General features: G+C 46.0%; 46 protein-coding genes. 34 read left to right on the top strand and 12 right to left on the bottom strand.

Translation table 11 applies throughout. The annotated features are described in order from the left end of the window. Positions 1-696: 696 nt before the first annotated feature. A complete protein-coding gene (queG, locus tag R7Q47_RS20125) occupies positions 697-1,824 on the bottom strand; it encodes a tRNA epoxyqueuosine(34) reductase QueG (RefSeq protein WP_005381370.1) in 1,128 nt (375 codons plus the stop codon). A 276-nt stretch (positions 1,825-2,100) separates the two neighbouring features. Between queG and tsaE the strand changes: the two genes are divergently transcribed. From tsaE to hflC, 8 genes are all read left to right on the top strand, one after another. Beyond that, positions 2,101-2,565 (top strand): tRNA (adenosine(37)-N6)-threonylcarbamoyltransferase complex ATPase subunit type 1 TsaE, encoded by a 465-nt coding sequence (gene tsaE / locus R7Q47_RS20120; RefSeq protein ID WP_005381372.1) that lies wholly within the window; start codon positions 2,101-2,103, stop codon positions 2,563-2,565. Then, entirely contained in the window at positions 2,559-4,268 is a 1,710-nt protein-coding gene (locus tag R7Q47_RS20115; protein WP_005381374.1) for an N-acetylmuramoyl-L-alanine amidase, read from the top strand. The genes tsaE and R7Q47_RS20115 overlap by 7 nt, the downstream gene beginning before the upstream one ends. A gap of 18 nt (positions 4,269-4,286) precedes the next feature. Next, positions 4,287-6,299 carry a DNA mismatch repair endonuclease MutL gene (mutL, locus tag R7Q47_RS20110; protein ID WP_248487099.1) on the top strand — a complete coding sequence of 671 codons (2,013 nt, stop codon included), beginning with the start codon at positions 4,287-4,289 and terminating at the stop codon, positions 6,297-6,299. Further along, on the top strand, positions 6,296-7,228 hold the full coding sequence (miaA, locus tag R7Q47_RS20105) for a tRNA (adenosine(37)-N6)-dimethylallyltransferase MiaA (protein ID WP_213874976.1): 933 nt from the start codon (positions 6,296-6,298) through the stop codon (positions 7,226-7,228). Before mutL ends, miaA begins: the two co-directional genes overlap by 4 nt. A 194-nt stretch (positions 7,229-7,422) precedes the next feature. Further along, positions 7,423-7,686, top strand: a complete 264-nt coding sequence (hfq, locus tag R7Q47_RS20100) for an RNA chaperone Hfq (protein WP_005381379.1) — start codon at positions 7,423-7,425, stop codon at positions 7,684-7,686. Between the two features lie 38 nt (positions 7,687-7,724). Next, the gene (gene hflX, locus R7Q47_RS20095) at positions 7,725-9,014 is read left to right on the top strand and encodes a ribosome rescue GTPase HflX (protein ID WP_005381380.1); all 1,290 of its coding nucleotides are present in this window, start codon (positions 7,725-7,727) and stop codon (positions 9,012-9,014) included. Between the two features lie 45 nt (positions 9,015-9,059). Then, the gene (hflK, locus tag R7Q47_RS20090; protein ID WP_017633728.1) at positions 9,060-10,265 is read left to right on the top strand and encodes an FtsH protease activity modulator HflK; all 1,206 of its coding nucleotides are present in this window, start codon (positions 9,060-9,062) and stop codon (positions 10,263-10,265) included. A 2-nt stretch (positions 10,266-10,267) separates the two neighbouring features. Beyond that, positions 10,268-11,248, top strand: coding sequence for a protease modulator HflC (gene hflC, locus R7Q47_RS20085; RefSeq protein ID WP_005381382.1), 981 nt, complete (start codon positions 10,268-10,270; stop codon positions 11,246-11,248). 63 nt (positions 11,249-11,311) lie between these two features. On the opposite strand, the gene R7Q47_RS20080 is transcribed toward hflC, so the two are convergent. After that, a complete protein-coding gene (locus R7Q47_RS20080) occupies positions 11,312-11,497 on the bottom strand; it encodes a DUF2065 domain-containing protein (protein WP_005381383.1) in 186 nt (61 codons plus the stop codon). A gap of 172 nt (positions 11,498-11,669) precedes the next feature. Between R7Q47_RS20080 and R7Q47_RS20075 the strand changes: the two genes are divergently transcribed. Together R7Q47_RS20075 and motX are read left to right on the top strand one after the other, a co-directional pair. Beyond that, the gene (locus R7Q47_RS20075; RefSeq protein ID WP_005387946.1) at positions 11,670-12,986 is read left to right on the top strand and encodes an adenylosuccinate synthase; all 1,317 of its coding nucleotides are present in this window, start codon (positions 11,670-11,672) and stop codon (positions 12,984-12,986) included. Positions 12,987-13,202: 216 nt separating this feature from the next. Then, entirely contained in the window at positions 13,203-13,838 is a 636-nt protein-coding gene (gene motX / locus R7Q47_RS20070; protein WP_005381388.1) for a flagellar protein MotX, read from the top strand. Positions 13,839-13,918: 80 nt separating this feature from the next. Here the strand turns inward: motX and hmpA are convergent, their stop codons facing one another. Beyond that, positions 13,919-15,103 (bottom strand): NO-inducible flavohemoprotein, encoded by a 1,185-nt coding sequence (hmpA, locus tag R7Q47_RS20065; protein WP_065274928.1) that lies wholly within the window; start codon positions 15,101-15,103, stop codon positions 13,919-13,921. 157 nt (positions 15,104-15,260) lie between these two features. Here hmpA and nsrR point away from each other — a divergent pair, with 157 nt between their 5' ends. From nsrR to trpS, 5 genes are all read left to right on the top strand, one after another. Then, a complete protein-coding gene (gene nsrR / locus R7Q47_RS20060) occupies positions 15,261-15,686 on the top strand; it encodes a nitric oxide-sensing transcriptional repressor NsrR (RefSeq protein WP_005381392.1) in 426 nt (141 codons plus the stop codon). 115 nt (positions 15,687-15,801) lie between these two features. Beyond that, entirely contained in the window at positions 15,802-18,309 is a 2,508-nt protein-coding gene (gene rnr / locus R7Q47_RS20055) for a ribonuclease R (RefSeq protein WP_205461575.1), read from the top strand. A 67-nt stretch (positions 18,310-18,376) separates the two neighbouring features. Then, complete coding sequence (gene rlmB / locus R7Q47_RS20050) at positions 18,377-19,120, top strand: 23S rRNA (guanosine(2251)-2'-O)-methyltransferase RlmB (RefSeq protein ID WP_318089350.1); 744 nt, start codon at positions 18,377-18,379, stop codon at positions 19,118-19,120. Between the two features lie 110 nt (positions 19,121-19,230). Then, on the top strand, positions 19,231-19,917 hold the full coding sequence (locus R7Q47_RS20045) for a phosphoglycolate phosphatase (protein ID WP_005382834.1): 687 nt from the start codon (positions 19,231-19,233) through the stop codon (positions 19,915-19,917). Between the two features lie 116 nt (positions 19,918-20,033). Next, on the top strand, positions 20,034-21,050 hold the full coding sequence (gene trpS / locus R7Q47_RS20040) for a tryptophan--tRNA ligase (RefSeq protein ID WP_005381398.1): 1,017 nt from the start codon (positions 20,034-20,036) through the stop codon (positions 21,048-21,050). Between the two features lie 56 nt (positions 21,051-21,106). On the opposite strand, the gene R7Q47_RS20035 is transcribed toward trpS, so the two are convergent. After that, on the bottom strand, positions 21,107-21,481 hold the full coding sequence (locus R7Q47_RS20035) for a hypothetical protein (RefSeq protein ID WP_005381401.1): 375 nt from the start codon (positions 21,479-21,481) through the stop codon (positions 21,107-21,109). A gap of 543 nt (positions 21,482-22,024) precedes the next feature. Between R7Q47_RS20035 and R7Q47_RS20030 the strand changes: the two genes are divergently transcribed. The 6 genes from R7Q47_RS20030 to R7Q47_RS20005 all read left to right on the top strand — a co-directional run bounded on the left by R7Q47_RS20030 (position 22,025) and on the right by R7Q47_RS20005 (position 30,984). Next, complete coding sequence (locus R7Q47_RS20030; protein WP_213964605.1) at positions 22,025-24,979, top strand: ExeM/NucH family extracellular endonuclease; 2,955 nt, start codon at positions 22,025-22,027, stop codon at positions 24,977-24,979. Positions 24,980-25,168: 189 nt separating this feature from the next. Further along, on the top strand, positions 25,169-25,756 hold the full coding sequence (locus R7Q47_RS20025) for an aminodeoxychorismate/anthranilate synthase component II (protein ID WP_031780782.1): 588 nt from the start codon (positions 25,169-25,171) through the stop codon (positions 25,754-25,756). Positions 25,757-26,117: 361 nt separating this feature from the next. Next, the gene (locus R7Q47_RS20020; protein WP_005381420.1) at positions 26,118-27,329 is read left to right on the top strand and encodes an aspartate aminotransferase family protein; all 1,212 of its coding nucleotides are present in this window, start codon (positions 26,118-26,120) and stop codon (positions 27,327-27,329) included. Positions 27,330-27,438: 109 nt separating this feature from the next. Continuing rightward, positions 27,439-28,458, top strand: a complete 1,020-nt coding sequence (astA, locus tag R7Q47_RS20015) for an arginine N-succinyltransferase (protein WP_005381422.1) — start codon at positions 27,439-27,441, stop codon at positions 28,456-28,458. A gap of 28 nt (positions 28,459-28,486) precedes the next feature. After that, on the top strand, positions 28,487-29,944 hold the full coding sequence (astD, locus tag R7Q47_RS20010) for a succinylglutamate-semialdehyde dehydrogenase (RefSeq protein ID WP_151514400.1): 1,458 nt from the start codon (positions 28,487-28,489) through the stop codon (positions 29,942-29,944). A gap of 248 nt (positions 29,945-30,192) precedes the next feature. Continuing rightward, on the top strand, positions 30,193-30,984 hold the full coding sequence (locus R7Q47_RS20005; protein ID WP_005381426.1) for a DUF1338 domain-containing protein: 792 nt from the start codon (positions 30,193-30,195) through the stop codon (positions 30,982-30,984). Positions 30,985-31,120: 136 nt separating this feature from the next. Here R7Q47_RS20005 and crp read toward each other — a convergent pair whose 3' ends face one another. The 6 genes from crp to R7Q47_RS19975 form a co-directional block, all read right to left on the bottom strand. After that, entirely contained in the window at positions 31,121-31,753 is a 633-nt protein-coding gene (gene crp / locus R7Q47_RS20000; RefSeq protein WP_005381432.1) for a cAMP-activated global transcriptional regulator CRP, read from the bottom strand. A 240-nt stretch (positions 31,754-31,993) separates the two neighbouring features. Further along, positions 31,994-32,863 carry a phosphoribulokinase gene (locus R7Q47_RS19995; protein WP_005381434.1) on the bottom strand — a complete coding sequence of 290 codons (870 nt, stop codon included), beginning with the start codon at positions 32,861-32,863 and terminating at the stop codon, positions 31,994-31,996. Positions 32,864-32,988: 125 nt separating this feature from the next. Next, complete coding sequence (locus R7Q47_RS19990; protein WP_005382815.1) at positions 32,989-33,201, bottom strand: YheU family protein; 213 nt, start codon at positions 33,199-33,201, stop codon at positions 32,989-32,991. 33 nt (positions 33,202-33,234) lie between these two features. Then, a complete protein-coding gene (locus tag R7Q47_RS19985; RefSeq protein WP_033907159.1) occupies positions 33,235-34,242 on the bottom strand; it encodes a hydrolase in 1,008 nt (335 codons plus the stop codon). 87 nt (positions 34,243-34,329) lie between these two features. Continuing rightward, complete coding sequence (locus R7Q47_RS19980; RefSeq protein WP_033907158.1) at positions 34,330-34,818, bottom strand: TIGR02444 family protein; 489 nt, start codon at positions 34,816-34,818, stop codon at positions 34,330-34,332. Continuing rightward, positions 34,815-36,734, bottom strand: coding sequence for an ABC transporter ATP-binding protein (locus R7Q47_RS19975; protein WP_154204988.1), 1,920 nt, complete (start codon positions 36,732-36,734; stop codon positions 34,815-34,817). The genes R7Q47_RS19980 and R7Q47_RS19975 overlap by 4 nt, the downstream gene beginning before the upstream one ends. A gap of 209 nt (positions 36,735-36,943) precedes the next feature. On the opposite strand from R7Q47_RS19975, the gene kefG reads away from it, so the two are divergent. The 5 genes from kefG (at position 36,944) to R7Q47_RS19950 (ending at position 41,268) form a co-directional block, all read left to right on the top strand. Next, entirely contained in the window at positions 36,944-37,537 is a 594-nt protein-coding gene (gene kefG / locus R7Q47_RS19970; protein ID WP_054575288.1) for a glutathione-regulated potassium-efflux system ancillary protein KefG, read from the top strand. Further along, entirely contained in the window at positions 37,521-39,317 is a 1,797-nt protein-coding gene (kefB, locus tag R7Q47_RS19965; protein ID WP_005382809.1) for a glutathione-regulated potassium-efflux system protein KefB, read from the top strand. The genes kefG and kefB overlap by 17 nt, the downstream gene beginning before the upstream one ends. A 33-nt stretch (positions 39,318-39,350) precedes the next feature. Beyond that, positions 39,351-39,551, top strand: coding sequence for a YheV family putative zinc ribbon protein (locus R7Q47_RS19960; RefSeq protein ID WP_005381449.1), 201 nt, complete (start codon positions 39,351-39,353; stop codon positions 39,549-39,551). A gap of 92 nt (positions 39,552-39,643) precedes the next feature. Continuing rightward, positions 39,644-40,195, top strand: coding sequence for a peptidylprolyl isomerase (slyD, locus tag R7Q47_RS19955; protein ID WP_005381451.1), 552 nt, complete (start codon positions 39,644-39,646; stop codon positions 40,193-40,195). A 131-nt stretch (positions 40,196-40,326) separates the two neighbouring features. Further along, complete coding sequence (locus tag R7Q47_RS19950) at positions 40,327-41,268, top strand: isoaspartyl peptidase/L-asparaginase family protein (RefSeq protein WP_064377072.1); 942 nt, start codon at positions 40,327-40,329, stop codon at positions 41,266-41,268. Positions 41,269-41,351: 83 nt separating this feature from the next. Here R7Q47_RS19950 and R7Q47_RS19945 read toward each other — a convergent pair whose 3' ends face one another. Continuing rightward, positions 41,352-41,579 (bottom strand): SlyX family protein, encoded by a 228-nt coding sequence (locus tag R7Q47_RS19945; protein WP_005381455.1) that lies wholly within the window; start codon positions 41,577-41,579, stop codon positions 41,352-41,354. Beyond that, a complete protein-coding gene (locus tag R7Q47_RS19940; RefSeq protein ID WP_054575287.1) occupies positions 41,576-42,562 on the bottom strand; it encodes a WD40 repeat domain-containing protein in 987 nt (328 codons plus the stop codon). The genes R7Q47_RS19945 and R7Q47_RS19940 overlap by 4 nt, the downstream gene beginning before the upstream one ends. Positions 42,563-42,690: 128 nt before the next feature. Here R7Q47_RS19940 and fkpA point away from each other — a divergent pair, with 128 nt between their 5' ends. The 8 genes from fkpA to fusA all read left to right on the top strand — a co-directional run bounded on the left by fkpA (position 42,691) and on the right by fusA (position 48,666). Next, positions 42,691-43,473 (top strand): FKBP-type peptidyl-prolyl cis-trans isomerase, encoded by a 783-nt coding sequence (gene fkpA, locus R7Q47_RS19935; protein ID WP_017821751.1) that lies wholly within the window; start codon positions 42,691-42,693, stop codon positions 43,471-43,473. 143 nt (positions 43,474-43,616) lie between these two features. Further along, positions 43,617-44,339: a transcriptional regulator gene (locus tag R7Q47_RS19930; protein WP_005382804.1), complete on the top strand. Its 723-nt coding sequence runs from the start codon at positions 43,617-43,619 to the stop codon at positions 44,337-44,339. After that, positions 44,336-44,731 (top strand): sulfurtransferase complex subunit TusD, encoded by a 396-nt coding sequence (gene tusD / locus R7Q47_RS19925; RefSeq protein ID WP_017821752.1) that lies wholly within the window; start codon positions 44,336-44,338, stop codon positions 44,729-44,731. The genes R7Q47_RS19930 and tusD overlap by 4 nt, the downstream gene beginning before the upstream one ends. Then, a complete protein-coding gene (gene tusC / locus R7Q47_RS19920) occupies positions 44,728-45,084 on the top strand; it encodes a sulfurtransferase complex subunit TusC (RefSeq protein ID WP_005382801.1) in 357 nt (118 codons plus the stop codon). The genes tusD and tusC overlap by 4 nt, the downstream gene beginning before the upstream one ends. 7 nt (positions 45,085-45,091) lie before the next feature. Continuing rightward, the gene (gene tusB, locus R7Q47_RS19915) at positions 45,092-45,367 is read left to right on the top strand and encodes a sulfurtransferase complex subunit TusB (RefSeq protein ID WP_005382799.1); all 276 of its coding nucleotides are present in this window, start codon (positions 45,092-45,094) and stop codon (positions 45,365-45,367) included. A gap of 177 nt (positions 45,368-45,544) precedes the next feature. Beyond that, entirely contained in the window at positions 45,545-45,919 is a 375-nt protein-coding gene (gene rpsL / locus R7Q47_RS19910) for a 30S ribosomal protein S12 (protein WP_004399892.1), read from the top strand. Positions 45,920-46,020: 101 nt separating this feature from the next. After that, the gene (rpsG, locus tag R7Q47_RS19905; protein WP_005382796.1) at positions 46,021-46,491 is read left to right on the top strand and encodes a 30S ribosomal protein S7; all 471 of its coding nucleotides are present in this window, start codon (positions 46,021-46,023) and stop codon (positions 46,489-46,491) included. A 75-nt stretch (positions 46,492-46,566) separates the two neighbouring features. Beyond that, positions 46,567-48,666 carry an elongation factor G gene (fusA, locus tag R7Q47_RS19900; protein WP_005382794.1) on the top strand — a complete coding sequence of 700 codons (2,100 nt, stop codon included), beginning with the start codon at positions 46,567-46,569 and terminating at the stop codon, positions 48,664-48,666. Positions 48,667-48,897 lie beyond the last annotated feature (231 nt).

Below are 48,897 nucleotides of genomic sequence, written 5' to 3'. Positions count from 1 at the left end.
GCGGGGTGGAGCAGCTTGGTAGCTCGTCGGGCTCATAACCCGAAGGTCGTCGGTTCAAATCCGGCCCCCGCAACCAAATACAAGACGATAGATTGAGTACTTATTTAGTATACAATTGTTAAGTCGTCTACGGATGCGCCGCTTGATTCAACGCCTGCTTCTCGCAACCAATCACATCGCTCTTTTCATAATGCTGCGAAGCATGAATCCCCAAAAGCTAAACTTTTATCCGCATCATATGATGTCGGACGATTTCGTTTGTGTTTAAAACACGATATGAATCGGCTGACGTACAAGTATGATGAGGCTTCGCGTGTTTTATCTACTTTAATTAACAGAGTTATCCACATACGTCGTTCTGTGGATAAGTTGGTTGATAAAGTGTTTTTAGCTTGACTTTTTATGATGGGGAAGAAAGATCTTTTCTCTAAAGTGAAGTTGAAACAACAAAGAAATATCAATTAAATCTTTGTTATATAAAGAAAAAATAAGTTTTTTGTCGGATCGAGTACGTTAAAATACGATCATTAACTGGTATTTTTTTGATCCTAGTCATTTCTCCGAGCTGTGTTTAACTTTTTTCTGCTAGCTTGTTTTTCTTGAATCTCAAATTTTTTTCCACATTACAAAATTGAGAACAAGGTCATGAATTGAACATGCAAAAGTACTTTCAATCTCTTGCATATAGACTACGCTCTATGCGTCTCTCGGCAGTCCCTTCTCGACTATCCTTATTAAGCGTTGCTTTTTCGTCTCTATAGATGAATTACTCTCAGTGGGGAGTTGATTCAGTTGCTCTGTCAAAGCCCATTTAATGTGCTCATCAAGTAATTTATTTTCACCTTGCCGACTTTCCAGCGCATCTATGATTCGCTGACTATATTCTGCATTACCAAGTGCGACAGCGATGTTACGTAGCCACTGTATATGACCAATACGACGGATAGCGGAGCCTTCCATATTTTTTAGAAAAGTCGCTTCATCCCAGTTAAACATGTCGACGAGGTCAGGGTTTTTGAAACTGTCACGACGGTGGAAATCATCTTGCTCCGTTATGTCGGCGTAGCGGTTCCATGGGCAAACCAATTGACAGTCGTCACAACCATAAATGCGGTTACCCATTGGCTTTCGAAACTCTTCAGGAATCACGCCATCGAACTCGATGGTGAGATAAGAGATACAACGCCTGGCATCGACAACTTTGTCTTCAACGATGGCTTGTGTTGGGCATGATGTAATGCATGCTTTGCATTTACCGCACTGATCAACGCTTGGCTCATCTACGGGTAGTGGTAAGTCGATAAGTAGTTCACCTAAAAAGAACCACGATCCACAGTCTTGATCTAAAATCAGGGAATGTTTCCCGGTCCAACCTAAGCCCGCTTTTTGGGCGAGAGGTCGCTCTAATATTGGTGCGGAATCAACGAAAGGTCGGTAACCATATTGACCAACCTCTTGTTCAATAAGTTTGCCGAGCTTATTTAGCTGCTTTCTGACGAGCTTGTGATAATCACGCCCTAGTGCGTAGCGGCTAATATAGGCATGACTTTTATTCGCGAGGTTTGAAGCGAATTGAGCCTCTGGTGGCAGATAGTCCATCCGGACGCTGATAACACGAACGGTTCCCGGGAGTAGCTCATGGGGTCTAGCACGCATCATGCCGTGACGAGCCATCCAATCCATTGAGCCGTGATAGCCTGCATCAAGCCATTTTTGTAGTGCTGCTTCATGTTCACTCAGATCAACGTCGCAGATCCCAACTTTTTGGAAGCCGAGTTCTTTTCCCCAAACTTTGATTTGTTGTGCGAGTTGTTCGTAGTTCATGTTAACCACCGGAATAAAGGGGGGCGGATCTTAACGGATCTCTGGCTTTGGTGCTACCCAGTTAGGTACGTTTTTGATGTTGTGAATACTGCTTATTGAAGTCATTTGCATATATTCTAAATCTAGGTCGATACTAAGATGATTAAGATACCGTTTATTGGATACTTTTTTCGCACATATGACATTTGAAAGCTTGTCTCTCAAAACCAACACGGTTTACTATTCCTGTTCTTTTGATTTTTATATAGTCAACGATCATTAGTTAGAGAAGCATCAATGAGCACGAAACAATTCAATTTAAAAGATGAGCATGAAACGGTTGCACTAGGCACCGCTCTGGCTCAGCTTTGTTCCCAGCAAACCACAATTTATCTGCATGGTGATTTGGGTGCAGGTAAAACAACCTTTAGTCGTGGTTTTGTCCGTGCTCTTGGTCATCAAGGTAACGTGAAAAGTCCAACTTATACTCTAGTCGAACCGTACCAGTTGGATCAGTGGCAAGTATATCACTTCGACCTTTATCGTCTTGCGGATCCTGAAGAGCTTGAGTTTATGGGGATTCGAGACTATTTCACAGACGATGCGATTTGCTTGGTTGAATGGCCTGAAAAAGGGCATGGCTTACTGCCACAACCGGATCTTGATGTAAACATTCGCTACCAAGGTGAGCAACGTGTAGCCGAACTAACAGCTAATAATGATTATGGTGTGCAGTTACTCAGTCGATTGGAGCTATGTTGAGTTTTTCAAATTTTAGAGTAGTGGCGACGTTTGTCGCCACTTTTCTCCTTCTCATCCCCAATTTAGCATTTGCTAACGTCGTTAAGAGTTTTCGAGTTTGGCCTTCACCTGATGAAACGCGTGTTGTCATCGATTTAGGCTCGGAAGCTGACTATTCCTATTTCTCTTTATCAGGGCCGGATCGCCTTGTCGTGGATTTAAAAAGCACGACGATGCAGGCCAAACTGCCTGTTACTGTTACGGATAGCCCTGTTTTAAAACTGGTACGAAAAAGCTCGCCTCCAGAGAAGGGCACTTATCGTTTGGTGTTTGAACTAAAAAAGAGCGTTCAAGCGGAATTATTTAAATTAAGCCCAACACCAGGTGGGCAGTATGGTCACCGCTTGGTGATTGATTTACCGCACGGTAAGAAGGCATCGACCTCTAAACCGAGTAAGCCAGCGGCGGCCAGCAAAGACATGAGTTCAGTTCAACGAGCTCAAGAAGTGTTAATTGTTATCGACCCTGGTCACGGTGGGGAAGACCCTGGCTCTATTGGCCCTTCACGTCGTAAGTACGAGAAAGATGCGGTATTGAGTATCTCAAGAAAAATTGCTGCTCAGCTCGATGCGACTCCTGGTATTAAAACGCGCATGACTCGTACGGGAGATTATTTTGTAAACTTAAACCGTCGTGTCGCGATTGCTCGTGAAAATGATGCGCACTTGCTGATCTCCATTCACGCAGATGCGTTTACTTCACCGAAGCCTCGCGGTGGATCGGTCTTCGTACTAAATACTCGTCGTGCAAATACCGAAATTGCTCGTTGGGTCGAGAACCATGAGAAACAGTCTGAGTTATTGGGCGGCTCGGGTAATGCGTTCTTCACGAAGACAAAAGATCGTAACGTGAACCAAACTTTGTTGGACTTGCAGTTTAGTCATTCACAAAAAGAAGGCTATAAGCTGGCAACAGAAATCCTAGGTGAGATGGGACGTGTTGCGCACCTACATAACACCAAACCGATCAACACCAGCCTTGCGGTTTTACGCTCTCCACAGATTCCGTCTGTGCTAGTGGAAACGGGCTTTATTTCTAACCCAACAGAAGAGCGTTTACTGTTTCAACGAGCGCACCAAGATAAGTTAGCTCAGGCTATCACTAAGGCGGTCGTCAAGTACTTAAAAGATAACCCACCAGAGGGTACGGTGTTCTCGCCTTCAGCGAAGCCAATGGTACATATTGTAAAGCGTGGCGAGTCATTATCGGTGATCGCGAACAAATATGGGCTTAGCTCTAAAGCGCTGATGTCGGCAAACAACTTGAAGTCGACAGGCTTGGCAATTGGTCAGAAGCTCAACATTCCTTCTGCTGGTACGATTAAAGTGCCAAGTAAACCGATTACTGTTGAGACAGAAACCATTACGCACAAGGTTAAGTCTGGTGAGTTCTTAGGTAAGATTGCGAATCACTATAAAGTGAAGGTTTCAGATATCCGCCGAGAGAATAACTTGAAGTCAGATACCTTGTGGGTAGGGCAAAAGTTGAAGATAACGGTCGCGGTAAAAGATAAACCGATTCGTAAGCACAAGGTTTCTCGGGGTGAGTTCCTTGGCAAAATAGCGTCCAAATACGGCGTTAGCGTATCGAGCATTCGTAAAGCGAATAACTTACGCTCTGATCAGCTAGCGGTTGGGCAAGTCCTGATCATTCCAAACAAGTAGGTGAGCTTCTAACTCATTATGACGATTAAAATTTTGCCAGCCAGACTTGCAAACCAAATCGCCGCAGGGGAAGTGGTCGAAAGACCTGCTTCTGTGATTAAAGAACTGGTTGAAAATAGTCTTGATTCTGGCGCAACTCGAATCGATATCGATATCGAGAAAGGAGGCGCAAAGCTGATTCGTGTTCGTGATAACGGAAAAGGTATCGCGAAAGATGAACTTGGCTTAGCGCTCAGTCGTCATGCGACATCTAAGATACATACCTTAGATGATCTCGAAGCCATTATGAGTCTAGGTTTTCGCGGTGAAGCGTTAGCCAGTATTAGCTCAGTCTCGCGTTTGACGCTCACGTCGCGTCCTGCGGCACAAGAAGAAGCCTGGAGTGCCTACTCCGAAGGGCGTGATATGCAGGTGAAGCTTAAGCCAGCAGCGCACCCGATTGGCACTACCGTTGAGGTGTTGGACTTATTTTTTAATACTCCAGCGCGTCGCAAGTTTCTTCGTACGGAGAAAACCGAATTTGCTCATATTGATGAGTTATTGAAACGCATTGCGTTAAGCCGCTTTGATGTCACCATCAATGTGCGTCATAACGGCAAGATCATCCGTCAATATCGCGCGGCGAAAAATCAGCTTCAAACCGAAAAGCGTATTGCTGCTGTCTGCGGTAATGCGTTTGTGCGGCATATGCTCAGAATCGAGCTTGAGCATCAAGGGTTAAAGTTACATGGGTGGATTACCACACCAGAGGGAGCAAGGCAGCAAAGCGATTTACAATATTGCTATGTGAATGGCCGAATGATGCGTGACAAATTAATCAATCACGCGATTCGTCAAAGCTATGAAATGAGCTTAAAGCCAGATCAGTTTGCTGCGTATGTGCTCTTTATTGAGCTAGATCCGCACCAAGTAGATGTGAATGTTCACCCTGCTAAGCATGAAGTGCGTTTCCACCAAGCTCGTTTGGTGCATGATTTCATCTATCAAGCTTTGACGGATGCACTTGCGCAAAGCGCCGTGATTGATAAACCACAGGTGAATGAATCGGCATTTCATCGCGTGGAACCGACTGAGTCCGAAGAGATTGAGCATTCGCCAGAGCCTGAAAAAGTACAAGAGCCAGCATCTTCACCAGTACCAGAGCGGGTTTATCAAGCGATAGAGAGTACACCGGCTTATCCTGGACGCAGTGATTATGAAGTGAAGCCTCGTAATAGCGGTCCTAGTGAAACCTCCGTGCGAGAGGCGCGCGTAGTGGAGTCATTCAAACGTAATGATTGGGTGGAATCCAAACCTGCACCAAAGCCAAGTCACAGTAAAGAGCGCCACGTAGAACCAGCGCCAACTAAACAAGAAGTACACGCTTATCACGAGCTGTTGAAAACGCCAGAGTTTGAGGCTCAGGCAGTCACTCCAATAGCGCCCCAAACGATAACTTCGCACACATCAATGCCATCGATTACTGCATTGGGCAAAGCGCTGATGGTGGTCGATGAACAATTTGTTTTGATGAGCAGTGACAGTGGGGCGGCGTTAGTCTCGTTACCTAGAGCAGAATTTTATCGTGTAAAAGGCCAGCTTTCTCCAAGCGATGGTGCACTCAAGGCACAACCTCTGCTTGTTCCTCTATCTATTAAGTTAGAGGCCGAATTAGTGAGACTGGCCCAAGATTATCAACAAGATTTGGCATTGCTTGGTATTCAATTGAAAGCGAGAAACGAGCACGCCTTAATGGTGATGGGCGTCCCAGCTCCGCTGCGTCAACAAAACTTACAAAATTTAGTACCAGATCTGTTATCTTACGCGCAATCTTGTGTGAACGAAGGTATAGCAGCGGCTCAGATGCTGCCTGAGTTGATAGATTGGCTCGCATTACAGGTCACGACAGTGAAGAGTCACTATACTTTTTCTGAAGCCATTCAAATTATTGCGGAACTTGAACAGCTAAGACATGGTCAATTGCCATTAGAAGATACAAAATTCGTATCCGCTGTTGATTTCTCTGCCACGATAGCCAAATTAAAACCATGACAGATAAACTACCTTTGGCGCTATTTTTAATGGGGCCAACTGCATCAGGCAAAACTGAGCTGGCGATTCGTCTTCGTCAAAAATTTCCGGTTGAGATCATCAGTGTTGATTCTGCTTTGATCTACAAAGGGATGGATATCGGTACGGCGAAACCGGATGAAAAAGAGTTAAGTTTGGCGCCTCATCGCTTGATAGATATTTTGGATCCAAGTGAATCTTACTCTGTCGCCGACTTTCGTCGAGATGCATTGAAAGCGATGGATGATATTGTTGCAGAAGGAAAAATTCCACTTCTTGTGGGTGGAACAATGCTGTATTACAAGGCGTTACTTGAAGGTTTATCACCACTTCCTGCTGCAAATCCTGAAATTCGTCAGCAAATTGAACAAGAGGCATTGACTAAAGGTTGGTCAGTGTTGCACGATGAACTCAAAGAGGTTGATCCTGTGTCAGCCGCGAGAATCCATCCCAATGATCCCCAACGTTTATCTCGGGCATTGGAAGTTTTTCGCATTTCAGGTAAAACTTTGACTGAATTGACTCAAACGAAAGGTGAAAGCCTACCATACCGAGTCAAGCAGTTTGCAATAGCTCCCAAGGATAGGGCAGAACTTCACCGTCGGATTGAACTCCGTTTCGAGAAGATGATGGAAGCGGGCTTTGAAGAAGAAATGAAAGCGTTATATTCGCGAAAAGATCTTCACCCCGATCTTCCTTCCATACGATGCGTCGGTTACCGACAGATGTGGGAGTATTTAGATGGGGAGTGTACACGTGACGAAGCGGTATTTCGTGGCGTATGCGCGACTCGTCAATTGGCCAAGCGTCAAATCACCTGGTTACGCAGCTGGGATGATTTAACTTGGTTGGATAGCGAGAACATTGAACAGGCATTAGAAACGATGTCGGAAGCAATAGCATCTGATTGACATAGCTGTGTATAATGTGATCGTTTTTGCGTGAACGCACTCTCAAAGGATCTGTTGTTGGCGGTTTTTATACTATGCTGCTAATTACTTAGAGTGCATTTTTGATTCGTTTAGCTCAGATGCAAAAGCCGTATCTTTTGCATTGCACCACTAGCTAAATAATTACAACTACAAATTAAATAAGGAAAATAAAAATGGCTAAGGGGCAATCTCTACAAGACCCATTTCTAAACGCGCTACGTCGTGAGCGTATCCCGGTATCTATCTACCTTGTGAATGGTATTAAACTACAAGGTCAGATCGAATCATTCGATCAATTTGTGATCCTGCTGAAGAATACTGTTAACCAAATGGTGTACAAGCACGCGATCTCAACAGTTGTGCCGGCTCGTCCAGTGAGCCATCACAGCGGTGAACGTCCACAAGGTGAGCGTCCACAAGAGAAATCTGAAGATTAATTCTTCATCGAGTATTTTTAAAATAAGGAGTTGATTGCTTGTTTGACCGTTATGAATCCGGTGAGCGAGCCGTACTTGTTCATATCAACTTCACGCAAGAAGGTGAATGGGAAGATCTGGCTGAGTTCGAAATGCTGGTTTCTTCTGCTGGGGTAGAGGCGCTACAAGTGGTAACTGGTAGTCGTCAATCCCCACACCCGAAATACTATGTCGGAGAGGGTAAGGCCCAAGAGATTGCTACAGCGGTACAATCAACGGGTGCCGAAATTGTGATTTTTAATCACGCCCTCTCTCCTGCCCAAGAACGTAACCTCGAAGCACTGTGCCAATGTCGAGTTCTCGACCGCACTGGTCTTATTCTCGATATCTTTGCTCAACGAGCTCGAACACACGAAGGTAAGCTACAGGTAGAGCTGGCTCAACTTCGTCATATCTCTACTCGTTTGATTCGTGGTTGGACACACCTTGAAAGGCAGAAAGGTGGTATCGGTTTACGTGGCCCGGGTGAAACCCAGCTGGAAACCGACCGTCGCTTATTGCGTGACAGAATCAAAGCCATCCTGCGACGCTTAGACAAAGTAGCGAAGCAGCGTGAACAAGGGCGCCGCGCCCGAAATCGAGCTGAAATCCCAACGGTTTCACTTGTGGGTTACACCAACGCGGGTAAGTCGACACTCTTCAACCGTATTACAGAAGCTGGCGTGTACGCGGCTGATCAATTATTTGCTACTTTGGACCCGACTTTACGTAAGATAGAGTTAGCAGATGTTGGTCCTGCCATCTTGGCAGACACGGTTGGTTTTATTCGACATTTGCCACACGACTTGGTTGCGGCCTTCAAGGCAACCTTGCAGGAAACGCAAGAAGCTGACATTTTGTTACATGTTGTTGATGCCAGTGATGAGCGTTTTCGTGAGAATATTCAAGCTGTTCATGAAGTACTAGAAGAGATCGACGCGCATGAAGTGCCGACTCTGGTTGTCATGAACAAAATCGACAATCTAGATTCGCAGAAACCACGTATAGAACGAGACGAGGAAGGCGTACCTCGCGCAGTTTGGGTTTCAGCAATGGATGGGTTGGGCATTGATGTCCTGTTTGAGGCGCTGACGGAACGTCTGGCGTCACAAATGGTCGAGCATCAGTTGCGAATTCCTCCACAGTATCAAGGACGATTCCGTAGTACCTTCTTCCAAATGAAGTGTATTCAACGTGAGGAATATGACCAGGATGGTAACTTGTTGATCGATATTCGAATGCAGCAAGTAGATTGGTCTAGACTTGAAAAAAGAGAAGGGGCAGTTTTGACTGGCTTTATAGTCACTTAAAGGACTGCTACAGTATAACGTCATATCAAATGATGGAGCTTTCTAATGGCGTGGAATGAGCCTGGAAATAACAACGGCAACAATGGCCGCGATAATGACCCTTGGGGTAATAATAATCGTGGTGGCCAGCGTCCTGGTGGCCGAGATCAAGGTCCGCCAGATTTAGATGAAGTGTTCAACAAACTGAGTCAAAAGCTGGGCGGCAAGTTTGGTAAAAAAGGCGGCGGTGGTTCTCCAATCGGCGGCGGTGGTGGTAGTGCAATTGGCTTTGGCGTGATTGCTCTGATTGCTGTTGCAGTTTGGTTCTTCGCTGGTTTTTACACCATCGGTGAAGCAGAGCGTGGTGTTGTACTGCGTTTAGGTAAATACGATCGTATCGTAGACCCAGGTCTTAACTGGCGTCCTCGCTTTATTGATGAGTACGAAGCGGTAAACGTACAAGCGATTCGTTCACTACGTGCATCTGGTCTAATGCTGACCAAAGATGAAAACGTTGTAACAGTTGCGATGGATGTGCAGTACCGAGTGACTGACCCATACAAATACTTGTACCGTGTAACCAATGCAGACGACAGCTTGCGTCAAGCAACGGATTCTGCACTACGTGCAGTAATTGGTGACTCATTGATGGATAGCATTCTAACCAGTGGTCGTCAGCAAATTCGTCAAACTACGCAAGAAACACTGAACCAAATCATTGATAGCTATGATATGGGTCTGGTACTTGTTGATGTGAACTTCCAGTCTGCTCGTCCACCAGAGCAAGTGAAAGATGCGTTTGATGATGCAATCGCAGCACGTGAGGATGAAGAGCGTTTCATTCGTGAAGCTGAAGCATACAAGAACGAAATCTTGCCTAAGGCAACGGGTCGTGCAGAGCGTTTGAAGAAAGAAGCACAAGGTTACAATGAGCGTGTCACTAACGAGGCTCTTGGTCAGGTAGCACAGTTCGAAAAACTACTACCAGAATACCAAGCAGCGCCTGGTGTAACGCGTGATCGTCTGTACATTGACGCAATGGAAGAGGTGTACTCAAGCACTTCGAAAGTGTTGATTGACTCGGAATCAAGCGGCAATCTTCTTTACCTTCCAATCGATAAGTTGGCGGGACAAGAGGGCAAAGCAGATACCAAACGTAAATCGAAGTCATCTTCAACTTATGATCAAATTCAACTTGAGTCTGATCGTACACAAGAAGACACTTCGAACACGCAGTCTCGTTCAACAGGTTCACGTCAAGGGAGATACTAAGAATGCGTAAGTTAATGATCCCTGTACTGGTAATCGCACTGGCATTAATGTTGATGTCTTTGTTTGTGATTCCTGAAGGTGAGCGCGGTATCGTGGTTCGATTTGGTCGTGTCTTGAAAGACAATAACGACATCACTCGAATTTACGAGCCTGGTCTGCATTTCAAGATGCCTTTGTTTGACCGTGTGAAACAACTTGATGCACGTATCCAAACAATGGATGGTCGTGCAGACCGTTTCGTAACGTCTGAGAAAAAAGACGTTATCATTGATACCTACGTGAAGTGGCGTATTGAAGATTTTGGTCGCTACTACCTCGCGACAGGCGGTGGTAACTCGCTAACGGCAGAGGCACTACTTGAGCGTAAAGTGACGGACGTGCTTCGTTCTGAAATCGGTGCTCGTGAAATCAAACAGATCGTATCTGGTCCACGTAACGATGATGTGCTACCAGAAGACGCAAGTGCCGATGTTGTCGCAACTGAAGCGGCTCGTGAGGCGCTTGAGATTGATGGTGAACGCGACCTAATCATGTCTGAAGTATTGAAAGACACGCGTGAAAGCGCAATGAAAGACTTGGGTGTTCGTGTCGTTGATTTCCGAATGAAGAAAATCAACCTGCCTGATGAAATCAGTGAGTCTATCTACCGTCGTATGCGTGCGGAGCGTGAGTCTGTTGCTCGTAAGCACCGTTCTCAAGGTCGTGAAAAGGCGGAAGTTATTCGTGCTCAAGCAGAACTAGAAGTAGCAACTATTCTAGCTGAAGCTGATAAAACTGCGCGTGTGACACGAGGTGAAGCGGATGCTGAAGCTGCGAAGATTTATGCTGAAGCGTACAACAAAGACCCTGAGTTCTTTAGCTTCCTACGCTCGCTACGTGCGTATGAGAAGTCCTTCAGCTCTAAGAGCGATATTCTGGTGCTTGATCCGAAGAGTGAGTTCTTCCAATACATGAACCAGTCGAAGGGCAGCATGGAGAAATAATCTCCGCGTCTCATTGAAATAAAAGGCTCCTTAGGGAGCCTTTTTTGTATCTGATGCTAAGTGCTAGCTCATCATGATGGCGATGACGGCTCCAGCAACTACTAGGCAGCCACCGATGCGTCGTAGCTGATTGTTGGGTTGTTCACTTAATTGAGCCACCATATTCCGCCAACCGTTAGGAGCAATCAGTGGCCCAATGCCTTCCACGATCAAGACGAGCCCAATCGCCAACCATATGGATTCAGACATAGCGCTTTCCAGTCGAATAGAGAAAGCTAAATACTATCAGTGATATGCTGATTTCAAAATGAACAAAGCGGCAAGATGACATTCTGGTAGCAACTCTGTGAACAAAAAATGACTGCAAGAAGCGTGATTCGGTGCTAGAATCCATTTTTAACTAGCAATCAGACTTGGAAAGATGGGAAATAACGTAGTCGTTCTAGGCACCCAATGGGGTGACGAAGGTAAAGGTAAAATCGTAGACCTTTTAACTGAAGATGCAAAATACGTGGTACGCTACCAAGGCGGTCACAACGCAGGTCACACTCTCGTAATTGACGGTGAAAAAACCGTTCTTCACTTAATTCCATCAGGTATCCTTCGCGATAACGTAAAATGTGTTATCGGTAACGGTGTTGTACTATCACCTGAAGCTCTACTTAAAGAAATGAAGCCTCTTGAAGAGCGCGGTATTCCAGTACGCGAGCGTCTTTTCATTTCTGAAGCATGTCCGCTAATTCTTCCTTACCACGTTGCAATGGACCAAGCTCGCGAAATCGCTCGCGGTAAAAAAGCTATCGGTACTACTGGTCGTGGTATCGGTCCAGCATACGAAGATAAAGTTGCTCGTCGCGGTCTACGCGTTGGCGACCTATTCGATATGGCGACTTTCGCAGAGAAGCTAAAAGAAGTCATGGAGTTCCATAACTTCCAACTAGTTAACTTCTACAAAGCGGAGCCAGTAAGCTACGAAGAAGTACTTGAGCAAGCTAAAGGCTACGCTGAACTACTAACGTCAATGGTTATCGACGTAACTGACGAACTAGACGCAGCACGTAAGCGCGGCGACAAGATCATGTTCGAAGGTGCACAAGGTACACTACTTGATATCGACCACGGTACTTACCCGTACGTAACGTCTTCTAACACGACTGCTGGTGGTGTTGCTGCAGGTTCTGGTTTTGGTCCTCGTCACATCGGTTACATCTTGGGTATCGCAAAAGCGTACTGTACTCGCGTTGGTGCTGGTCCATTCCCGACTGAACTATACGACGGTTTAGATAAGCAAGATCCAATTGGTAAGCACTTAGGTGAAGTTGGCCACGAGTTCGGTGCGACAACTGGTCGTCTACGTCGTACAGGTTGGTTCGATGCTGTTGCTATGCGTCGTGCAATCCAAATCAACTCTGTATCTGGTTTCTGTCTAACTAAACTAGACGTACTAGATGGTCTAGAAGAGTTAAAAATCTGTACTGGTTACAAGATGGAAGATGGCTCTGTGCTAGAAGTTTCTCCGATGGCTGCTGAAGCATTCGAAAAAGCAACGCCAATCTACGAAACAATGCCTGGTTGGTCTGAGAACACATTTGGTGCTAAGTCACTAGATGCTCTACCACAAGCCGCTCTTAACTACATCAAGCGTATTGAAGAGCTAACTGGCGTTCCAGTAGACATCATCTCTACGGGTCCTGACCGTAACGAAACTATCATCAAAGTTCACCCATTCGAAGCTTAATTGATAGCCGTTAAAGATTGCAAAAGCCGACCTTCTGGTCGGCTTTTTTGTATCTGAACAAAAACAGCGTGACTCTCATATGGCAAGCTTTTGCCGCTGAGCCTAAATCAGAGGCAAAAATTGTCTAAAGCTTAGCTGTTTTTTGCCGATAAGGTTATCAAGCAGAGGAGATCCTTCACCGATCTTTGGTTTCTTAGATACCTTAAGGGTACGTTTATGAAGTTACGAACAGTGGCTGCTTCACTGTTGTTGACCTTGGTTGCTACCACAGTGAAAGCTAATGTTGCTGATGTGGGGGCACCAGTTCCGATCTATACCGAAGCAGAGCTGATAAAGCTTATTGAGCAAAATAAGCACTTACAACGTGTGCGCGCTGATAACTGCCAGCTGGTGGAGGATATCGTAGCTCGTGCGACTCGAATTAACTTACCCGCTTATGAGTTTCTATACGGAGATATGTTGGCTTGGGGGGTGTGTGTCGAGCAAGATGTCGAACTGGGTCTTTACTACATCGAAAATGCAGCGCATCAGGGGTTACCAGCTGCACTAGAGCAGATTGGCCGATACTATTCGCGTGGCACTTTAGTACAGCAAGATAAAGAACGTGCAATTCCATATTTGCGAGAAGCTGCGTCAATGGGAAACCTAAACGCGCGTATTCATCTGGCCGAGTTGCTTTTACGTGATTATGGCAGTCCACTCGATTACGAAGATGCGTATCGTTGGTTATATAACTCTGTCACAGCAGATAAGCGGCAGCATAAGCGCATAACTGTATTGAGAAACGGCCTTGAACAGCGCATGCCACAAAACGTTATTGCTCGAGCTAAACGGCGAGACACCTTTTGGTAACGCTTCAATATTGCAAACAACTTCATACAACAAAGCCCACGTCACGTGGGCTTTGTTGTTTTCCCGATAGTTGGTAGCGCTTAAACCACTTTGTGTGGACCGAAGCATTCGTAATGGAATTGCTCTTCTGGTACGCCAAGTTCTAATAGCTGTTTCGCTACGTGCTGCATAAATCCTACAGGACCACAGAAGTATACCTGCACGTTATCTTGCTTTAATGCAGCTTCAATTTCATACAGATTGACAAAGCCCGTGAAGTGGAAGTCTTCACCTAGCTTGTCTTCTGCCGTTGGTTGGTTATACCAAACGAGCGCGTTCATATTTTCTTTTTCTGCAACGAGTTGGTTTACGTGTTGCTTGAAAGCATGCTGTTGGCCATTTTCGGTTGCATGAACCCAAGTTACAGGTGCTTGATGTGCTGAGAGACTTTCTAGCATTGACAGCGTTGGAGTAAGTCCCACACCAGCAGAAATTAGAACAACGGGTGTTTGTGGTTCGGCATCCATAAAGAAATCACCGGCAGGGGCTGCAAGCTGCACTTTTTCGCCAATGTTCAGGCTATCGTGCAGGTAGTTCGACACTTTTCCGCCTTCTTCACGTTTTACTGAGATACGGTAGGTGTTCTCTTGGACCGCAGAAGACAGGCTATATTGGCGAATTTCTTGGTTTTCTAACTGGTCACTGTTGATGTAGATGCCAAGGTATTGTCCCGGTTTATACGGCGCCACTTTTTGGCCATCGGTTGGCTTGAACACAAAGCTGCAAATGTGTTTGCTCTCAATCTTTTTATCGACTAATTCAAATTCGCGTAGACCGCGCCAGCCGCCTTCCAAAGCTTCATTTTGTTGGTAAATTTGTTCTTCGCGCTGAATAAATACATTCGCAAGTACGCCGTAAGCCTCAGCCCAAGCATCCAACACCTCTTGACCTGGATTAAAAAGCTCATCGATTGTTGCAAGTAAATGCTTACCAACGATTTGGTACTGATCTTCTGTGATCAAAAAGCTCGTGTGCTTATGCGCAATTTTCTCTACTGCGCCAAGCAGAGCTGGCAAATTTTCAATATTGGCAGCATAGGCACAGATAGCGTTGAATAATGCTTCACGCTGATCGCCGTTACGCTGGTTACTCATGTTAAAAATATCTTTCAACTCAGGGTTATGAGTAAACATACGCTCGTAAAAGTGCGCGGTCAGTTTTGGTCCTGTTTCGGCGATGAGTGGTGCGGTCGCTTTGACGATCTCGATAGTTTGATTGCTGAGCATAAGGGCTTCCTACTTTAAGTTGTATTTATAATGCATGTTTAAAGTTGTATCTCAAATGTATCTTTCGATCAAGAAAAGATTTACACTTTTATCGATAGCTCAAGTTTGGGGTTTTAGCATCACCAGCGGGCTATTGAGTCGCACTTTGGGAGAGAATATGCAGTTAACTAGTTTCACTGATTATGCGTTGAGAACCTTAATTTTCTTGGCTTCGTTGCCGGAAGATGAGTTAACCAGCATTACCGAAGTGACGGATTTATTTGGTGTGTCACGCAACCATATGGTTAAAGTTATCAATCGGTTAGGGCAGTTGGGTTATGTCCATACCGTGCGCGGAAAAAACGGTGGTATCCGGCTGATGAAGCCAGCGTCTGAAATCACAGTCGGTGGTGTTGTGCGCGATTTAGAGCCGTTAGATTTAGTCAACTGTGGTGTGGATTTTTGCCATATTACCCCTGCTTGCCGCCTCAAAGATAAATTGGCGAAAGCAAAAAGTGCCTTCCTGGCGGAGTTGGATGACTGCACGATTGAATCCTTGCTCAGTGACAATTCTGAACTTTTGATCTTGCTTGCTCGTCCTTAACTCATTTGCATGCCTAGAGTCGATCTCGATCATTCTTTTTTCAAAGCAATTCTGTAGCTTATCGAGAGACTCAGATATACTAGCCATATACCTTCCTTGCTAGATAGGCGTGCCTATGTCAGACAATATTCCAAACGATCCTTTTGCAGATCGTGAATCCAAAAATTACGAAAATCCAATTCCAAGCCGAGAGTTTATCATCGAGTTTCTAGAGCAAGCGGGCGTTCCAATGAATCGTAACGACTTGTTTGAGGCACTAAAGCTTGAGGGCGAAGAGCAATACGAAGGGTTGCGTCGTCGGCTACGTGCGATGGAGCGAGATGGCCAACTGGTGTTTACCCGCCGTCAGTGCTATGCATTGCCTGAAAAACTTGAAATGGTGAAAGGTTACGTGATTGGTCATCGTGATGGCCATGGTTGGGTACGTCCAGAAGGCAGCGTCGGCAAGGATGATGATATTCTGTTACCGCACCATCAGATGAAGAACATCATCCACGGTGATTTTGTCTTAGTGCAACCGACAGACAACAGCAAGCGCGGCCGCCGTGAAGGACGTTTGGTGCGTGTGCTAGAGGAGCGCAATGATCAAATCGTTGGTCGTTTCTTCCTTGAATATGGATACTCCTATGTTGTCCCAGATGACTCGCGTATCAGCCAAGATATCCTGATCCCAAATGAGCACAAAGCGGGTGCACGCATGGGTAACGTAGTCGTAATTGAAATTACTGATCGTGGCTCACGCTCACGCGGCATGATGGGTAAAGTGGTTGAAGTCCTTGGTGAAAACATGGCACCAGGTATGGAAACACAAATTGCGATTCGTACACACCAAATCCCTCACGAATGGCCAGAAGCCGTCGATAAACAAATCGAAAACTTAGGCGAAGAAGTACCAGAAGAAGCGAAAGTTGGTCGTGTGGATCTACGTGATTTGCCACTAGTGACCATTGACGGCGAAGACGCACGAGACTTTGATGATGCCGTTTACTGTGAAAAGAACAAAGAAGGTGGTTGGCGTTTATGGGTAGCGATTGCTGACGTCAGTTACTACGTTCGTCCTGACTCTGCGTTGGACAAAGAAGCGATCAATCGTGGTAACTCAGTATATTTCCCGTCGCAAGTTGTGCCGATGTTGCCAGAAGTACTATCGAACGGCCTATGTTCGCTCAACCCGCAAGTAGATCGCTTGTGTATGGTGTGCGAAATGACCATTTCTGATACCGGTAAGCTGTCTGGTTACAAGCATTACGAGGCGGTGATGAACTCGCACGCTCGTCTCACATATAGCAAAGTGAGCGCGATTCTAGAAGGGGATGAAGAACTACGTGAGCGCTACCAGCCGCTTGTTTCTCATCTAGAAGAGTTGCACAAGATGTACAAAGTGCTGAAAGAAGCACGAGATCAACGCGGTGCAATCGAATTTGAAACCGTTGAAACCAAATTTATTTTCAATGCGGAACGTAAAATCGAAAGTATTGAGCCAGTAATTCGTAATGACGCGCATAAGATCATCGAAGAATGTATGATTTTAGCCAACATTGCTTCGGCATCGCTGGTAGAAAAAGCGAAAGAGCCCGCGCTTTATCGTATCCACGAATCTCCAGGTGAATTACGCCTGCAAGGTTTCCGTGACTTCTTAAGTGAACTTGGTCTTGAGCTAAAAGGTGGTTTAGAGCCTTCACCAACGGACTATGCTGATCTCGCACGTCAAATCTCCGGGCGTCAAGATCAAGAGTTGATTCAGACCATGCTGCTACGCTCAATGAAGCAAGCGGTATACAACGCAGATAACGCGGGGCACTTTGGGTTGGCATTGAAACGCTATGCGCACTTTACGTCGCCAATTCGTCGTTACCCTGACTTGTTACTTCACCGTGCAATCAAGTATCTGATTGCTAAAGAAGAAGGTCGTAATCAAGATCGCTGGACACCAACAGGTGGCTATCATTACTCGTTTGACGACATGGATTTTTACGGCGAACAATGTTCGATGACAGAGCGCCGTGCTGATGATGCAACACGTGATGTTGCGGATTGGCTGAAGTGTGAATATATGCAAGACCACGTCGGTGACGAACTAGACGGTGTTATTGCTAATGTCACTAGCTTTGGCTTCTTTGTACGTTTAACGGATTTGCACATCGATGGTTTGGTACATATTTCTACCCTTGCGAACGACTACTATCAATTTGACCCGATTGGTCAACGACTTATTGGTGAAAGTTTCGGTAACATCTACCGCTTAGGTGATGCAGTAAAAGTAAAAGTACTGGCTGTTAACCTCGATGATAAGCAAATTGACTTTGAATTGGTCGAAACAAGTCGTAAGCTACGCGGCGAAGGTAAGACTGCGAAGAAACGCGCAGCGGAAGCAAAACGCAAAGCGAAAGATAAAAAACGCGCTGCGACTCGCTCTTCATCGAAAGAAGGTGGCGCGGCTCGTGCAGTTCCTGCGATAGAGCCAACTAAACGCCCAGAAGAAACGGGCGCAACGAGTAAGCGTTATGGCCCAAAACGTGGTGACGCCGAAGGCAACGAGAAGCCTAAAGTAAAAAAAGCACGTAAAAAGAAGCCGCACAGTAAGCCGAAGAAAACCAAGCGCACTAAAAAAGAAGCGCAGTAGGTTGAAGCGCCAACTTAGTTCAAACTTGGTTGGCGCAGGCAATACGACCAGAACAACAGGTTAAACAATGAGTAACGAATTTATCTACGGCATTCACGCAGTGAAGGCGGTATTGGAGCGCGAACCAGAGCGTTTTGTCGAGGCGTACGTTTTAAAAGGTCGTCAAGATGATCGCCTAATGCCAATCCTAAATGATCTTCAGGTTTGTGGTGTTTCTATTCAGCAGATGACACGTAAAACCTTGGATGACAAAGCGCGCGGTGCAAATCACCAAGGCATCATCGCTCGTGTGAAACCAGCGAAGCAGCTGAATGAGAACGATATAGATGACATCCTGGCGCAGCACGAATCACCACTGCTATTAGTGTTAGACGGAGTGACCGATCCACACAATCTTGGTGCGTGTTTACGTAACGCAGATGCGGCAGGTGCTGCGGCGATCATCGTACCGAAAGATCGTTCTGCACCGATGAACGCAACCGTAAGCAAAGTGGCTTGTGGTGCAGCTGAAGTCGTGCCATTGATCCGAGTGACTAACTTGGCTCGTACTATGCGTACACTGCAAGAGCAAGGTATCTGGTTTGTTGGTACGGCGGGCGAAGCAACGCACGACATCTACCAAGCAAAACTGACTGGACCCCTTGCTATCGTAATGGGGGCAGAAGGTGACGGTATGCGTCGTCTGACTCGTGAAACCTGCGACGATTTGATTAAGATCCCAATGGCTGGTAGCGTTTCAAGCTTGAACGTATCTGTGGCATCCGGCATCTGTTTGTTTGAGGCAGTTCGTCAGCGTATTGCTGCAAAGTAAGGACGAAACAAACAGTTACTGTAGAATCAGACATAATGATAAAAACAAAGGATGGGGTGCCATCCTTTGTCGTTTTCACCGATTTATAAATAAAAATCCTCAGGGAAGTTATGACTCAACAAGACATTAAATTCATCGCCTTCGATCTAGATGGTACTTTGCTTGATAGCGTGCCAGATCTAGCTGTCGCGGCAGACCAAGCAGTACAGGCGCTTGGCTTTCCATCGGTTTCAGAAGAACAAGTTCGTGATTACGTGGGTAACGGCGCAGACGTGCTTATTGGTCGCTCATTAAGCCAAAGCCTGACCATCAACCCAGAGCTGAGTGAAGAGCTTCGTGCTAAAGCGCGTGTATTGTTTGATGATTACTACGAGCAAAGTGGTCACAAGCTCAGTCACCTATACCCAACGGTAAAAGAGACACTAGCAGAGCTGCACAAAGCGGGCTTTGTTATGGCGTTGGTGACTAACAAACCTTCAAAGTTTGTGCCTGACGTTTTGGAAAAGCACGACATCGCAAAATACTTCGTTGATGTCCTTGGCGGTGATGCATTCCCAGAGAAAAAACCAAACCCAGTAGCATTGAACTGGCTAATGGAAAAGCACCAAATCCAACCAAGTGAAATGCTGATGGTTGGCGACTCGAAAAACGACATTCTCGCAGCAAAGAATGCAGGCTGTGCCTCATTTGGTCTGACATATGGTTACAACCACGGTGAACCTATTTCAGCATCAAATCCAGATTTCGTCGCTGACAGTTTGGCAGAATTATTGGACGTTGTAGCGGTTTCTGCATAACGGCTACAAAAGAGCTTCCAAAATACTCGTTAATGAGTACACTGAGTAAACCGTGCACCTATTACTGCACGGTTTTTTTCATTTAATTAGATTAAGAAGTCAAAGGAATCATTCTAATGAGCAAACCCATTGTATTGAGTGGTGTTCAACCTTCAGGTGAACTAAGTATCGGTAACTACTTGGGTGCTCTACGTCAATGGCAGCAGATGCAAGACGATTATGATTGCCAATATTGTGTGGTAGACCTTCACGCGATTACGGTTCGTCAGGACCCTAAAGCGCTGCATGAAGCAACTCTAGACGCACTGGCAATTTGTCTGGCAGTTGGTGTTGACCCGAAGAAGAGCACGCTATTTGTTCAGTCACATGTACCAGAGCATGCTCAATTAGGTTGGCTTCTTAACTGCTACACTCAAATGGGTGAGCTGAGCCGTATGACTCAGTTTAAAGACAAATCGGCACGTTACGCGAATGACGTAAACGTCGGTCTATTTGACTACCCGGTGTTGATGGCGGCTGACATTTTGCTTTACGGTGCACACCAAGTACCTGTAGGCAGTGACCAGAAGCAACATCTAGAATTAGCGCGCGATATCGCAACGCGTTTCAACAATATTTACTCGCCAGAGCAGCCAATCTTCCAAGTTCCAGAGCCTTACATTCCGACAGTAAATGCGCGTGTAATGAGCCTTCAAGACGCAACGAAGAAGATGTCTAAATCTGATGACAACCGTAAGAACGTTATCACGCTGCTGGAAGAGCCTAAGTCGATCCTTAAGAAGATCAACAAAGCGCAAACCGATACCGAAACGCCACCAAGTATCCGTCATGATATCGAGAACAAGGCGGGCATTGCTAACCTAATGGGTCTGTACTCCGCGGCGACAGGCATGAGCTTTGAAGAGATTGAAGCGAAGTACCAAGGCGTAGAAATGTATGGCCCATTTAAGAAAGATGTTGGTGAGGCAGTTGTAGCAATGCTTGAGCCAATTCAAGCAGAATATCACCGTATTCGCGCTGATCGTGCTTACATGGACGAGGTAATGCAGCAAGGCGCAGAGAAAGCATCGGCACGAGCGGCTGAAACGCTTAAGAAAGCATACGAAGCAGTAGGTTTTGTAGCTCGCCCATAGTCGCTAAGAACGAATACGAAAAAGCTCCACTTTGGTGGAGCTTTTTTATGCCTGTATTACTGAAATGGCGTGTCTTTCATACAGCGTTCCATGTCGTAATATTCAACACGTCCTCGAGCCCCTAGAAAGGCAGACTTCACAACCATGCCTCTATCAATGAAGTAACTAAGCTGTACGCATGATATATCGTAGCTGAGTTCTTTAATTCTCGCTGGAATCCAGTAGGTTCCTGGCGTTCTTAGACGCTGAGTAAAGGTAATAACACCCTCGTCACTGACTTCTAGCTCTTCAATACCATCCAGTTCATTTTTGGCTGATTCGATGATGTCTTGATTCGCCGTAGGTTGAAGTGGCTCACTGGCGGTCAACTGACACCCCGCTATCAAGCCAAGTAGGGAGAGAGCTAGCACACTGCGTTGAATTTTTTTCATTTGTCGTTCCTGGGTTTACAGCTAATGAGATCTTATTGTCTCGCGCAGGTGTTATATCTTTTGTGTATGTTTTTGGCTAGTGAGTAATGAAAAGTTATTGAATAAATCATGAAAACTTTGAAGTATGAGGGGCCTGTATAAGAGAGAACGAAGCGAGTAATAGATTCTTGGGATTGAACAGTGATGCAAGTGAAAATTAAAGCATTCTAAATTAGTGACTAATTATATTTTTTATTTGTAACGGAACGGTTGGGTTAATAAGCAACTCAACAAGTGATGTATTTTCTACTCCTTAACATGAAGTGAAAAAGTAAACTGAGTAATCAATCTAAATTCTGACTTGTTTATCAATAGCGCTCTGTATTTATTACAAAAAATGTTTGAATGGGATGCTCTGGCATATTTTCTTATATTCACATGTGATTCATTTCACGGCTTTAATTACTCATTCTTATTTATTTCATAAATAAACCTGATAGTAGACGCAAATGGCAGGCTCTAACCAGAGCTAAGTTTGCATTTACATAAATATCAGGTATGACAATGGACACGTTAATCAAACCCTCAATACTCGCATTAACCATCGCCAGTGCACTTAGTGCAAACGCGAACGCAGAGATTATTATTTCCCAATACGTAGAAGGCGGCGCTTATAATAAAGCGGTAGAGATCGCTAATACGGGTGATACTGCGGTGACACTCACTGGCTACGAGTTGGCGAAATCATCAAACGGTGGTGGTACTTGGGGCAGCACATTCGACCTTAGCCAAGTGACGCTACAAGCTAACCAAGTGTATGTACTGGCGCATGGTGACGCGAGCGATACCATCAAAGCTGTCTCGGATATCACAGATAAAAGCGTTGCGAACTTTAACGGTGACGACCCGATCGCACTGCTTAAAGATGGTGAAGTGCACGACATCATCGGTGTGATGGGTGACGTAGATTTTGGTAAAGACACCACATTAGTTCGTAACAGTGATGCACTAACCCCTTCTGCTACTTATGAGGCATCTCAGTGGACGGCATTTGAGAAAGACAACATTGACGGCCTTGGTGAGCTAAATGCGACTGAGCCACCAGCACCATTCGCTTGTGAAGTCGACGGTCAGCAACCTAACTTCACTACCATCCAAGATATTCAAGGTGAAGGCGATACGTCTCCATTCATTGATGGTTACCCATACATTACTGACGAAGATCATTTCGTAACGGGTGTCGTGACTGCTGTTACTACAGGCTTAACCAAAGGTTTCTACCTACAAGCACTAGAAAGTGACAACAACGACAAGACCTCAGAAGGCTTGTTCATTCATACTGACGCGGCAGACACGGCGCTGAAAGCTGGTGACGTTGTTTGTGTGAAAGGTAAAGTTCAAGAGTATTACAGCAATACTCAGCTTGCTTCTGATGCTAACAGCTATGTGAAAACAGGCACTTCTGAAACCCCTCGAGTTACCGATCTTGTTATCAAAGAAGGTGAGACACTACGTGATGCGCTAGAGCGTCATGAAGGCATGCAAGTTGAGTTGACCTCGGCAAGTGACTTGTTTGTAACTCGAAACTTCTCTTACGACTACGATTCACGTCGTAACAATATGATGCTCTCTCATGAAGCGCCATTGTTAAAGCCGACTCAATTACACGCGGCAGAGAGCGATGCAGCCGTTGAGCTAGCAAAAGACAACGCAGCGAACCGCGTATACCTAGAATCAGATGGCAAAGCACCAAACGGCCAAATCCCATACTACCCAGATTTTGCTAAAGATGCAGATCAAGATGGCTCTTCAGAGCAGCACATTCGCCTTGGTTCTCGAGTAGAAGGTCTACAGGGTGTCGTGGCTTACAGCTACAACGAATACCGCCTGATTGCGACGAATGAAGTCAATAACACCAACTTTGTGACTTCAGGTGAAGGCTTCGATGTGGCTCGTAAAGATGCCCCAGCGATTGCGGACTCAGATTTGCGTATTGCAAGCTTCAACGTACTGAACTACTTCAACTCCGTGGCTGACAGTGGTCATGAAAACCCAACCGGACAAAACCGCGGTGCGACTAATCTAGACGAATTCCTGATCCAGCAAGCGAAAATCGTTGCGGCGATGAACAAGATGGACGCAGACGTTATTGGTTTGATGGAAGTGGAAAACAACGGCTTTGGTAATGGCAGTGCTATCCAAAACTTAGTTGATGCCCTAAATGCTGAGATTGATGACGCTGAAGATCATTACACGTATGTCGAAATCGAAGAGCAAGACAAATACCAAGACGAATACTTTGGCAGTGATGCGATCATGGTGGCGATTTTATATCGTGCTAACGCAGTAACGCCAAAAGACGCTGCAAAAGTGATCATCACGCCAGAGCAGCACATTGCAGAAAACACAATTACTCGTAAAGAGGGCACAGAAAGTAACCCTGCTTACGATAAGTACCAACGCCACAGTCTACTTCAGACCTTTACGGTGAAAGAGACGGGTGAAGATTTGTCTATTGTCGTAAACCACTTTAAGTCGAAAGGCTCTGAGTGTATTGAAGAGTGGATTGCCGGTGTAGAAGATTCTGAGCCAGCGGATCTGCAAGGCAACTGTAACAACTTCCGCGTTTCTGCTGCGCACGCAGTGGGTGAAGCGTTGAAAGAGGTGAAAGGCGATGTATTGCTCATGGGCGACCTCAATGCTTATGGCATGGAAGACCCACTTCTGACACTGACTGATTACTCGAAAGAGAAATACGGCCGTGACATTTATACTGCTGCTTACACAACCATTGGTGATGGTGAACTTCAAGTAGAGAAGACCAAAATTGAAAAAGGTTACGGTCTGCACAATTTAAACACGTTGCTGCACGGCACTGATACGTTTTCTTACACCTATTCGGGCGAGCTGGGTAATTTGGACCACGCATTGGCAAGCAGTAGCCTAGCGCAAAAAGTGGTAGCAATTGAAGATTGGCACATCAACTCACTAGAGAGTAACTTGTTCGAATACAGCAGCAAGTACACTGGTGATATGCCGAAGTACAAAGATGCGTTCTCTGCCTCTGATCACGATCCAGTGATCATCGCGATTGATTTACCAGATGATGACATCGATTTACCGAAAGCAGGTGACAACTTAGCCGTCGATGTCCGTTTACCACCAACGGCGGTTGTAGGTGATATTGTTACGGTGAACTTAACGCCATCCACACAAGCGGCTGCGGCAAGCAGCGATACGAAAGCTTACTCGGCTAGCCAAACCTTAGTTCAAGCTGATATTGATGCGCGTAGCGTGAATATTGAGTTTGAACAAACGCCAGAGCAAGGTAATTATCAGTTAGAAGAGAAAGTGACTGACTCGACAGGTAATATCGTGAAGTTTAGCTCTGTTCGTGATGTTTCAATGACGCAAACTGAAACTGGAACAGAAGGGTCGAAGGATTCAGATGGTGGTTCGTTTGGTTTTGGCGCGCTATTTGCGCTGCTAGGTCTCGGCTTATTCCGCCGTCGCCGCTAAGCGAATTTATTTCCTGATAAACCTTTCCTAAATAGCTGTAAAGACCAAAGGCCAGCCTATGCTGGCCTTTTTATTCAGCAAAAACTTGCCTTTCTTGCTTGGTATAGCAAAATACCGCCCTTGATTGTCACGAACGTGGCGATTCACTACGTAAGCATTGCCAAAACGGATTGGAGCAACCGACCCTTTATGTTGTTGATCATCGATAACTACGACTCTTTTACCTACAACCTTTACCAATACTTCTGCGAGCTTGGTGCAGACGTAAAGGTGGTGCGTAACGATGAAATCGATATCCAAGGCATTGAGGCGCTCAACCCAACTCATTTGGTGATCTCGCCAGGGCCATGTACGCCGAACGAAGCAGGTATTTCACTGAAAGCGATAGAACACTTCGCTGGTAAGCTTCCAATATTGGGTGTTTGCCTTGGCCATCAAGCGATAGCGCAAGTGTTTGGGGGTGAAGTGGTACGTGCACGACAAGTGATGCACGGTAAGACCTCACCGATTCGTCATAACGGTCGTAGTGTGTTTAAAAATCTGAATAACCCACTCACGGTAACCCGTTATCACTCTCTTGTGGTGAAAAACGGTACTTTACCCGACGTGTTTGAACTGACTGCATGGACAGAACTGCCGGACGGAAGCATGGATGAAATAATGGGTTACCAACATAAAGCCTTGCCAATTGATGCGGTGCAGTTCCACCCAGAATCAATCAAAACTGAGCAAGGTCACGAGTTGCTTGCGAACTTTTTAGCACGCAAAGCGATCTGATCGCGATCACTTTTCTTAACAAATCATTCATCTTTTTGCTGAGGTGAGCGGATTGCAAAACTATGCGATTCTCTCGAGTCTCTTTGTCTATTCATGTCTTTTTAAACCTTCTATCCCCTGTATTACATAACATTTATAAAAAATCACTTCTCTATTTTACTTTCTTGATGCATAAATAGTCATAAGCAGTGATTAATGGAAGTTGCTTTCGAGAACGAAAAGAATAAATCACTATTGAAATGGTTAATTAAATGTAAATACAATGCCGCAATAGCTTAAATGCAAAACATTATTTGCTGGCAAAGAGAGCCGGTTAAATTCGCTTATCTGCTACGCATGCGGTATCAAGAAGGAATGTGCAATGACAACGGAAATTAAAGTAGAGCGCGGTTTATTCGATGAGGTAATGGTACCTTGCTATAACCCGATGGAAATGATCCCTGTTAAAGGTGAAGGTTCACGTGTTTGGGATCAGGAAGGTAATGAATACATCGACTTTGCTGGTGGTATTGCAGTGAGCTGTCTTGGCCATTGTCATCCAGTAATGGTAAACGCACTAACAGAGCAAGCTAACAAGCTTTGGCACTTAAGTAACGTTATGACGAACGAACCAGCCCTTCGTCTGGCGAAAAAGCTAACAGAAGTGAGTTTTGCTGAGCGTGTGTTCTTTGCTAACTCTGGCGCAGAAGCAAACGAAGCCGCTTTGAAGCTGGCACGTCGTTATGCAGCAGACGTTCATGGCACTGAGAAATCTGAAATCATTGCATTCAAACAAGGTTTCCACGGTCGTACATTCTTTACCGTAACGGTTGGTGGCCAAGCGGCATACTCTGACGGCTTCGGTCCTAAGCCAGGCGACGTGACACACCTTCCTTACAACGATATCGAAGCTTTACAAGCACACATGTCTGATCGTACTTGTGCGGTCATGATGGAGCCACTACAAGGTGAAGGCGGCATCGTGCCACCAACGCCTGAGTTCGCTCAAGCGGTTCGCGAGCTGTGTGACAAACACAACGCCTTACTGATCTTCGATGAAGTGCAAACTGGTAATGGCCGAACAGGTAACTTCTACGCTTACCAAGGTTTAGGTATCACGCCAGATATTCTAAGTACTGCGAAATCACTTGGTGGCGGTTTCCCAATCGGTGCAATGCTAACGACAGCAAAATTGGCAGAGCACATGAAAGTGGGCACTCACGGTTCTACATATGGCGGTAACCCACTAGCGTGTGCGGTTGCAGAAGCGGTTGTAAATGAAGTCACTAAGCCAGAGGTTTTGGCTGGTGTACTAGAACGCGAAGCAATGTTCCGTGAAGGTCTAGAGAAGATCAACGCGAAGTACAACATCTTCTCAGAAGTGCGCGGTCAAGGCCTATTACTTGGCGCTGCACTAAATGAAGAATGGCAAGGCCGTGCGCGTGACGTGCTGGTTGCTGCAGGTAAACAAGGTCTCATGGTATTGGTTGCGGGTGCCAATGTCGTACGTTTCACACCATCACTCGTTATCACACAACAAGAAATTGAAGAAGGCTTGGCGAAACTGGATAAAGCGATCGCGACTTTAGTTTAAGCGCGATATCAGTTTAAACGTCAACGCAGACACCCCCGTCAAGGATCTCTGATGGGGGAATTGTTCCTACAATATAGTTAGGATCTTCTTGCATCTGGAGGGAGTATTGATGCTAGTAGTTCGCCCTATCGCGATGTCGGATTACGACGCACTGCACACTTGTGCGGTGGAGTCTGGTCACGGATTTACATCTCTACCGGTTAACGAAGAACTGTTAACCAATCGAATCAAACATTCAGAGTACAGCTTTGGTAAGCCAGATGTGGCAGAACCAGGCGATGAAGGCTACCTGATGGTTGGCTTTGACTCTGAAACGGGTGAGGTTGCGGGTACCACCGGAATCGAAGCATCTATCGGCTGGGATGTCCCATTTTACTCATATCACATTAGTAAAGTTGTGCACTCGTCGCCAAAGCTTGGCGTTAACAACGTCGTTAAACTGCTTACTTTTGGTAATAACTACACTGGTAACAGCGAAATTTGTACCTTGTTCTTGCGTGAGAAATTCCGCCAAGGTCTGAATGGTCGTCTAATGTCGAAGTGTCGTTTCCTAATGATGGCAGAGCACCCAGAGCGCTTCTCTGAAACGATCTTTGCGGAGATGCGTGGCGTTTCAGACGACGAGGGTAATTCACCATTCTGGCAATGGCTTCAAGAGCATTTCTTCTCTATCGATTTCACTCTTGCAGATTACCTGACAGGTATCGGCAAGAAAGGCTTTATCGCCGACTTGATGCCGAAACTGCCTATTTACATCAACCTGCTCAGCCCAGAAGCGCAAGCCGTGATTGGTCAAGTACATGACAACACGCGTCCAGCGCTGAAGCTGCTTGAGCGTGAAGGTTTTACCAACCGAGGCTACGTCGACATCTTCGATGGTGGCCCAACGGTTGAGTGTGATCTGCGTAATATTGAGTCGGTACGTCATTCATTCCGCGCGCAAGTCAAAATCTCTGAACATTCCAGCACACAAGACTTCTTGATGTGTAATTCATCTTTCGAGAACTTCCGTGCGACAGTCACTAAGGCGGCGTATGACGCAGAGACACAGAGCGTAATGATCGCACCAGACGTTGCGGATGCACTTTCGGTTGAAGAAGGGGATTTCGTTCGCCTTCTTCCGCAGTAACAGACGACAGAATTTAAGGATAGAAACAATGACACATTGGATTGCAGGTGAATGGGTACAAGGTCAGGGTGAAGCATTTACGTCTCTGTCGCCGTACAACCAAGAAGTGATCTGGCAAGGCAAAGGTGCAACGGCAGAGCAGGTGAACCAGGCGGTATCTGCAGCGCGTGAAGCGTTTATTGACTGGAAAAAGCGTCCATTTTCAGAGCGTGAGGCAATCGTGTTGGCTTTTGCGGAGAAAGTAAAAGAGAACAGCGAAAAAATCGCCGAAGTGATTGCCAAAGAAACTGGTAAGCCGATTTGGGAAACGCGCACTGAAGCAGCAGCCATGGCAGGTAAAATTGCCATTTCGATTCGCGCTTATCATGACCGTACTGGTGAGGCGAGCCGTGAAGCAGCAGGCAACCAAATCGTATTGCGCCACCGCCCATTGGGCGTGATGGCGGTGTTTGGTCCTTACAACTTCCCAGGCCACCTACCAAATGGTCACATTGTGCCAGCGCTACTGGCTGGTAACACGGTAGTCTTCAAACCGTCTGAGCAAACGCCATGGACGGGTGAATTGGCAATGAAGCTATGGGAAGAAGCCGGTCTACCGAAAGGCGTGATTAACCTTGTTCAAGGCGCGAAAGAAACTGGTATCGCGCTCTCTGACGCAAAAGGCATCGATGGCGTACTGTTTACGGGTAGCGCAAATACGGGGCATGTATTACACCGTCAATTTGCGGGTCAACCGGGCAAGATGCTCGCACTAGAAATGGGTGGTAATAACCCGATGGTGATCTCTGATAAATATGGTGATTTGGATGCCACGGTTTATACCATCATCCAGTCAGCGTTTATCAGTGCTGGGCAGCGTTGTACGTGTGCTCGTCGTTTGTATGTGCCATTGGGTGAAAAAGGCGATGCGCTTATCACCAAGCTCGTTGAAGCGACACGCAATATTCGCGTAGACCAACCATTTGCAGAACCTGCGCCATTTATGGGACCGCAAATTTCGGTCGCGGCAGCCAAGTTTATTCTTGATGCACAAGCTAATCTACAGTCTCTTGGCGGTGAAAGCTTGATTGAAGCGAAAGCAGGAGAGGCGGCGTTTGTTTCTCCTGGCATCATTGATGTAACGAACATTGCTGAGTTACCAGATGAAGAATACTTCGGCCCACTTCTGCAAGTGGTGCGTTACGAAGGGTTAGACAAAGCCGTGGCGCTAGCAAACGATACGCGCTTTGGCTTATCTGCTGGTTTGGTCTCAACCGACGACCAAGAATGGGAATACTTCGTTGACCACATTCGTGCAGGTATCGTGAACCGTAACCGCCAGCTCACTGGTGCAAGCGGTGATGCGCCATTTGGTGGTCCGGGGGCGTCGGGTAACTTGCGCCCAAGCGCTTACTACGCAGCAGATTACTGTGCGTACCCAATGGCATCAATGGAAGGTCAAGAGACTGTCTTGCCTGCAACATTGAGTCCAGGTGTAGCGCTATAAGTTTTAATAATAGAGTCGCAACTATGCATTGCGGCTCACCTTGCCGGCGCATCATTTAGGTATGGGTTGTAGTGATCGTTGGCAGAACACGAAAAGTGAGCAAAGACTCGGAAAAGCGTGTTGACTGACTGGCATTTACCGTCACAGGTTGATGGTTGCTCGTTCATTATTCTGGACAACTTTTGTTGTGAACGAGCAGCCAACTTCCGCTTACCTTTAAACTCTACATCTCGTAACAAGGAGTCGTTATGACGCCCGATGTGTTATTTGAATCGCTATGGCAAGATTACATTCAACGTCTTTGCCCTTCGGCTGCTAAAGTGCATCAGCTGCTTCAAGAAGATGAGCCTCTGATTAATGATCATATAGCTTTACGTACCTTCAATATCGCGCCTCTTGGTATTGAAACTCTAGCTAAGCCATTTGTAGCTATTGGTTACAAGGCGTGTGGTGATTACGTTTTCGAAAGCAAAAAGCTGGTTGCTAAGCACTATGAGCACCCAGATCCGAAGCAACCTAAAGTATTTATTAGTGAGCTAAAAGTTGAAGAGTGCTCGTCTGAGCTACAAGAGATTGTGAAAAATTTGGTGGCACAAGTCGATGCTGACAAGCTGAACGATAGCGCATTCTTACATGGTGGACGCTTGTGGGATTTAAGCTTTGCTGATTACCAAACGTTGGCTAAAGAAAGTGAGTACGCATCTTGGCTTGCGGCGCATGGTTACGGAGCAAACCACTTCACGGTGAGCGTTAACCAGCTCAATGAATATGAAGAAGTGAAGCAGGTAAACGATCATCTGCGTACCGCTGGGTTTACCATTAATGAAAATGGTGGTGAAGTGAAGGGCACTCCTGAGGTGTTGCTAGAGCAGTCATCGACCATGGCAGATAAAGTAGCGGTTCGTTTTAGCGAAGGCACTGAAATTATCCCTGGCGGGTTTTATGAATTTGCTAAGCGCTATCCGATGGAAAATGGTGATTTGTACCCAGGTTTCGTGGCCGCTTCAGCTGACAAAATCTTTGAAAGTACGAATGGCTAAGTTTTAGGGTTAACCTGTTAAGCTTACTCATTAGTGTTCGCTGCACCCTATCTCATTTGGTCATGAGTAAATAAAAAGCCACCAATGTTGCCATTGGTGGCTTTTATAGTTTTGTTCGTGTCACTCTAGTTCGAGATTAACGAGTACCGTAAACCACGATGGTTTTACCGTGAGCAGAGATTAGGTTCTGCTCTTCTAGCATCTTCAAGATACGACCTACTGTCTCACGAGAACAGCCAACAATTTGACCGATTTCTTGACGAGTGATCTTGATTTGCATGCCGTCTGGGTGAGTCATTGCGTCTGGTTGTTTTGCAAGGTTCAGAAGCGTCTGAGCGATACGACCAGTTACGTCTAGGAACGCCAGGTCACCCACTTTTTGGCTAGTTACTTGAAGACGACGAGCCATCTGCGCAGAAAGACGCATTAGGATGTCTGGGTTTACTTGGATAAGCTGACGGAACTTCTTGAAAGAAATTTCAGCAACTTCACAAGGAGATTTAGCACGAACCCAAGCTGTGCGCTCTTGGTCTTCCTCGAATAGACCAAGTTCACCAATAAAGTCTCCTTGGTTTAGGTAAGAAAGGATCATCTCCTTACCTTCTTCGTCTTTGATAAGAACCGCAACAGAACCTTTAACGATGTAGTACAAAGTTTCTGCCTTTTCGCCCGCGTGAATTAGCGTGCTCTTTGAAGGGTACTTATGAATATGACAGTGTGAAAGAAACCACTCTAATGTTGGGTCGGTTTGAGGTTTACCTAGAACCATAATATCTCACTTCCTCTGCAGGGTACGCTTGCGCTATCCATATTTTAGCTAAGCCTGAATTAGGCCTACTAGAATAAGAGCACTTTTTATATGCTGCAAGCTCTCTTGTGTTTCGGTAAGAAATAGTATCCTTTTTCGAAAACGATTTCTTGATTTTAATCGTGCCATGATTGAGATTTTGTAAGCAAAACTGTGCACATGATCACGGTATGAAAAGTAAACATCTTCGCAGGCAGGTTTTTAGCCAATTTTCCCTGTTTCGATGAGCTGTTGTAGGATAGGCCGAACTATGAGCTCCATTGCAAAGCTCATCTTACCGCCGGGTACGACAATCGTGTTGTGGCGTGACATGAATGAGCCATCAATCATGGCCAGCAGATATGGGAAGTCGACATTCTTGATACCGCGTAGGCGAATCACCACAAAACTCTCATCCAAACTAGGGATGCCTTTTGCATTAAGTGGGTTGGAAGTATCAACGGTCGGTACGCGCTGGAAGTTGATGTGAGTACGAGAAAACTGCGGAGTGATATAGTTGAGGTAATCGTCCATGGATCGCACGATTGAGTCCATTACCGCTTCACGCGAATGGCCGCGATCGCGAGTGTCACGTACGAATTTTTGGATCCACTCTAAGTTCACAATCGGCACCATGCCAATTAAGAAATCCACATGTTGAGCAACATTAACATCGCCATCGACCACGCCACCATGTAACCCTTCATAAAACAGCACGTCGCTGTTTTCGGGTAAGTCTTGCCACGGTGTAAACGTGCCTGGCATTTGATTGTAGGGAACCGCTTCGTCAAACGTGTGCAGATAACGGCGCACGCTGCCAGTGCCGTCATGCCCGAACTTACGGAAAAACTCTTCTAATCCCGGGAAGTCATTAGCTTGTGGGCCAAAGTAGCTAATGTGTCGACCTTGCTCGCGGGCTTTGCGAATTTCGATGTCCATTTCTGGGCGAGTAAAGCGATGGAAGCTATCGCCTTCAACCCATGCGGGTTTAACGTTCATCATATTGAACATTTTACGGAAGGCTTCAGATGTAGTGGTCGTGCCGGCACCGGACGAACCAGTAACCGCAATAATTGGGTGTTTAGCTGACATGACAAACCTTGTCGAAAATTACTTACCTGTAATGTGCAGTAGAGTTACTACTGCACGGTCGATATCCCACTATAGCACGTAACAATACCTTGTCATCGAGTGGGATACGGTAAAATGTGAAGGGTCTAAAATTTTGTTTTATGCTGAATATCGACGGTTTCGTGTAGCTCAGAGAACACGATAACCGCTTCACCTTTTTCCAATTGAGCTTTAACTTGATCAATTTTGTCTTGCAAAGAAACCTCGACGGTTCCGTAATCCGTTCCTTCGCGTAAGACGAATTCACGAATTAAGTTTTCCAATGTTTCCGGCGCAATGTCTTGCCATGGAATGATCATAAATACCTCTAACTTTTATGATGAGCGGCTAGTTTACTGCGTTCGTTGCTTGGATACAGCAGAAAGGTAATCTGCGGCGATACTTTCGTAATACGCAGGCAGCGCTTCCTCCAACCAAAACTTAGGTTTTAACGCCGTTCCTGTCAGGAAGCCAACATGGCCACCGTGTTCAAAGAGACGGTAATCAATGTTATCTGGCAGAACAAACTTCGGGATCACATCGTCGGTCATGAACGGATCGTCTTTGGCGTGAATGATCAGTGTCGGTAGCGTGATCTGTTGTAATTTACTTAAGCCAGAACATTGATCGTAATAATCTTGTGCGTCTTTAAAACCGTGCAGTGGTGCCGTGATCAAATCATCGAATTCATACAGCCGTGTGACACGTTTTATTGAGTTGTAGGACAGCGCAAGCTCACCATGCAGTAGATGATGCTTTTGTAACGCGTTACGTTTCAGTGAAGAAAGCAGGTAACGGCGATACACTTTTGAAAAGCCTTGTTCTATACGGTTCGCACACGCCGCTAGGTCTAAAGGCGCTGAGATAATAGTCGCTGCATTCAAAATAGGGTGGTCTTTATATTGGGCTAAATAATTCGCCAACATGTTACCGCCAAGAGAAATACCAACTGCAACTTTGGGATTATCAGGAAAACGTTGTTCAAGGTGCTCTAGGAAGTAACGAGCATCCGTCACTTCTCCCGAGTGATAAGCTCGTGCTTTTTTGTTTGGTTTACCGCTGCAGCCACGAAAATGCATCATCACCGACAGCCATCCAGATTGAGCAAATGCATTCATTAGCCCATTGGCATAAGGGCTATAGAAGCACCCCTCTAACCCATGAAATAAAACAAAAATCGGCTTTTTTTGTGCAGGCTCTTGGGTTGGGTCCTCGCTCCACGCGAGATCGAGAAAGTCGCCATCGGATGTATCGAGGGTTTGCCAAATCGGCGTAAATAACGCTTTTTTGCGAATAAAACGCGGCAAAAGCGTTTGGAGATGCGGGTTTTTGATCCCGGCGGCTGCGAAAAATTGTGTCATACCTAACTGCTCTTATGCGGTCCTTCGGTGTCCGTTGAAGAACTTATTAATATAATCCTTTATAAAGATTATAGGTATTCTACAGATTTATGGGCGTTTTGGTGGTTGAATGTTTGGCACCGGAATAGCAAAGGCTTGCTGCAAATGCTCCCCACCGAGTTGACGACAGTATCTCAACGTCAGTGGGTCACCATCATTTTTGAGTAGTGCAAGTGAGTTAATGCAGTCCACCAAATCCGCTTGTTGCTGCTTTTCTAGTTGCAGCTCAAACTGCAAGGTCTCACGATACAAAGCGTCATTGACTTGAGACTTAAGGTGGCGACGAAGGTCGCGAAAGGAGTGAAGTAAAGTTTCGCTCCTACCTAGACAGTCTTGCACCAAGGGCCAGTCTTTTTCTTGGAAAATGAGTTGCTGCTCATCGAGCCATCTGAGCAGCAGGAGTAGGTTCACGTTACCGTGGTAGTTGTTCTGTAATGATAAACACGCCTCTTTCACTTCTCGCACACCATAAAATTGCAGACTAAACTGCCAAAGGTGTTCTAGGGTGAGTGTGTATTCAGCGTGTTGATTACTCATTGATTAAACTCTAGCTCCATCTGCTCCAACGTTTCTTGAGCAGACATCCATTCCATTTCAATTTCTTCGAGCTCAGCTTTACTGGAAGCTTGAAGTGCCAGCACTTGGTTAAGTTTAGCTTTATTTTCGGCCGCATACAGTGAGTTGTCCGCCAATTGTTCTTCAGCTTCGGCCAGTGCAGCACCTAACTTATCCATTTTATTTTCTAGTTGTGTCAGCGTTTTGCGAATTGGCGCTGTCTGTTTTCGAAACTCTGCATCGCGACGTTTTTGCTCTTTCTTCGCAGCTGCGCTGTTGGCCGTATCTTTGCTTGGCTGCGCAGCCTGCGCTTCTTTGCGTTCCGCTCTTTGTTGTTCGGTTAACCATTTATAATAGTCATTTAAATCACCGTCGAACGGAGCAACTTGTCGATCATGCACTAAATACAAGTCATCGGTCGTAGCGCGCAGTAAATAGCGGTCGTGCGAAACAATCACCATCGCACCTTCGAATGTTTGCAGTGCCATCGTAAGTGCTTGGCGCATGTCCAAGTCTAAGTGGTTGGTCGGTTCATCAAGTAGCAACAGGTTTGGCTTTTGCCACACAATTAAAGCCAATACCAAACGGGCTTTTTCGCCACCAGAAAACGGCGCAACTTTTTCTAGTGCTTTGTCACCTTGGAAGCCAAAGCTACCTAGGTAATCACGTAGCTGCTGTTCGGTTTGATCGGGTGCGATTTGCATCATGTGTTGCAGCGGCGTTTCTTCAGGATGAAGTGTTTCTAACTGGTGCTGAGCGAAGTAACCAATTTTCACGCCTTGTGAGTAAGTTAGGTCACCACCTTGCGCGTTAAGTTCACCAGAGAGCAGCTTGATTAAGGTCGATTTACCCGCACCATTACGGCCGAGTAGACCAATACGACTGCCAGGAACCAAGTTCAAGCGGATCTTCTCTAAGATCAGGTTGTCACCGTAACCTGCAGATACTTCATCCATCATCATGATTGGGTTTGGCAGCGCAGCTGGCTCACGGAATTGGAAGCTAAATGGGTTATCGAATTGAGCTGGCAGTGCTTTTTCCATGCGCTCCAAAGCTTTGATACGGCTTTGGGCTTGGCGTGCTTTTGATGCTTTGTAACGGAAGCGGTCGATGTAGCTTTGCATGTGCGACATCTGCTTCTGTTGCTTTTCAAACATCGCTTGTTGCAACACCATCTTTTGTGCGCGTTGGTTTTCGAATGACGAGTAGTTACCCGTGTATTCGTTCAGCTGCTGATTCTCGATGTGAATGATGCGACCAACGATCGGATCCAAGAAGTCACGGTCGTGCGAGATCAGAATCAGCGTGCCAGGGTAGTTTTGTAGCCAGCGTTCAAGCCACATCACTGCATCTAAGTCCAAGTGGTTGGTTGGCTCATCGAGCAGTAATAAGTCAGAACGACACAACAGTGCCTGAGCTAAGTTTAAGCGCATACGCCAGCCACCAGAGAACTGGGTCAAACTCCAACTCATTTGCTCTTGGCTGAAACCTAAACCATCGAGCAGTTCTGCCGCGCGAGCGCGAATGCTGTAACCACCAATGGTTTCAATTTTACCGTGTATCTCGGCAACTAGGGTTCCGTTGTCTTGTGTTTCTGCTTCAGCTAACTGCTTTTCGAGAGCGCGGTACTCGCGATCACCATCAATGACGTATTCCAGTGCAGTGCGCTCTAGCGCAGGCGTTTCCTGTGCGACCCAGGCCAACTCCCAGTGTTGAGGTTGGCTAAATGAGCCAGCATCAATTGACAGTTCATCTTTCAGTAGGGCAAACAGCGTTGATTTACCGCAGCCGTTTTTGCCCACAAGACCGACTTTATCGCCAGGGTGAATAGTCGCAGAAGCTTGGTCTAAAAGAGGTTTACCGCCACGCAGTAACTGAATATCAGAGAAGGTAATCATAAAGTTTTCATTCACTTTGCGCAGTGCGCGTTGCTTGGTTACATAGCGAAGTGGTTTCAATCGTTTTTAAAGCCACTTGGGTATATATCTAGCGGTGAATAGTAGGGGTATTGGCCGGAAAAGTCGATTGATTCGCTTTAATTGCATTATGCTGTACAAAAAAGTATAACAATTTGATAACGGATAAAAATAACCACAAGGACGACCATTTGGCTGTTGCACCGTCTATTCTCCCAAAAGTTCTGGTCATTTATGCTCATCCAGAGCCACATAACTCGATTGCCAATCAAGTGATGATAAAAAAAGCTCAGTCGCTTGATCACGTCACTGTGCACGATCTTTACGGTGTTTACCCCGATTTCTTTATTGATGTGAATTACGAACATGAGTTGTTGCTCGCTCACGATGTGATTGTATTTCACCACCCACTTTATATGTATTCATGTCCAGCCCTATTAAAAGAGTGGCTAGACCGAGTGTTAGGTAAAGGTTTTGCGTTTGGCGGAGGTGCGGCGCTAGAAGGAAAATACTGGCGCAGTGTCATTACAACAGGTGGTAAAGAAGAAGCCTTCAGCGCGAAGGGGTACAACAAATACCCACTTGAGCAAATCTTGCAACCGTTTGAACTGACGGCAGCCCTATGCCAAATGCACTGGATTGAACCTCTGGTGTTGTATTGGTCAAGAAATGTTTCGGATATTGAACGCTACGAACATGCCGAGTTATACCGTGGATGGCTGAGTAACCCACTTGAAAACTGGCAAGCGGCAGAGCGAGGAGGTCTGTATGGCGATCACCAGTGAGTTTCTTCAAAGCAGTGTGGTCTTTCTTTCGGCTGCGGTTATTGCGGTGCCGATTGCTCAGCGCCTTGGGCTTGGCTCGGTTTTAGGTTATTTACTCGCTGGTGTGTTGATTGGCCCATGGGGGCTTGGCTTAATTAGCGACGTTGATGCCATTTTGCATTTTGCCGAGCTTGGGGTTGTGTTGTTACTGTTTTTGATAGGGCTGGAATTAAACCCTAAAAAATTGTGGCAGATGCGAGGGCCGATTTTAGGTTTAGGCGGTGCGCAGGTTGTGGTCACGACCGCCGTGATTGGTAGTGTCGTCAGTATGTTTGGCGTAAGCATGCAAGTGAGTTTGGTGATCGGGATGGGGTTGGCGCTGTCCTCGACGGCGATTGCGCTTAAAGTCATTGAAGAGCAAGGGCTTAATGGTACCGAAACGGGGCAATCTGGTTTTGCGGTGCTGCTCTTTCAAGATATTGCAGTGATCCCGATGCTGGCGATGTTGCCCTTGCTAGCAGGCGGGCATAGTGGTGGAAGTTGGTTGGATGTCTTCACTATTTTAGGCAGTGTGGTAGCACTGTTGATTGGAGGTCACTTTTTACTACGTCCGCTATTTCGTTTTGTCGTGATGAGCGGCGTTCGTGAGCTCTTTACCGTAGCTGCACTTTTAGTCGTGCTTGGCATTTCGGTCGTGATGCAAAAGCTCGGCCTTTCGATGGCATTGGGGACTTTTTTAGCAGGCGTTTTGCTGGCAGAGAGTGAGTATCGCCATGAGCTGGAAATCGCGATCGAGCCATTTAAAGGTCTGTTGTTGGGGTTATTCTTTATTGCGGTGGGCATGGCGGTAAACTTGGGGTTATTGGCATTACACCCTTTAGAGATTCTCGGTGCGGTGGTGGCTTTGGTCGTGGTTAAGGGTTTGGTTTTGTATGCATTGGCGAGAGCTGCTCGTGTCGGAGCCAAAGCGAGAAGCCGTATGGCTGCAATTTTGAGCCAAGGCGGTGAGTTTGCCTTTGTCATATTTACCGCGGCGAGCCAAGAGGGCATTTTGTCCAAAGAGCAAGTGGCGTTTCTGTTGGTGGTGGTCAGTCTATCCATGGTGACGACTCCTCTTTTGCTGATGGGACAAAAGAAGTGGTTTGCTCATACCCTGAATCAAGAAGAAGAGGGCATGACCACGAAAGTCGTGGATCGCCGACCACGCGTTATCATTGCAGGCTTTGGACGTTTCGGTCAGATCGTCGGACGTTTAATGTATGCCAATAAAATCAAAGTGACAGTATTAGAAAGTGATGCCAGCCAAATCCACCTATTACGTAAGTATGGTTACAAAGTGTTTTATGGCGATGCGACACAAATTGACCTATTGAGGGCTGCTGGCGCTGATAAAGCGGAAGCATTGGTTATTTGTACTGATTCACCTGATGAGGTGATGGCCATCGTGGACATTTGTCGCGTGCACTTCCCGAAACTTAAGTTGTTAGCCCGAGCAAGAAGCCGTGTCGAGGCTTACCAGTTAATGAGTCATGGTGTAGAGAATTACTCTCGTGAAACATTTTTAGGGGCGCTAGATCTCGGTCGCCAAGCGCTCGTAGAACTGGGTATGCATCCTTATCAAGCAAAGCGGGCAGAAGCACATTTTCGCAAGTTGGATAATGCTATGCTTAAGGACTTATTGCCTCAACACAATGAAGATAAGAAATTAGCTCAAAGGGCGAAAGAGGCACGCAAAGAGCTAGAAGAAATATTTGGTCGTGAAATGGAGAGCGACCATCAGTCACCTAATCATTGGAAGTAGTACTTGAGCCAAGACTCAAGCTAAGGAAATAGCGTGAAAATCAAGAAACGTTTTATTGCCGGCGCTAGCTGCCCAAATTGCAGCCAGCAAGATACCCTGCGCTGGTGGATTGAAAATAACATCGAATTAGTTGAGTGTGTCGAGTGTGAGTTTACAGAGCAGCGTAAACCACAATCTGTAGAGAAAAATAAACACTCAGATCAGGAAATGATCGGAATTTTTAAGCCGGAATAATTGAACTTCGATAATTGATCCCCATAATACACCCAGATATCTCAGTACTTAACCCCATTCAGGTTAAGTCAATTAATCTCCCTGGAGTTAGTATGAAAATTGAAAAGAACGTTGTTGCAAGCCTTGCATACAAAGTAATGATGGAAGACGGTGTCGTTGTTGATCAATCAACAGCAGAAGCACCTCTAGATTACCTTCACGGTCACAACAACCTAATCACAGGTCTTGAAAAAGAACTTGAAGGTAAAGTGGCTGGCGACAAGTTCTCAGTAACGGTAGCTCCTGAAGAAGCTTACGGTGAGCACAACGATGCGCTAGTACAGCGCGTTCCTGCGGACGTGTTCCAAGGCGTTGAGCAAATCGAAGTGGGCATGCGCTTCCTAGCTGACACTGACCAAGGTCCAATCCCTGTTGAAGTAACAGAAGTTGACGGCAACGAAGTGGTTGTTGACGGTAACCATATGTTAGCTGGTCAAACACTAACTTTCGAAGTAGAAGTTATGTCTACACGTGAAGCAACAGCAGAAGAGATCGAACACGGTCACATCCACCAAGGTGGTGGCTGTTGTGGTGGTCACGATCATGACCACGATCACGAAGAAGAAGGCGGCTGCTGTGGCGGCGGTAGCTGTGGTTCTCACTAATCATAAGCTCCTTCACTAGATAATCTTATCTAGCAAAGCTTTGAAAAGCGCAAGTTGAGTTTTCAACTTGCGCTTTTTGTTTATCTAAGGTGTAGTGCCAACCATACAAGGAATAACAGTTGGACAAAGTGATGACGAAACCTTTCTCGATTGCCATTCATGGTGGTGCGGGCACCATCTTGCGTGAACAGATGAGCGATGAGCTGCAACAATCCATCTTGGCGGATTTAGAAGCTGCGGTAAAAGCGGGACATCAAATTCTAGACACGGGCGGTGAAGCCTTAGATGCCGTCGTAGCGGCAGTGAAAGTATTGGAAGACTCTCCTAACTTTAATGCGGGTAAAGGCTCAGTGCTGACCAACAACGAAATGGTTGAAATGGACGCTTCTGTGATGGATGGGCGAAACCTTGCAGCAGGTGCGGTCGCTGGGGTTCGTCATATCAGAAACCCAATTGAACTCGCTCGTGACGTGATGCGAAACAGCAATCATGTGTTGTTGGTGGGTGAGGGCGCAGAGACGTTTGCTTTTGAGCAAGGCCATGAGTATACCGAGCAAGATTACTTCTTTACTGATCGCCGATATGAGCAGTTGCTGTCTATGCGTGAGAAAGGACTATTTGCTTTGTCGGAATCTCGTTACCCAGATGACCGTAAGCACGGTACGGTTGGTGCGGTGGCATTGGACCAACAAGGCAACTTAGCCGCTGCCACCAGTACGGGTGGCGTGACGAATAAGAAATACAACCGAGTCGGAGATTCGGCTCTGATTGGTTGTGGTACGGTGGCCGAAAATGGCGTTGTGGCAGTTTCCACTACGGGTGTCGGTGAGTTCTTTATTCGTAAACGTGTTGCGGAAGACGTTGCAGCACGTATGCGTTACTTACAAGAAGATATTCATACGGCTTGTGAACACATTATCCAAGGTGATCTCAAACAGATGGGCGGAGAGGGCGGTTTGATTGCCATTGATGCTAAAGGTGAGATGCACTTTGCGATGAACAGTTCTGGCATGTACCGAGCAGGCATTAATACGCAAGGCGAGCTGAGCGTTAAAATCTACGCCGACGAATAGCTTCCTCTTGAGTACCTTCTTAAGTAATTAATACAACAAAGCCCAGAACATGTTCTGGGCTTTATGCTATTTGAGCCTGCATTTTAATAATGCGGTGGTGGGGTTTCTTCTGACGGATCGGCTAAATTCGACGAGTCCATATTTTTTACTTTACCTACCACATATTTCATCTGATCGAGCATCTTGGTAATTTGCAGTTGTTGCTGCGATAAAGCGCCGTTCAGATCTTCAATAGTCTGTTCTTGGAACGCAAGCTGACATTCTAAGTCATTAATGCGTGCTTCCAATTGCTGAATGATTTTTTCTGTCATGATCCGTTCTCTAACTGCCAAGCTTGGGCAATACCTGCTGAAGTAGCAGTAATTACGCGTTGTTTTGAATCAAAGGCTGCATCATACACGACCGCACGGGGAGGGCGAGTGTCTTTTTTGGGCTCCACTTCAAATCCACTCATTCGTTTTCCGGTTTGAGTATCCCATATCGACACACGGCCAGAAGGGCTTCCTGTGACTAGTTGAGTCCCGTCGTCAGAAAATCGTGCGGTAGAGAAAATTAATTGGCGTGACCAACTGCTCAACTGTGTGACTTCTTGTCCAGTTTTTAAATCCCAAACAATCGCTTGGTTTCCGCCATCAGATGTCATTGCTAATTTTCCATCTCTTTGCAGGGCCACGCGAACAATTCGTTGTTCATGTTCGAAGATTCGTAGTACTTGTCCGGTTTCGGTGTCCCACAGATACGCTTTATAGTCATTACCTCCGGTTAGGGCGAAGCGCCCATTAGGAGAAATGGCCACGGAATTGACTTTTTCACGATGTGCAAGGAACTCCATGCGACGCCCGGTGACTAAGTTGACATAAATTGCTTTACCGTTGGATAACCCAAGCAGAACTTGTTCACCATTACTGGTGATATCAACGTCGCGAATGAGCGCATCAGAGATAGACCAAAGGCCTTCGGATTGCGTCCAGCCTAGGTCCCAAACTGCGAAGTTCATTTGGCTTGCTGTAATTGCGTAGCGACCATTGTCAGATATGCGGATATGGGAAACCACATTGGCATCGGCATCGAGTTCACCCAGGTTGGCTAGTTGTTCATTTTGCTCTAGGTCCCACAACATCAAATGACGTTGTTGAGAATAGAGCAGAGCAAACCGTCCATCTCTGCTAAGTGCGAAGCTCGTCGCACCTTGAGGTTCTATCGGCCAACGCTGCACTTCACGCTCGGCGAAAAAGCAACCATTTAACGTGGTGATGACAATTAAATATAGGAATAAATGAAAAATTCTTTGCATCACATCTAATAATCCGGTTTGTGTCTTAAGACATATAGCTAGTATATTGGTATAACGATTGTCTTCACTAGTCTCATAGAAGATTTGTGCACAACAACCAATGGCAGAGCCATTATTGGGAGAATTTAATGAAATCAGTTTTAAAAGTGTCGCTACTTGCTGCAACAGTTATGCTAGCGGTAGGTTGTCAGAAAGAAGAAACTAAAACAGAAACCGCACCTCAAGCAGAACAAGTTCAAGCAGAAACCGGTAAAGCGGTTCACTTTAAAACCGACGACGACAAAGCGGCATACGCAATCGGTGTTTCATTTGCTAACTACCTAAGCACAAGCATCGACAAGCCAAGCGAAATCGGCATTAATCTTAACAAAGATTTGGTACTAAAAGGTATCGAAGACGTCTTCAAAGGCAATGCTGAATTGAATGAAGAAGAAACACGTGCAGCACTAGAATCTCTAGACAAGCGTGTTGCAGAAAAGATGCAAGCACAAGCGGCTGAGAAAGCAGCTGAAGCGAAAAAAGCTGGCGATGATTTCCGTGCTGAGTTTGAGAAGCAAGAAGGCGTAGTGAAGACAGATACAGGTCTTCTATACCAAGTAATGACACCAGCTGAAGGTGAGAAGCCAAAAGACACTGATACGGTTCAAGTACACTACAAAGGTACTCTGATCGACGGTACTCAGTTCGACAGCTCATACGATCGTGGTGAACCTGCAACGTTCCCACTTAACCGTGTAATCCCAGGTTGGACAGAGGGTGTTCAGCTAATGCCTGTGGGTTCTAAATTCAAATTCGTTATCCCGCCAGAGCTAGCATACGGTGACCAAGACACACCAAGCATTCCTGCTAACTCAACGCTAGTATTTGAAGTTGAGCTGCTAAAAGTTGAGAACGACAACGCAGAGCAATAACAATAAGCTGCGATAAGTTATTGAAAAAGGTCCGTTTAACGGGCCTTTTTTGTTCTAGGTCACTAGTTGGTGAGTTTGCTAGGTTGCTTTTCAAATTTTCTGATAAACTTACACCAATTTGTTGATTTTTCGCTCGAAGGCTTATGACAACTACAGAAACAATAAACGCGGAGATGTTGCTCGAAATGGAATCCGTTAACGTGATGCCGTTTACCGAGCACGACAAAATCATTTTAAGATCTTATGAGGCGGTCGTGGATGGTATCGCCAGCCTGATAGGTCCATTTTGTGAAATCGTTCTTCACTCTCTAGAAGACTTAAATACCTCTGCAATTAAAATCGCTAACGGTGAAAACACGGGGCGCCAAGTCGGCTCACCAATCACCGATTTAGCGCTTAAGATGCTAAAAGACATCGAAGGCTCGGAGCGCAACTTCTCACGTTCGTACTTTACCCGTGCAAAAGGTGGCGTGTTGATGAAGTCGATTACTGTCGCCATTCGTAATGGCGAAAATCGCGTGATTGGTTTGTTGTGTATCAACGTCAACTTGGATGCGCCTTTCTCGCAAGTCCTTCAGTCTTTCATGCCGACGCAAGAAGCGAAAGAAGCGGCTTCCTCGGTCAACTTTGCTAGTGACGTAGAAGAGCTGGTGGACCAAACTGTTGAACGCACCATCGAAGAGATCAATGCGGATAAATCCGTGTCTAACAACACCAAAAATCGCCAGATCGTGATGGAGTTGTACGACAAAGGTATCTTCGATATTAAAGATGCCATCAACCGTGTCGCGGATCGCCTTAATATTTCAAAACACACCGTTTACTTGTACATTCGTCAACGTAAAACCGAGGATGATGAAAGGTGAGCAAACTGACTTACACGTTAGTGGTGAATGGTCCCGTTTATGGCAGCCAGTCAGCGCGCAGTGCTTATCAGTTCGCCAAAGCGGTGATAGAGCAAGGCCATCAGCTAGTGAGCGTCTTCTTTTATCAAGATGGTGTGACTAATGGTACTGCTTTGAGTGTGCCAGCTAACGATGAATTTGATCTCAATAAGGCGTGGCAGTCTTTGGCTAAAGAGCATGGTGTTCGCCTAGAAACTTGTGTCGCGGCCGCTTTGCGTCGCGGGATTGTAAGTGAAGAAGAAGCGAATCAACATGGTTTGGTTCAGAACAATCTAGCCGATGGTTTTGAACAAGCAGGCTTAGGTAGCCTAGCTGAAGCGATGTTAACCCAAGACAGAGTGGTACAGTTTTGAGTCAGTTAACTTATCTATTTCGTAGTGCGCCACATGGCAGTGCAGCTGGTCGTGAAGGTGTGGATGCACTGTTAGCCGCGTCGGCTTACTGTGAAGATATCAGCGTCATTTTCATGGGTGACGGGGTATACCAGCTTCTACTCGGACAAGACCCCAACAATATTTTGAGTAAAGATTACGCGCCGATGTTAAAGCTTTTCGATTTATACGACATCGAACAAGTCTTTGTGTGTTCAGAGTCGTTAACCCAGCGAGGTTTGGCGCAAGCGGATTTAGTCATTGAAGCCCAAGCGTTAAGCTCAGAACAGCTCAAAGATAAGTTACAACACGCTGGCAAGCTACTGTCTTTTTGAGGAAGGTATGTTACACATCATAAAAACAGTCTCTGCTCTAGAAGACGCCATGCCCTTATGCAGTGAACAGGATGACATCTTACTTATAGAAGATGCAGTGTACGCTGCTAACTCGCAACATAAAGCATTTTCCCATCTAAAAAACCGCAGCGTATTTGTGTTAGAGAGCGATGCGCAAGCTCGCGGTATTGCAAATCGTATCAGTCCATCGCTGACGATTGTGAATTACTCAGGCTTCGTTGAACTAACAGCAAAACAGGATAAATCCCTAACTTGGGATTGAACAAGATTTGCTGTCGACAAAGCTTTACGGATGAATTGTTCTAATTGAACAAAAAAGATCCGTATATTTCTTGACACACCTCTCACTGCTGCATAGAATTTTGCGTCCCTAACTGCATTGGCAGTTGGGGATAGATTTTTCACAAAGCTTACTTTCAAGTAAATCAGGAGCTAGTTAATGGCAACTATTAACCAGTTGGTACGTAAGCCACGTGCAAAGCAAGTTGTTAAAAGCAACGTGCCTGCACTAGAAGCGTGCCCACAAAAACGTGGTGTATGTACTCGTGTTTACACTACTACACCTAAAAAACCTAACTCAGCACTTCGTAAAGTTTGTCGTGTACGTCTGACAAACGGCTTCGAAGTTACATCGTACATCGGCGGTGAAGGTCACAACCTTCAAGAGCACTCAGTTGTTCTAATCCGTGGTGGTCGTGTTAAAGACCTTCCAGGTGTGCGTTACCACACTGTTCGCGGCGCACTAGACTGTGCTGGCGTAAATGACCGTAAACAAGGTCGTTCTAAGTACGGTGTGAAGCGTCCTAAGTCTTAATGGATTCCGTTAAGTAAGGCCAAACACTAAATTATTTTTAATTTTTTGAAAAAACTGAAAAGTTTTGGATAAAACCTGAAGAAGACAACGGAGATAAATCCATGCCACGTCGTCGCGTCATTGGTCAGCGTAAGATCCTTCCAGATCCAAAATTCAAATCTGAATTGCTGGCAAAATTCGTTAACATCCTAATGGTTGACGGTAAAAAATCTACTGCAGAGAAAATCGTTTACACTGCACTAGATGCTATGGCTGAAAAGTCTGGTAAAGACCACTTAGCTATTTTTGAAGAAGCTCTTGAAAACGTTCGCCCAGCGGTAGAGGTTAAATCTCGCCGTGTTGGTGGTTCAACTTACCAAGTACCTGTAGAAGTACGTCCGGTTCGCCGTAACGCACTTGCTATGCGTTGGTTGGTTGAAGCTGCGCGCAAGCGTGGTGAAAAATCTATGGCTCAACGCCTAGCTGCTGAAATGCTAGACGCGTCTGAGAACAAAGGTACTGCGGTTAAGAAACGTGAAGACGTTCACCGCATGGCTGACGCAAACAAAGCGTTCGCTCATTACCGTTGGTAATACCTTCTGTGCTGCGAGGTTCTCTCGCAGCACTTTTCTATACTCTAAGGTACACCTTAGTAAGAGGATACAATCGTGGCTCGTAAAACTCCTATTGAGCTATACCGTAATATCGGTATCTGTGCTCACGTAGATGCAGGAAAAACAACCACAACTGAGCGTATTCTGTTCTACACTGGCCTTTCTCACAAAATCGGCGAAGTTCACGATGGTGCAGCAACCATGGACTGGATGGAGCAGGAGCAGGAGCGTGGTATCACTATCACATCCGCTGCGACTACTACATTCTGGCGTGGTATGGAAGCACAGTTCCCTGAGCATCGCGTAAACATCATTGATACCCCTGGACACGTTGACTTTACTATCGAAGTAGAGCGTTCTCTTCGTGTACTTGATGGTGCTGTGGTTGTGTTCTGTGGCTCATCTGGTGTTGAACCTCAGTCTGAAACTGTATGGCGTCAAGCAGACAAATACCACGTTCCACGTTTGGTATTTGTAAACAAGATGGACCGTGCGGGCGCAGACTTCCTACGCGTTGTGAACCAAATTAAGAATCGTCTTGGTGCGACTCCTGTTCCAATCCAGCTGAACGTTGGTGCGGAAGATGAGTTCAGAGGTGTCATCGACCTTATCAAGATGAAAATGATCAACTGGAATGATGCCGATCAAGGCACTTCGTTTACTTACGAAGACATCCCAGCTGACATGATTGAACTTGCTGAAGAGTGGCGCAACCACATGGTTGAATCCGCTGCTGAAGCTAGCGAAGAGCTGATGGACAAGTACCTTGAAGAAGGTGAATTGACTGAAGCTGAGCTCAAACAAGCTCTACGTACTCGCACACTAAATAACGAAATCGTACTGGCTACTTGTGGTAGTGCGTTTAAGAACAAAGGTGTTCAAGCGGTACTGGATGCAGTAGTTGAGTTCTTGCCATCGCCTGTTGACGTACCTGCAATTAAAGGTGTCGACGAAAGAGAAAATGAAGTTGAGCGTCATGCTGACGACAACGAACCTTTCTCAGCGCTAGCGTTTAAGATTGCGACTGACCCATTCGTGGGCACGCTAACTTTCATGCGTGTTTACTCCGGTGTTGTAAACTCGGGTGACGCTGTTTACAACTCAGTAAAAGAGAAGAAAGAGCGTTTCGGTCGTATCGTTCAGATGCATGCGAATAAGCGTGAAGAAGTGAAAGAAGTTCGCGCTGGTGATATTGCAGCTGCTATCGGTCTGAAAGACGTAACAACAGGTGACACACTGTGTGATCAGAACCACAAAGTGATTCTAGAACGCATGGAGTTCCCTGAACCAGTTATTCAGATTGCTGTAGAGCCTCGTTCTAAGGCAGACCAAGAGAAAATGGCTATCGCGCTAGGTAAACTAGCTGCGGAAGATCCATCATTCCGCGTGGAAACGGACGACGAATCAGGTCAGACTCTGATCTCAGGTATGGGTGAACTTCACCTAGACATTATCGTTGATCGTATGAAGCGTGAATTCAGCGTTGATTGTAACGTTGGTAAACCTCAGGTTGCTTACCGTGAAACCATTCGTGGTAAAGCGGAAGTTGAAGGTAAGTTTGTTCGTCAATCAGGTGGTCGTGGTCAATACGGTCATGTTTGGGTCAAACTTGAGCCTTCTGAGCCTGGTGAAGGTTTCGTATTCGTAGACGAAATCGTGGGCGGTGTGATTCCTAAGGAATACATCAGCTCGGTATCGAAAGGTATCGAAGAGCAAATGAATAGTGGTGTTCTAGCGGGTTACCCTGTACTAGATATTAAAGCTACACTATTTGATGGTTCTTACCACGATGTAGACTCAAGCGAGATGGCGTTTAAGATCGCTGGCTCGATGGCATTCAAGAAAGGTGCACTAGAAGCACAACCTGTGATTCTAGAACCTATGATGAATGTCGAAGTAACCACTCCGGAAGACTGGATGGGTGACGTTGTTGGTGACCTAAACCGTCGTCGCGGTATCATTGAAGGCATGGACGAAGGTGTGGCTGGTCTTAAGATCATCCGTGCTCAAGTACCACTATCCGAAATGTTCGGTTACGCAACTGATCTACGTTCTGCAACTCAAGGCCGTGCGTCTTACTCTATGGAGTTTCACGAGTACGCTGAAGTGCCGAAAAACTTCGCAGATAAAATTATTGCAGAGCGTGGTTACTAATTGACGATTGAACTGCAAAAAGTTTACGACTTTTTGCGAGATCAGGGCGTCCAAATATTGCGCTAACGGGCGTTGGCGCATAAAATAACAATTTCTGGCGCGTCGTCGATCAATAATGATCACGACGAATCATAACTAGGAAGGAACACGATCGTGTCTAAAGAAAAATTTGAACGTACGAAACCGCACGTTAACGTTGGTACTATCGGCCACGTTGACCACGGTAAAACA

This window comes from Vibrio sp. Vb0349 (genome assembly GCF_033338975.1).
This window is presented reverse-complemented; position numbering and strand designations above follow the sequence as displayed.

Excerpts from the sequence above, each read along its gene's own strand:
- queG (WP_005381370.1), bottom strand. The coding sequence starts at position 1,824 with ATGAACTACGAACAACTCGCACAACAAATCAAAGTTTGGGGAAAAGAA.
- tsaE (WP_005381372.1), top strand. The coding sequence starts at position 2,101 with ATGAGCACGAAACAATTCAATTTAAAAGATGAGCATGAAACGGTTGCA.
- R7Q47_RS20115 (WP_005381374.1), top strand. The coding sequence starts at position 2,559 with ATGTTGAGTTTTTCAAATTTTAGAGTAGTGGCGACGTTTGTCGCCACT.
- mutL (WP_248487099.1), top strand. The coding sequence starts at position 4,287 with ATGACGATTAAAATTTTGCCAGCCAGACTTGCAAACCAAATCGCCGCA.
- miaA (WP_213874976.1), top strand. The coding sequence starts at position 6,296 with ATGACAGATAAACTACCTTTGGCGCTATTTTTAATGGGGCCAACTGCA.
- hfq (WP_005381379.1), top strand. The coding sequence starts at position 7,423 with ATGGCTAAGGGGCAATCTCTACAAGACCCATTTCTAAACGCGCTACGT.
- hflK (WP_017633728.1), top strand. The coding sequence starts at position 9,060 with ATGGCGTGGAATGAGCCTGGAAATAACAACGGCAACAATGGCCGCGAT.
- hflC (WP_005381382.1), top strand. The coding sequence starts at position 10,268 with ATGCGTAAGTTAATGATCCCTGTACTGGTAATCGCACTGGCATTAATG.
- R7Q47_RS20080 (WP_005381383.1), bottom strand. The coding sequence starts at position 11,497 with ATGTCTGAATCCATATGGTTGGCGATTGGGCTCGTCTTGATCGTGGAA.
- R7Q47_RS20075 (WP_005387946.1), top strand. The coding sequence starts at position 11,670 with ATGGGAAATAACGTAGTCGTTCTAGGCACCCAATGGGGTGACGAAGGT.
- motX (WP_005381388.1), top strand. The coding sequence starts at position 13,203 with ATGAAGTTACGAACAGTGGCTGCTTCACTGTTGTTGACCTTGGTTGCT.
- hmpA (WP_065274928.1), bottom strand. The coding sequence starts at position 15,103 with ATGCTCAGCAATCAAACTATCGAGATCGTCAAAGCGACCGCACCACTC.
- nsrR (WP_005381392.1), top strand. The coding sequence starts at position 15,261 with ATGCAGTTAACTAGTTTCACTGATTATGCGTTGAGAACCTTAATTTTC.
- rnr (WP_205461575.1), top strand. The coding sequence starts at position 15,802 with ATGTCAGACAATATTCCAAACGATCCTTTTGCAGATCGTGAATCCAAA.
- rlmB (WP_318089350.1), top strand. The coding sequence starts at position 18,377 with ATGAGTAACGAATTTATCTACGGCATTCACGCAGTGAAGGCGGTATTG.
- R7Q47_RS20045 (WP_005382834.1), top strand. The coding sequence starts at position 19,231 with ATGACTCAACAAGACATTAAATTCATCGCCTTCGATCTAGATGGTACT.
- trpS (WP_005381398.1), top strand. The coding sequence starts at position 20,034 with ATGAGCAAACCCATTGTATTGAGTGGTGTTCAACCTTCAGGTGAACTA.
- R7Q47_RS20035 (WP_005381401.1), bottom strand. The coding sequence starts at position 21,481 with ATGAAAAAAATTCAACGCAGTGTGCTAGCTCTCTCCCTACTTGGCTTG.
- R7Q47_RS20030 (WP_213964605.1), top strand. The coding sequence starts at position 22,025 with ATGGACACGTTAATCAAACCCTCAATACTCGCATTAACCATCGCCAGT.
- R7Q47_RS20025 (WP_031780782.1), top strand. The coding sequence starts at position 25,169 with ATGTTGTTGATCATCGATAACTACGACTCTTTTACCTACAACCTTTAC.
- R7Q47_RS20020 (WP_005381420.1), top strand. The coding sequence starts at position 26,118 with ATGACAACGGAAATTAAAGTAGAGCGCGGTTTATTCGATGAGGTAATG.
- astA (WP_005381422.1), top strand. The coding sequence starts at position 27,439 with ATGCTAGTAGTTCGCCCTATCGCGATGTCGGATTACGACGCACTGCAC.
- astD (WP_151514400.1), top strand. The coding sequence starts at position 28,487 with ATGACACATTGGATTGCAGGTGAATGGGTACAAGGTCAGGGTGAAGCA.
- R7Q47_RS20005 (WP_005381426.1), top strand. The coding sequence starts at position 30,193 with ATGACGCCCGATGTGTTATTTGAATCGCTATGGCAAGATTACATTCAA.
- crp (WP_005381432.1), bottom strand. The coding sequence starts at position 31,753 with ATGGTTCTAGGTAAACCTCAAACCGACCCAACATTAGAGTGGTTTCTT.
- R7Q47_RS19995 (WP_005381434.1), bottom strand. The coding sequence starts at position 32,863 with ATGTCAGCTAAACACCCAATTATTGCGGTTACTGGTTCGTCCGGTGCC.
- R7Q47_RS19990 (WP_005382815.1), bottom strand. The coding sequence starts at position 33,201 with ATGATCATTCCATGGCAAGACATTGCGCCGGAAACATTGGAAAACTTA.
- R7Q47_RS19985 (WP_033907159.1), bottom strand. The coding sequence starts at position 34,242 with ATGACACAATTTTTCGCAGCCGCCGGGATCAAAAACCCGCATCTCCAA.
- R7Q47_RS19980 (WP_033907158.1), bottom strand. The coding sequence starts at position 34,818 with ATGAGTAATCAACACGCTGAATACACACTCACCCTAGAACACCTTTGG.
- R7Q47_RS19975 (WP_154204988.1), bottom strand. The coding sequence starts at position 36,734 with ATGATTACCTTCTCTGATATTCAGTTACTGCGTGGCGGTAAACCTCTT.
- kefB (WP_005382809.1), top strand. The coding sequence starts at position 37,521 with ATGGCGATCACCAGTGAGTTTCTTCAAAGCAGTGTGGTCTTTCTTTCG.
- slyD (WP_005381451.1), top strand. The coding sequence starts at position 39,644 with ATGAAAATTGAAAAGAACGTTGTTGCAAGCCTTGCATACAAAGTAATG.
- R7Q47_RS19950 (WP_064377072.1), top strand. The coding sequence starts at position 40,327 with ATGACGAAACCTTTCTCGATTGCCATTCATGGTGGTGCGGGCACCATC.
- R7Q47_RS19945 (WP_005381455.1), bottom strand. The coding sequence starts at position 41,579 with ATGACAGAAAAAATCATTCAGCAATTGGAAGCACGCATTAATGACTTA.
- R7Q47_RS19940 (WP_054575287.1), bottom strand. The coding sequence starts at position 42,562 with ATGCAAAGAATTTTTCATTTATTCCTATATTTAATTGTCATCACCACG.
- fkpA (WP_017821751.1), top strand. The coding sequence starts at position 42,691 with ATGAAATCAGTTTTAAAAGTGTCGCTACTTGCTGCAACAGTTATGCTA.
- R7Q47_RS19930 (WP_005382804.1), top strand. The coding sequence starts at position 43,617 with ATGACAACTACAGAAACAATAAACGCGGAGATGTTGCTCGAAATGGAA.
- tusB (WP_005382799.1), top strand. The coding sequence starts at position 45,092 with ATGTTACACATCATAAAAACAGTCTCTGCTCTAGAAGACGCCATGCCC.
- rpsL (WP_004399892.1), top strand. The coding sequence starts at position 45,545 with ATGGCAACTATTAACCAGTTGGTACGTAAGCCACGTGCAAAGCAAGTT.
- rpsG (WP_005382796.1), top strand. The coding sequence starts at position 46,021 with ATGCCACGTCGTCGCGTCATTGGTCAGCGTAAGATCCTTCCAGATCCA.